Below are 55302 nucleotides of genomic sequence, written 5' to 3'. Positions count from 1 at the left end.
TGGCCGAAGTTCACCGCGGAGTACGCGGCGAGTCCGTCCAGGTAGCGCTTGCCGTCCACGTCGGTCACCCACGCGCCGTCGCCGGACGCGATGACGACCGGCAGCGGGCTGTAGTTGTGGGCGAGGGAGCGGTCCTCGACGGCCAGGGCCGCCGCGGTGGCGTCACCGAACGCGCCGGTACCCGTCTGGGTACCGGCTCCGGTCGCGGTGCTCACGGCTACCGCGCGACCGAGGTGCCGGTGCCGACGGGGTGCAGGTCGAGCGTGCAGCACTTCACGCCGCCGCCGCCGAGCAGCAGCTCGGACAGGTCGACGCCGATCGGGTTGTAGCCCTTCTCCTTGAGCTGCGAGGCGAACGTCGTCGCCCGCGAGGCGATCACGACGTTGTAGCCGTCGGAGTACGAGTTCAGGCCGAGGATCGCGGCGTCCTCCTCGGTCGCGATGATCGCGTCCGGGAAGCGCTCGCGCAGGATCGCCAGCGAGGGCTCGTCGAAGGCGCTCTCGAGGTACGCGATGTTGCTGGTCCCGTCCGCAGCGGGCTCCGGGTCGAGCACGGCGATGGCGGTGTCGAGGTGGTAGAAGCTCGGGTTGATGAGCTTGAGGGTGACGACCTCGCGCCCGTAGAGCTCGGCGAGCTCCTCGTGCGAGGTGCTGTCCGAACGGAAGCCCGTGCCCGCGAAGATCGTGTTGCCGACGAGCAGGAAGTCACCCTCGCCCTCGTTGGTCTCGCGCGGCTCCGCCACGGTCAGGCCGGCGCTGCGGAACCAGTCCATGTACGCGGGACCCTCGGGCTGGCGCTCGGGGTACTGGAACTTCGCGCCGTACGCGATGCCGTCGAGCACGAAGCCGCCGTTCGCCGCGTAGACCATGTCGGGCAGGCCCTCGATCGGCTCGATGTACGAGATGTCGAAGCCGAGCTGCTCGTAGACATCGACGAGGGACTGCCACTGCTCGACGGCCTTCGACGTGTCGGTCGGCTCCTCGGGGTGCATCCACGGGTTGATCCGGTAGCTGACCGTGTAGTGCGTCGGCTTGCACATCAGGATCGTGCGCTTCGTGGCGACACGGGCCGGTGCTGCCTGCGGTTCGGTTGCGGTGTTCGACATCAGTCCTCCTGGGACCGGGGCCCGAGCCTGCCAGGAACCACCACGGGTGAAGCACTCCGATGAGACGCAGGCTCACTCACCGCAGCGGACCAGGTCGACGCCAGCAGCAGTCTGACACGAACGGTCCGGTCGGTGCAGTACCCCGTTCGCGAGCGCGTGGCACCCGTTCGGGTGACGCACGATTCCTGCGTCGGACCCACCTCGCTCGCAAGAACCCCGCGTACCATGTTCGTCGATGGACACACTCGACCACCGCATCCTGGACCAGCTCCGGGAGAACGCCCGGGCCGGCTACGGCGACATCGGGTCGGTGGTCGGGCTCTCGGCGTCCGCCGTGAAGCGCCGCGTCGACCGACTCGTCGCCGACGGGGTCATCCAGGGCTTCACGATCAAGGTCGACCCCGCTGTGGAGGACCGCGGCACCGAGGCCTGGGTGGAGCTCTACTGCCGTGGCACGGTCTCCCCCGACGAGCTCCGGACGCTGCTCGACACCGTCCCCGAGGTCGTCGACGCCGGGACCGTGACCGGCAGCGCCGACGCCGTCGTGCACATGCGCTCGCGGGACCTGCCGGCGCTCGAGCTGGCGCTCGACCGCGTGCGCCTGGCCCCGCAGGTCGACCACACCCGCAGCGCGATCGTGCTCTCCAAGCTCGTCTCCCGCGAGTCCGCGTAGCCCGACCGCGTAGGGTCGCGTCCGTGGGACGTGAGACGACAGCCGGGAGGCACGGCGTGCCTCCCGTCCGACCGCTGGCGGCCCGCCGCCTGGTCACCGCGGCCTCCGTGGCTTACCTGGCCAACTGCCTCTGGGGCACCGCGGTCGCGGTGCGCCTCATCCGCACCAGGAAGCTCCGGATCGTCCACCACGGCCTCTTCGTCGTGACCGCGACCCTGACCGGTGCCGCCGCGACCACCCCCGTCTGGACGCGGGACCGCTCCGCGCTCTTCCTGCTGCCCGCACTCGTCCCGCTCGCACTCGCTCCACGCACGAACCCCCGCTCCGGAGCACACTGGAGAGTCGCGGTCGCCGCCGCACCGTCCTACCTGGGGGCGCTGCTCGCACGGCGCTGACCGCGACCACGAGACACGAGGGATGCAGTGGAGCTCTTCGAGGCCATCCGACGCCGGCGCACGACCAACGGGGCGTTCCTGCCCGACCCGGTGTCCGAGGAGCACCAGCGGCTGCTCATGGAGCTCGCCGGACGGGCGCCCTCGCAGCTGAACAGCCAGCCGTGGCGCTTCGTCATCGTCGAGGAGCGGGACACCATCGACCGCATCGCCGACATCAGCGGTCGCTCGATGACGCAGACGATGGCCGAGGGGTCCTTCTTCGAGCGCTACCGTCCGTACTTCCGGTTCTCGCAGGCCGAGATGGACGAGCGCCGCGACGGGATGCTGTTCGACAAGCTGCCCGGGCCGCTCAAGCCCTTCACGAAGCAGGTGTTCACGAAGCGCGGGCAGCTGCTCATGAACACGCTCCGGGTACCGCAGACCCTCGGCGAGGAGAACCGGAAGCTCGTCGCCGGGTCGCCGCTCCTGCTCGGGGTGATGCTCGACCGTGACGAGTACCGGAAGGAGGCGCGCAACGCCTTCTACTCCGTGTTCAGCATGGGCGCGGCGATGGAGAACGTCTGGCTCGCCACGACCGAGCTCGGCCTCGGGATCCAGTTCGTGTCCTTCCCGATGGAGATCGAGGAGGCCTGGGCCGAGGTCGAGCAGCTCCTCGCGGTGCCGCCGGAGCTCGAGCTGATGGCCGTGTACCGGATCGGGTACCTGCCGCCGGAGCGCCGACGTCCCGCCATCGACTGGGTGTCGAACGAGCGGAAGCGCCCGTCGCAGTACGTGTTCCGCGGGACCTGCGCGACGCCGCAGACCGGGTGGGACGACGTGCCGGCGGCTGCGCACGGCGACGACGCGAGCGGCTCGTGACCGCGAGCCGGCGCGACGGGGCAGAGCCGGGCCTCCCCGCCGTCGAGGCGGTGGCGCCGCCACTGCGGGGCCGCCCGTGGATCTCGCAGGACTGGCTCGACGTGGTCTTCGTGCACTGGCGTGTGGACGTCTCCGCCGTGGCGCCGCTGCTGCCCGCCGGGGCGTCCCCGGACACGATGGCACCCGACGGGACCGACGACGGGTCGACCACGTGGGTCGGCCTGATCGGCTTCCGCTTCACGGACACGCGGTTCCCACCGCTCGGACCGCTCGGCCGGGCCGGCAGCGTCGGCGACTTCGTCGAGGTGAACGTGCGGGTCTACACGCGTGACGACCAGGGCCGGCGGGGCGTGGCGTTCCTGTCGCTCGACGCGGGCAAGTTCCTCCCGACCGTCGGCGCACGGGTGGCGACCGGCCTGCCGTACTGGTGGGCGCACGCGGCGATCCGGAAGGCCGACGGCCGTGTGGGCTACGCGATGCGTCGGCACGGGACGCACCTGCGGTCGACCTTCGACGTCCGGGTGGGGCCGGTGGTGGACGAACCGACCGCGCTCGAGACCTTCCTGACGGCTCGGTGGGGCATGCACGTCCGGCGGGTGGGTGCGACCCGGTACTGGCCGAACGAGCACGAGTCGTGGCCGCTGCACCGGGCGACCCTCGTGTCGCTGCGGGACGACCTGGTCGCGGCGGCGGGACTGCCGTCCGGCCTGTCCGGGCTGGAGCCGGACTCGGTGCTCTACTCACCCGGGGTCACCACGCGGTTCGGTCGGGGGCGCTGAGGCAGGCGCGACGCGCTCGGCCGGCGCGGTCGGCCCGGGTCGGCTGCCCGGGTCCGGTCGTTCGGTCCGTCGGCTGCGCCGGCCGGGAGGCACGGTGTCGGCTCCTGGGACCGTGTCGGCGACCGGTGGGTAGCGTCCACCGCGTGACCGGTGGAGCGCAGCAGCAGGACGTCCGACGCCGCGCGGGATGGCTCCCGCAGGACCAGAGCGGGCTCGAGGCGTGGCTCCGCGGCCGCCGCGAGCGCCACCAGGAGCGCGACCCCGACCGGGCCCTGCACCCCGCGGTCTCCGCGTTCCGCGACCTCGTCGAGGGCGACCCCGTCCTGCGCATGCACGCGCACCAGATGATCGACCAGGTCCCCGTCGGTCGGCGCTACGAGGACCGGCACCTCGAGTCGTTCGCGGAACTGCTCGAACTCGTCGACGAGGTCATCACGACCGCGCCCGAGTACAGCGACGAGCAGATGGTGATGACCCCGCTCGACGGGGTGCTCGACTGGACCAAGGCCACACCCGCAGGCTTCGCCTTCTACCGCGACCCGCGGGTGAACGACGCACTCCGTTCGATCCTGCAGGGGTGGTGCGACTTCCTGTCGAGCGACAAGTCCCTCGAGGTCCTGGTCGATGCGCCCTCCGGCTGGCGGAGCGAGGCCGCGCGCCGGGCCGTCGGCATGGACCAGTTCGAGCACGACCCGGACGACGAGCACTGGGGCTTCGGGTCGTGGAACGACTTCTTCACCCGACGGTTCAAGGACGGCGAGCGCCCGGTCGCCTCGCCCGACGACGGCGCCGTCGTGGTGAGTCCCTGCGAGGCGACCCCGTACCGGATCGCCAGCCGGGCCCACCGCCTCGACGAGTTCTGGGCGAAGGCCGAGCCGTACTCGGTCGAGGAGCTGCTCGCCGGCGACGAGGCCGCAGACCTGTTCGTCGACGGCACCGTGTGGCAGGCGTTCCTCAGCGCCCTCGACTACCACCGCTGGCACAGCCCGGTGAGCGGGACCGTGCTGCGCGCCTGGGTCGAGCCGGGGACCTACTACTCCGAGGCCTCGTCACAGGGGTCCGAGGCCGCCGAGCCGACGCTGTCGCAGGGGTACCTGGCGCACGTCGCGACCCGGGCGATCGTGCTCATCGACGCCGACGACCCCACGATCGGCACGATCGCGGTGGTCTTCATCGGGATGTCGGACGTGTCGTCGTGCGTGATCGGCGACGGGATCGAGCCCGGTGCACGGATCGGCAAGGGCGACGAACTCGGGTACTTCCAGTTCGGCGGGTCCTCGGTGTGCGTGCTGTTCGGCCCGGACGTCGTCGAGTCGTTCGGGCTCGGGGCCCTCCCGCAGGCGCCGGACGAGGAGCCGGTGCTGCTGCACGTGCGCTCGCACCTGGCGACGGCGCGGCGGCGGCCGTCCGACTGACGGCGCTGGGAGCGTTCCCTCGGGCGGCGGCGCACAGCCGCCGTGTCAGTACCGCGGAGCCCGGGCCGCGCGTCGAACGTGCACCAGGGAGAGCACGGCCGCGAAGAGCGCACCGGCGGTCCCGCCAACGACCCAGACCGTGGCCCGCCAGCCCGGGAGGACGGGCCCCGTCGGCAGCACGAGTCCCAGCACGACGAGGACGGCACAGCTCGCAACCACGGCGAGGAACGCCCATGCGACGGCCGACAGGTCGAACCGTGGGATCGACCGGGCGTAACGGTTGATCTGCGAGAAGCCGGCGATGACGCCGATCGACGCTGCGAGCGGGAGCCCGACGACGATGCTCGCGACCATCACCGCTGCTCCGGCGGTGACCCCGACCGCCACGCGCACACGGTGCAGGTCCCAGGACGCGCCCCACGTCTGCTCCAGGTACGCCCGCCGCGCCGAGACGAAGTGCAGGACTGCGCTCGCGATCCCGAGCGCACCGGTGACCGCACCGGTCGCCGAGGCGAGTGCATCGCCGAACGCCGCCCCGACCGCGACTGCGACCGCAGCCAGGACCAGCGCGAGCGCCGGGAGGCCCCAGATCTCCCGGTACCGGGTCGGCGTGCTCAGCACCCAGCCGGGCGGTGCCTCCTCGGCCGTGTCGTCATCGTCCCACTCCACCGAGCCATCATGACCTGCTCCGTTGCGCGGTCGGGGGACAGCGACTGGACCGGCACGAACGCGCACCCGCGTACAACGGACAGCATGACGCGCGTGGCAGTGGTGACCGGTGGTTCGGCAGGGCTGGGGCGGGCGACCGTCCGCGAGCTCGCGGCACGGGGGTGGGACGTCGCCGTCCTCGCCCGGGGCCGGGACGGGGTCGACGCCGCGGTCGCCGAGGTCGAGGCCGCGGGTCGTCGCGGGCTCCCCCTGGTCGCCGACGTGGCCGACCGCCAGGCGGTGGAGTCCGCCGCCGACCGCGTCGAGCAGGAGCTCGGCCCGATCGACCTCTGGGTGAACTGCGTGATGGTCGGGGTCTTCGGCCGGTTCATGGACACCGAGCCGGAGGACTTCGAGCGAGGCCTCGACGTCAACTTCCTCGGCTTCGTGCACGGCACCCGCGCGGCGCTCGCACGCATGGTCCCCCGCGACCGCGGGCACGTGATCCAGGTCGGATCGGCCCTCGGTTTCCGGGGCATCCCGCTGCAGGCCGCCTACTGCAGCGCCAAGCACGCCATCGTCGGCTTCACCGAGTCGGTCGTCTCCGAGCTCACCGCGCAGGGGAGCAAGGTCGCCGTGAGCCGCGTGGACATGCCGGCGCTCAACACGATCCAGTTCAACTGGGTGAAGTCGCTCCTGCCGCACCACCCGCAGCCCGTCGCGCCGATCTACCAGCCCGAGGTCGGCGCCCGCGCGATCGCCGCCACCGCCGAACGGCCCCGCCGCCGCACGTGGGTCGGCGAGTCGACGGTGTACACGATCCTCGGCAACCGGATCAGCGGCCGGTTCGCCGACTGGTACGCGGCGAAGACGCTGGTGAGCGGCCAGCAGGCGGAGCAGAAGGACGGCGAGTCCCTGCCGACCAACCTCTACGAGCCGGTGCCCGGCGACCACGGGGCGCACGGCGTCTTCGACGACTCGGCGCACGCCTGGTCGCCCCAGACCTGGTGGGTCGAGCACCGACGACTGGGCAACGGCATCATCGGTGCAGCACTCGGCGCCGCCGGTGCGCTCGCCCTCGCAGCGGGGAAGCGCCGGTGAGCCGCCGCAGCCGGCAGGACCGCCGGCACCGCGCGCGGTGGGTCGAGGGGCTCCGGGCCGGTGTCGGGGTCGCGCACCTGCTCGCCTCGCGCGGGTCGACGGGGCGGGTGGCCGTGTTCGGCCGCGTGCTCGGGGTCCGACAGCTCCTGCAGGCCGGGGTGCTCACCCGTGCGGGTTCGCCGGAGGCACACGTCCTCGGCGCGGCCGTCGACGCCACGCACGGCATCTCGATGGTGCCGCTCATCGCCCTCGACCGTCGGACGCGCGGGTTCGCCGTGCGACAGCTCGTGGTCGCGGTGGTCCTGACGGCGCTCGAGGTCGGCCTCGTCGGCACGGGGCGGGGTCGCACCGGCCGACGATGACCGCGGCGGTCGGCTACTCGACCTGGTCGTTCGGCTGCTCCTCCTCGACACCCGTCTCGTCCATCCGGTCGCGCAGGTGGTCGGCCATCGCCCCGGCACCCTCGGCGCCGTGGTCGTGCTCGACCTGCTCGACCAGGCCGGACAGCTTCTCCTCGTTGGTCGCCTCGGTGGCACCGTCCATCACCGGGGCGGTCTGGACCTCGTCGTCGTTCGCTCGTGCGTTCATGACCGGGACGCTACGCCGCCGGGCACGTCGATCGCTCAGAGCCGCAGTCGGCTGAACGCGGCCGAGACGTCCCCGTGCCGGTGCGCGGTGACCGAGACGGTCTGCTCGCGGAGGAAGTGCAGCATCTCGACGATGCCGGACTCCACCACGGGGTCGTCGTGGATGGTCGTCTCGGTGCCGGCACCCAGGGCGGCCTCGAGCGCGCGCGGGTCGCCACCGAGCAGCCGGATCCGGGAACCCGGACCGCCGAAGTCCGTGTGCCGCCGTGGCTCCGCCCCCTGCGCGAGCACCAGGTCGATGGGGTCGAGCTCGCGCTCCACGCCGTCCGACCAGTCGTCCTGCAGCAGGGCGCCCGACGCCGCGCGCGCCAGGAAGGCCGCGTCGTCCTCGACCACCTGGTCCACCACGTCGAGCGGTGAGCGCGCCGAGGAGAACAGCGGCAGGAGCTCGGCGGGCAGCGGCCGCGCGGTGCTGAGGAGCACGTGCGCTCGGGCCGCGGTCGCCGCCACGAGCACGCGGACGAGCTCGCCGGCGCCGACCCCGGAGGACTGCCGGACGACCACCGACTGCGGTCGGAACCGGATGACGTTGCGCTCGACGACCAGGTCCGCGGTGTCCCGCGATCGTCCGTACAGCGACGCACGCGCGGCGGCGTCGCTCTCGGCACCGGCACGGACGTGGTCGAACTCCTCGAAGGACAGGCCCGCGCGCGCCGCTTCGATGACCGCGGTGACCCGGTTGCCGAGTCCCTGGAGCTGGACGCTGCGGTGCGGTCGGCGCTGCACGGGGTCCCAGCGGTCGGCACCGACGACGGTCAGCGGGCCGCCGCGGTGGACGGTGGGCCCCACGGCGGTCCCCCGCCACCCACCGACGGGCTGCCGTCCGGGGCGGGCACCGGTGGTCGGGCGGTTCACGACGAGCAGCCCTGCCCGGGTGCGGTCGGACCAGGTCGCGACCTCGTCGGGGTCGAGGGTGTGGAGGGCGGCGACCGACCCGCCGTCCGCTGCGTGCTGCAACGCGATCGCCTCGTCGAGGGTCTCGACGCGGACGACGTCCAGCACGGGGGCCGGCACGGCCGTCCGTGCGAGGTCGGCGGTGGGCCGGACCCCCTCGCGCACACCGGGCGACCAGAGTCGACCGCTGTCGTCGAGCGCGACGGGTTCGACGAGCCACGACTCCCCCGGCCGCAGCTCGGTCAGCGCGGTGCGCACGGCGTTGGTCGGTTCGGCGACGAGCGGCCCGACCTGTGCGGTGGGGTCGGTCGGCCACGCGGTGCGCAGCCCGCGGACGGCGTCGGTGAGCTGCTCGCGGAAGCGTGCGCTCTCGCCGACGGACCCGACGAGCACCAGGAGCGACACCGACGCCGCGGCCTGCCCGGCGCGGGCGAAGGCGGACGCGACGACGTCCTGCACGGCCTGGTCGAGGTCCGCCGCCGGGGTGACCACGGCGGTGACGACACCGGAGAGCTCCGCGACGAGCGGCAGGTCGGCCCGCCACCACCGGAACGAGCGGGCGGTCTCCGGCGCCCCGGTCAGCACGACCCGGTCGACCGCCGGGTGCGCCACCAGGTCACGCGCGAGGTCGCTGCCGTCGAGGTCGACGAGCTGCAGCAGCGAGTGCGGCACCCCGGCGTCCCACAGCACGTCGGCGAACACCGCGACCGTGCGGCGTGCTGCCGTGGCGGGGTGCAGCACGACGCCGCTGCCCGCGGCGAGCGCCGTGAGCACCCCGTCCGCGGCGTCGACGAGCGGTGCGCTCCACGACGGCACGACGACGGTGAGCCGTGGCGGGACCGGGACCGCACCGGCGATGTCCTCGAGGTGCCGTGCGCGGTCGGCGGCGTGCGCGGCGGTGTCGACCGCGCGGCTGACCTCGCCGTCGGCCTCGGTCAGGGTGGAACCGATCTCGGCGACCATGGTCTCGACGAGGGCACCGCGGTGGGTCTCGAGCGCGTGGGCGATGAGGTCGAAGAGCTCGGCGCGGTCGTCCGGGTCCTGCCGACCCCAGTTCACGCCGGCCTGCGCGGTCCGCGCGACCAGGCGCTCGAGGCGCCCCCGGTCGGTGATCCGCGCGCCGCGGATCGTCCGCACACCGCGTTGCGAGCCGGGGACGCGACCGAGCACCTCGGCGGCCCAGGCACGGTTGCCGGGGGTCGACGGGTCGGTGTCGGTCGTGTTCCCGGAGCGTCCGGGCAGCACCGGGTCGCCCGGTGGCCGCCGTCGGTCCTGCGTCCGCGTCGAGGTGGGTGCCGGTCGGACGAGGGCCGCGACGGCGTCGACGTGCGCGGCGGCCGCGCGCTCCGCGACCCCCGGGTCGTCGACGGCGGTGGTCGTCGCGACGGCGCTCTGCGGGTCGGCGATGTCGCGCAGACGACCGGCGAGGAACGGCACGGCGGCGTCGAACTCGTCCGGCCGGACGAGCGGCACGCCCACGACGACCCGACCGAACGCCCGGCGGAGGGCGTCCGCGTACCGCGTGGTGCCGAGCAGCAGCTCGGGCTCGACGGCGTCCGTCACCCCGCGCCGTTCGGCGAGGACGTGCGCGGTGGCGAGGGCGAAGACGTCGTGCGTGGCGACCCCGACGTGCACGGCGTCCGTCCGCTCCGGGTCGAGCGCCGTGTCGAGGAGCCGGAGGAAGGCGGTGTCGGTCGTCAGCCGGTCCGCGCTGACGGCGAGCGGTCGGCTGTGCAGCACGGCCTCGATCCGCTCGGTGGCGAGGAGCGTCCCCTTGGTGATGCGGACACGGACGGGTGCCCGGCCGGCCGCCCGGCGGTCCTGCGCCCAGGCGGTCAGATCGTCGAGGACGTCGAGCGACTCCGGCAGCTCCGCGGGCAGCGTGACCCCCGCCGTCAGCGCCGCGGTGCCGTCGTCGTCGAGCAGGGCACGGAGCACGGCGACCGTGCGCTCGAGGTCACCGGACCGGCCGGACTGCAGGGTGACCACGGGCGGGTTCGGGCGCCCGGCCGCGGTGCGGAAGAGCGGGGCGAGGTGCTCCACCGCGTCGGCCACGGCGGCGTCGAGGTCCCAGCGCGACGTCGGCGGCAGGACCGCGTCGAGGTCGACGGTGACGGCCGCCACGTCCTGGCGCAGCAGCTCGTCGATCGCGGCGAGGCGCCGGTCGCGGCCGGCCGGACCGAGCACGGCGGGACCGAGCAGGTGGACGTCGAGCCGGGTGTCCGGTCCGCCGACCTTCGCGAGTGCGGCCGGTGTCCGTGCCGGGGTGGCGTCCACGACGAGGTGCCCCGCAAGACGCCGGAGCACCTTCCGTGCCGACGGCACGACCGCCCACGGCGCCATGGTCGCGAAACCGCCGCCGACCGTGACCGCGCCACGGAGGTACCAGGCGAGGTCGTCCGGCACCGCACGGCTCGCCCGCTCGAGGTTCCTGGCGACGACCCGCGGGTCCTCGGGTCGGACGACGACGTCGACGAACTCCCGCGCGAAGTCGGCCCCGCGCCGGTCCGCGAGCAGTTGTGCCAGGCGTGCCGCCGCCGGCTCGACCTTCGCCCCGCGGGCGGCGTCGATCCACCCCTGCGCCAGTCCGACCGCGTCGTCGGTGCAGTCTCGGAGGTGCGGGGTCGGCATGGACTGATCGTATTCCGGCCCCCCGACGTGACCTCTGAGCGCGCCGTGTGCCGCCGTGGAGTCAGCCGAGCGGATGATCCCGGTGCTCCGGACACCACCTGCTGGTTACGCTGGCGGGCATGGCGGAGCAGGGCGGCGACGGGCACGACTGGGCGACGTGGGACGCGTTCCACGACGTCTGGCGTCGACTCGACCGGGCGCTCGACCACGCCGTGCAGGAGGGGGCGGGCATCTCGATCCCGGAGTTCGAGATCCTGATCGGCCTGCACCGCGACCCGGACCACCGGTTGCGCGTCCGTGACGTCGCAGCGGGCATCGGTTGGGAGAAGTCGCGTGTCAGCCACCAGGTCACCCGCATGGTCGCCCGCGGACTCGTCGCGCGGGCCGACTGCCCGACCGACGGCCGCGGCAGCTGGGTGACGATGACCGCCGACGGACGGCGCGCGGTGCTCGCCGGCATCCGCGCCCACACCGCGGCACTCGAGCAGCTGTTCTGGAGGCCCGTGGGGGCCGACGCCGACGCCCTGCGGTCCGTCTCGCACCGCGTCCTCGACGCGCTCGGCCCGGCCGTTCCCGAGGAGTGACCGACGGCCCCGGTCAGGTGACCGTGCGGGCGACCGGCTCGAGGTCGGCCAGCACCCGAGCGACCGCCGCCGCGGTCGCATCGGCACGCTCGTGGTCGTCGGCGGTGATCGTCACCACCGCGTCGGCGACGGGATCGAGGAGCACGAGCTGCCCGTACGCCCCGTGCAGGCGCCAGAGCCGCCCGGGTCCGCCCCACCCGGCCAGGGCGTAGCGGTCGTACGCGGGGGACGACCCCGCCACCACCGGGTCGCCGTGCATCGCGTCGACGAGCCCCGCGGGGACGAGCTGACGGCCGTCAACGTCCCCGCGGTCCCGCAGCAGGCGGCCGATCCGCGCGACCTCGGCGGTGCGGAGCCACAGACCGGCGCCGGCGACGACGTACCCGAGCGGACAGCGGTCCCAGACGACGTCCGTGATGCCGAGCGGCGTGAACAGGCGGTCCTGCACGTACGCGCCGACGTCACCGACCCGCGCGGCCAGGGCTCGTGCTGCGGTGTACGTGCTCGCGTTCGCGTACCGGAAGGACCTGCCGACGGTCGGGCGACCGAGGAACTCCCGTGCCAGGTCCGGCCAGTCCGTCGTCTCGGTCGGCGACCACGGCATGTCGATGCCACTCGTCATCGTGAGCAGGTGGCGGAGGGTCACGGCCGGCACGCCCGGTCCGAGCGTGACGTCGGGCAGCAGCGTGCCGACCGGCTCGTCGAGCGAGAGCACCCCGTCGTGCTCGGCGATCCCCACGGCCAGGACGACGACGCCCTTGGCGACCGAGTGCACGTCGCGCCGCACGTCCGGGGACCAGTGGTGCTCCGCCGTGTCGTCGCCGACCAGGACGTGGAGGCCGTGCGCACGGAACCCCGACCGCTCGACCTCGTGCACGACGGCGTCCCGGACCTGCCCAGCGGTGTTCACCCGTCCATCATCCCGGGCGTCCGGCACCATCGGGCCGTGTCGGCGGCCGGGCGTCAGAGGTCCGCACTGGCGAGGGAGCCCTGCTCGCCCCGCAGTCGGACCTGCACCGCGGCGATGTCGCCGCGGGGGATGTCCGTCGACGCCGACAGCCCGCGGGCCTCGGCCCCGGCGGCCGACCACGACGCGACGGTCTGCACGGTGCCGTCGGTCCGGACCACCACGAGGTCGTACATGACCGAGCCGTCCGCCGACCACTCCTTGCCGCCGTAGGAGCACCCCCAGTCGAAGCGCGTGCCCCACTGCTCGCCGCTCACGGCCAGGTCGACGTCGAGGCCCTGCGACCCGGTCATCGTGTAGCGGTCGCCTGCGTCGGAGGTCGTCGGTGCGGACGTCGTCGGCGCGCCACCGGCCTGCACGGTGCCAGCGCGGTCACCGGCCGTGCCGACGGCGAGCCCGCCGAGCACGGCGGCGACGACCGCCAGGCCCGCGGTCACGGCGACCCATGCACGACGCCGACGCCGACGGTGCCGGACGCGGTGCGCGACCGAGGCGAGCGAGCTCTCGGAACGCGTGTCGGGCCTCCCGTCCGGTTCCGCGATCTCGATCGCCTGGTCGGCGGGGAGCTTCGCGAGCAGGCCGGGCAGACCGACGAGCTCGGCCACCGCCGCCGTGCAGCGTGCGCACGTCTCGAGGTGCCGCTCGTACTCGAGCCGTTCGTCGGGCGGCAACGAGCCGAGGACGTACGCGGCGTCCCACTCGGCGTACCGGTCGTGCGCGGTCGGGTCCACGCTCATCGGGTCACTCCTCGTTCCTGCAGTGCGAGCCGGAGGGCCCGCAGTCCGTAGTGCAACCGCGACTTCGCGGTGCCCTCGGGGATGTCGTGTCGTCGTGCGATCTCCGGCACGGTGTGGCCGAGCCAGTAGGCGTCCACCACCACGCGGCGGTGCTCCGGACTGAGTGATGCGAGCGCGTCCGCGACGACGATCCGGTCGAGCACGGCGTCGGTGCGGTCGGCCTCGGCGCGGTCCACGGGGTGTTCGGACCCGTGCTCTCGGCGGTTGCGGGCGGACCGGGCGTCGTCGACGACCAGGTTGCGCGCGACCGTGAACAGCCACGCCCGTGCGCTGTCCGGAGCCCGTTCGAGCACCGCGGGACGCTGCCAGGCGCGGACCATGGTCTCCTGCACGACGTCCTCGACGGTCGAGCCGTCCCGCGTCAGGTGCCGGACGTACCGGGTGAGCGCGTCGCCGTGCTCGCGGTACAGCGTCGCCAGCAGCTCGTCGGCGGAACGGCTCGTCACGGTCACTTCGCCAGGTCGAGGGAGAACTCGACGGAGCCCTTCCCGTCCACGGTGACGAAGCCGAGCGAGGGAGCCTCGACCCCGTAGTCGGCGAAGGTGATCGGGACCGAGCCGACGACCTGGACGCCGCCGTCCTCGGTCACCGCGACCTGCGCGTCGGCCGTGACGGGCTTCTGGACGCCGTGCAGGTCCATGGTGCCCGTGAGCGTGACGTCCTGCGTGCTGCCGTCGAGGGCCGCGGAGACGTCGACGGGCTCGGTGAGCGCGAACGTCGCCGTCGGGTACCGGTCGGTCTGCAGGGCCTTCGTCCGGAAGTACTCGTCGCGCGCGGACTCGGGTGTGGTGATGGACGCGACCTGCACCGTGACGGTCGCCTTCGTGAGCGAACCGCCGTCGACGGTCGCCGTACCTTCCACGTCCTTCGTCCGACCGACCACGTTCACATCATTCCCCTGCAGGACCTCGTGCACGCGGTACCCGGCGTACGAACTGCTCGTGCTCGTCCAGGTGCCGTCGGCCTGCTGGGCGTCGAGCGTCCCACCGGAACCGGACGGGGCGGCGGCCAGCGAGGGGGCGGCGGCGGCCTGGCCGTTGACCGTGTTCGCGTAGATGACCGGGCCGGCGATGACGGCGGCGGCGCCGATGACGACGACACCGGTGGCGATGCCGATGATGACCTTCGTGCGTGTGCGGAGTCCCATGCCCTGACGACGAGACAGGGGGCCGGATCGTTCACCCGTGGACGCGCGGAAGGCGCCGTCCCCGTGGTGAGGGGGCGGCGCCTTCGCGTTGTGGGGGTGTTACTTGATCTGGGCGGTGATGGTGGCGGTGCCGACGAGCATGCCGCGCTTGACGGCGTCCGTGCTGAAGGTCTTGTTCAGCAGGTCGGCTGCGTCCTGGCTGATGTGGACGGTGGTGCCGGTCAGGACCGCGTTGTCACCCTCGAGCTGGAGCGGCTTGAGCGTGCCACCCCAGAGCTCGAACAGGTACGCGTTCGACGCGGCGACCTCACCGTTGACCAGGACGTCACCGTAGAGCTTGGACGAGCCCGGGTTCACGACGAAGTTCTCCAGCGTCACCGTGGTGTCACCGGCCTTCAGGGTCAGACCCGAGTCGTCGTGGTTCAGCAGGCCCTGCACGTAGGGGCGGTAGTCGCCGTCCGGGCTCCAGTACGTGACCGAGCCGGCGGTGATCGGGAACGACACCGAACCGTCCTCGAGCTTGGCGTTGCCGGACACACCCGGGGTCAGGCCCAGGGAGGTCAGGGCGTCGGTGAAGCCCTTGTCGAGCGCGACGGCGGTGTTGCCACCCTTGACCTCGGGGACCGAAGCGACCGGGGCGGGGATCTTCGACTCCGACGACGACGACACCGTCTGCACGTTCGGGGTCGCAGCGTTCGCGGAGCTGATGCCGAACGCGGCACCACCCAGGACGAGGGCGCCGGTGGTGGCGAGGGTGATCGAGGTCTTCATGGACTTGCGCATGATGGGTTCCTTCCGTTGTCGCGCTCGGCGCGATTCCCTGTGTGCGCGCCGAACACACCCCGTACAGGGGTGGAGAACCAGCTACCTGCGGCTGGTGAGCGCTCCGGGTGTTTCCCGGTTGATGCAAGGGATTCGACACCCTCCGCCGAAGGGTTTGGACGAGTTCGGTGTCGTTACCGTTCTGTGACAAACCCGGGGGACGAGGGGCTCCCGCATCGAGGTGTCCGTGGCCGCCAGAGCAGCGGGACCCCGGAACGGCGGGGGACGCGACCGGCCGGAACGTCACGGAGGCGGAACCGCGTAGCGTCCACACCATGAGTGACCAGCAGAACCAGAACAGCCCGACCGACGGCTCCACGGACGCCCCGGAGAGCGAGTTCCAGCGCACCGAGGACCTGCCCGACGGCTCGTCGACCGGCAACGCGACCGAGGACCCGCAGCAGGACAGCGACGTCGACTCCGGCGGCGAGCCCGAGTCGCCCGACAACGAGCAGGTCTGACCGCCGCGGCCCGGGCACCCGCTCGGGCCGCTCCGACCAGCACCTGACAAGCTCGGAGCATGCAGCACCACTCCCCCGTCGTCATCGCCGGATGCGGCGACCTCGGCACCGAGGCGGCCCTGCGCTTCGCGGCGCTCGGCCACCCGGTGACCGGACTCCGTCGTCGCGCCGAGCTGGTCCCGCCCCCGATCACCGGTCGGAGCATCGACCTCCGACGCGAGGTCCCCACCATCGACCCGGACACGGGCGTGGTCGTGGTGGCCTTCGCCGCCGGGTCCCGTGACGTCGACGAGTACCGCGCGACCTACGTCGACGGCCTGCGGAACGTCCTCGACGGCATCGACGCGTCCGGCGCCTCGCCGCGGGTCATCGTCGTGTCCTCGACCGCGGTGTACGACGTCGAGGACGGCAGCGAAGTGACGGAGGACACCCCGGCCCGGGCGAGCACCCCCACCGCCGGTGTCCTCATCGAGGCCGAGGCGCTGCTGCGCGAGCGGGCGCCCGAGGCCGTGCTCGTCCGGCTGTCGGGCATCTACGGACCCGGGCGCGAGCGACTGATCGACCAGGTCCGCTCCGGGCAGGCACGGCTGTCGTCCGGCACCTCGCCGCACACGAACCGCATCCACCGCGACGACGCTGCCGCCGCGCTCGTCCACCTGGCCGGCGTGGACGACCCCGCGCCGACGTACCTCGGCACCGACGACGAACCGGTCCGGCTCGACGACGTCCTGACGTTCCTGGCGGACGAACTCGGCGTCGAGCAGCCGCCGAGCGCCGAGCCGGAGGGGCGCCAGGCCGGCGGCGACAAGCGGCTCTCGAACGCTCTGCTCCGCTCGACCGGGTGGGAGCCGCGCTACCCGACGTTCCGCGAGGGCTACCGCGCCGTGCTGGCCGGCGAGGGCACCCGGCACCCGTAGGAACGTGCAGACCGAGACGGACGGGAGGCGCGTGGCGGGTCCGCCACGCGCCTCCCGTCCGTCAGCTCGTCACGCCCCGACGCGACCGGTGCGGCAGGAAGGTCTCGTCGCGCAGCGACTGCTCGATCTGCTCGAGCGACCGGCCCTTCGTCTCCGGCACGCGCAGGAACACCAGCACCCACCCGAGGACGTTGAGCGCCGCGTACACGAGCATCGTCCCGCCGAGGCCGATCCACCCGGTCAGGGTGAGCGCGGTGGAGGTGACGAGCAGGTTCGCACTCCAGAGCACCATGGCGTGCAGGCTCGTCGCGGCGGCTCGGATGCGCAGCGGGTACATCTCCGAGCCGACCAGCCACCCGACGACCTGGATGCCCCCGGCCTGGAAGAACATGAAGGCCAGGATGAGCGCGATCGTGAGCACCGGTGACGGCTTCCCACCGGTCAGGAAGAACGACACCCCGAACAGGCCGATGCTCACGGCCGCTCCGGGCAGCATCACGAGCGTGAGCCGACGGCGGCCGATGCGGTCGACCAGGCGCGAGCCGACGAACGTCATCACCAGGTACACGACGCCGACGCCGACGTTGGCCCAGAGCGAGTACTCGTGCGGGAAGCCGGCGTCGGTGAGGATCGTCGGCGTGTAGTAGATCATCATCTCGAGCCCGGTCAGCTGCGTGAACGCGGCGACGATCAATCCCGCGACCAAGGCCGGACGGACCCACGGCTTCCGGAGCTGCGTCCACTGGCCGGCGCCGGAGGACGGTTCGGCGTCGTCGAGCTCCCGGATCTCGTCGAGCTCGTCCTCCGCCGCACGCTGGTCGGGCCGCAACCACCGCAGGACCCGACGTGCGGGTCCGATGCGGTCCTGCGAGACGAACCAGCGGGGACTCTCCGGCAGCTTGAGCATGCCGAGCAGCAGGACGATCGCGGGCGCCGCGGCCACACCGATCATGAAGCGCCAGGACACCACGCCGTTCAGGGTGACCCCGACCACGGCGGCGGACAGGATGCCGACGCCGATCGCGCAGTTGAAGACCGTGACCAGGCTGCCGCGGCGGGGACCCGGCGCGATCTCCGCGATGTAGGTCGGGATGGTCTGCGTCGAACCACCGACGGCGAGCCCGAGGAAGAGCCGGCTGAGCACGAGGAACACCGGACTCGGGGACACCGCGGCGAACAGCACGCCGAGTCCGAACACGGCGGCGATGAGCAGGATCGTGCGACGCCGCCCGATGCGTGCCGACACGGGCCCCGTGAGGAAGGCGCCGAGGATCGCGCCGACCAGGATCGACGCGGTGATGAACTCCTTGACCGTCGCGTCGATCGAGAACTCCTTGCCGATCTCGATGAGCGTGCCGGAGATCACCCCGGTGTCGTAGCCGTACAGCAGGCCGCCGATCGCGGCCACGAACGCCACCCGGGTGACGTGCCGCTTCGTGCGGCGCTCGGTCTCGGTCCGCCCGGTGTCCTCCGGGATGGGCGCCGGGACGCCCGGTACGCGGTCGTCGTCGGTCGTGGTGCTCGTCATGCGGGTCCTCCCCCGGCCGGGTCGGTCCCGCGCCGCGCGTCACGGTAGGCGGGGGTCGACGAGCGACGACGGAGGATGTGCGGGTCGCGAGGCGTGCACGCGACGGACGGGAGGCACGTGGCGGCTCCGCCACGCGCCTCCCGTCCGCCAGGTGGCCGCCTCAGCGACGCTCAGTGCTCGTCGTAGTGGTCCTCGTGACGGGCGTGACGGTGGCCGTCGTGGACGAAGTCGACGTGGTCGCCGTGCTCGACGGTCTCGTGCTCGCCGCCGTCCTGCTCGTGGTCGTGGTCGGCGACGTCGTGCTCGGCGACGCGGTGCTCCTCGGCCTCGGCGGCGGGGGTGGTGTTCGGGTCCGACATGGTTCCTCCTTCGTGAGATCGGTTCTCACCTGGAGCCTACGTCGCCGACCTCGGCCTGTCCGGGGTCAGTGCCAGCGGTGGTCCTGGATCGTCATCCGCGGCCCGAACGCCGGCTTCCGGAAGCCCGAGCCCCCGATCAGTCGCACGACCCGTTCCCGGTGCCCGCGCCAGGGCTCGAGCAGCTCGAGCATCCCGTCGTCGTCCACCGGGCCACCCGTCAGCGCCCACCCGACGAGGGCCGGCACGTGGTAGTCCCCGACGCTCGGCGAGTCCGGGTCCCCGTGCGCACGCTGCGCCGTCTCCGCCGCGGTCCACTGCCCGATCCCCGGGACCGACCGGAGCCGCTGCGACACGACCTCGCCACCGCGACCGAGCGCCAGCGTCCGCTCGAGCGCGGGCGCGACCTTCACCGCCCGCATCACCGTCGCCGAGCGCCCGGGTTCGATGCCCGCCTTGTGCCACTCCCAGCTCGGGATCCGCGCCCACTGCTCCGGGGCCGGCGGGACGAACATCTCCACGGGCACCGGGCCGGGCGCCGGCTCACCGAAGCGTCGCAGCAGGTACCGCCACGCGCGCCACGCCTGCCGCGAGGTCACCTTCTGCTCCATGATCGCCGGCACGAGCATCGCCACGACGGTGTTCGTCCGGAGCAGCCGTAACCCCGGCTGGCGGTGTCGCGCCTCGGCCAGGAAGGCATGCGTGGTCACGTCGAGCTCGGACCAGTCGTCGCCGCGCCCGAGCAGGTCGGGAGCATGGGTCACCGCCCAGGCGGCGCCGGAACCCCACGCGGAGACCGCGATCGCGTCGCTGCCCGCCCGACGCACGAGCACCGAGGCGGCCCCGGCCGGCGTGCGCAGCGCGAGCCACGTGTCGGACCCGACCACCTGGAAGGCGGGGTCACCGGAGCCGCGCTGCAGGGGCCGCAGGGTCGCGCGGACGTCGACCGCGCCTCCCGGCCGGTACACGGTGTCCACCCGGGCGGCCGCAGCGGTCCCGCCGGACGCAGCAGCCGGTCGTCCGGTCGCGACGCCCCGGTGGCCGGTCGCGCCCCGTCGACGACCGGCCGGGCCGGGTGCGACGGAGGAGGGCAGGGACACACGGGGATGGTAATGCCACACCACCGTCAGACATGATGGGGAGGTCCCCGCAACCCGACGACGTTGGAGTCTCCGTGCGCATCGGCATCCTCACCTCCGGAGGCGACTGCCCCGGCCTCAACGCGGTCATCCGCGGCATCGTGCTCAAGGGCATCGCGATCCACGGCCACGAGTTCGTCGGGTTCCGCGACGGGTGGCGGGGGGTCGTCGACGGGGACATCGTGCCCCTCGGCCGCAAGGACATCCAGGGCATCGCGAAGCAGGGCGGCACGATCCTCGGCACGAGCCGCACGAACCCCTTCGAGGGGCCGAACGGCGGCGTCGAGAACATCACGAAGACCCTCGAACGGCACGGCATCGACGCCATCGTCGCGATCGGCGGCGAGGGCACCCTGGCCGCGGCGAAGCGCCTCACCGACGCCGGCCTGAAGATCGTCGGCGTCCCCAAGACCGTCGACAACGACCTCGGCGCCACCGACTACACGTTCGGCTTCGACACCGCCGTCGCGATCGCGACCGAGGCGATGGACCGCCTCCGCACCACCGGTGAGTCCCACTCGCGCTGCATGGTCGCCGAGGTCATGGGCCGGCACGTGGGCTGGATCGCCCTGCACTCCGGCATGGCCGCGGGTGCGCACGCGATCCTCATCCCCGAGCAGAAGACGAGCATGGAGCAGATCGCGGCCTGGGTGCGCGCCGCGTACGACCGGGGGCGGGCGCCGCTCGTCGTCGTGGCCGAGGGCTTCGTCCCCGACCACGAGGACAACGCGCACACCGAGCGGGGCCTCGACGCCTTCGGTCGGCCCCGTCTGGGCGGCATCGGCGAGCGCCTGGCGCCGCTCATCGAGGAGATGACGGGCATCGAGACCCGCGCCACCACGCTCGGTCACATCCAGCGCGGCGGCACCCCGACCGCGTACGACCGGGTGCTCTCGACGCGGCTCGGGCTGGCGGCGATCGACTCCGTGGTCGAGGGGCGCTGGGGCCGGATGGTGGCGCTCAAGGGCACGGAGATCGTGCACGTGTCGTTCGAGGACGCCCTCGGTGAGCTGAAGACGGTGCCGCAGGCGCGGTACGACGAAGCCGCCATCATGTTCGGCTGAGTGCCGCAGGCGCGGGCGCGACGCCGGGTGCGCCCGGTCGATCCGGGCGTGCCTGGTCGCAACGGGCGTACCTGGTCCTCCGGACGCATCAGGTACGCCCGGTTCCGCCGGGCATCGCACCCGTTCTGGGAACGAACGAGCGCCCGGCCGGGAGGCACGGGGTAGCGTCCGACGCATGACGCGCGCAGTCCTCGTCTCCCGTTCCACCCCGGCCGCGATCACGCAGGTCGACGTGCCCGACCCCGCCGAGGGCGAGGCCTGCGTCGACGTCACGTACTCCAGCGTGAACTACAAGGACGGCCTCGCCCTCGCCGGCAACCCGGGTGTCGCCCGGGTCGACCCCCTCGTCCCCGGCATCGACGTCGTGGGGACGGTCTCGGCGCTCGGCCCCGGCGTGCACGACGTCGCGATCGGTGACCGGGTGGTGTGCAACGGCGCCGGTCTCGGCGAGACGCGGCACGGCGGCTGGGCGCAGCGGGCGATCGTGCCGAGCGGCTCCCTCGTCGTGCTGCCGGACACGCTCGAGGACTCCTTCGCCGCGGCGATCGGCACCGCCGGGTTCACCGCGATGCTGTCCGTGCTCGCCCTCGAGCGGACGGTGACGCCCGACGACGGTCCCGTGCTGGTGACCGGCGCCTCGGGCGGGGTCGGCACGATCGCCATCGCCCTGCTCGCCGCGCGCGGGTACCGCGTCACGGCGTCGACCGGTCGCACCGCCAACGCCGCGTCGCTCCGGGCGCTCGGAGCGTCCGAGGTGGTCGACCGCTCGACCCTCGCCGAGCTCGGCAAGCCACTGCAGCGCGCGACCTGGGCGGGCGCGGTCGACAGCGTCGGCGGGGCCACGCTCGCGAACGTGCTCGCCGCGACGAAGTGGGGCGGGGCGGTCACCGCGTGCGGCCTGGCGCAGGACTCCTCCCTTCCGACGTCGGTCATGCCGTTCATCCTCCGCGCGGTCTCCCTGCTGGGCATCAACTCGGTCGAGGCACCCCTGCCGCTCCGTCAGCGGGCGTGGGACCGGCTCGCGACCGACCTCGACCCGGCCCTCGTCGCCGACGTGACGCGGACGGTCGACCTCGAGCACGCGATCGCGGTCGGTGCGGACGTGGTGGCCGGCCGGGTGCACGGGCGGACGGTGGTCGACGTCCGGCGCTGACGCCGATCCTCCTGTCGGGTGATTTCCCAAACGCTTGCGATCTGACACGCTAGGTTTGGCACACGGAACACCCGAACCTGTGAGGAGCAGCCATGCCGGTACCCAAGTCGTCGGTGGATTCGTCCCCCCGGAAGCTCCTGCGGGACGTCGTGCTCGAGAAGATGCTCGCCGCGATCCAGGACGGCACGCTGCAGGCCGGTGAACGCCTCAACGACGACGAGCTCGTCGCGTGGCTCGGCGTCAGTCGGACCCCGATCCGCGAGGCCATCGCGAAGCTCGTCGACTTCGGGCTCGTCGAGATGGAGGCGAACCGCTACACCCGCGTCGCGTCGCCCACGCGCGAGCAGTACGACGACGCGTTCCAGCTGCTCTTCGGCTTCGCCGAGCTCGCCGCCCGGTGGGCCGTGCCGAACCTCGACGACGCCGCCGTCAAGCAGCTCGGCAAGCTCCTCGACCAGGCCCGCAAGCACGCCGACGCCGAGGACCGCTCGCTGAACGACGACATCGACGCGCTCATCGCCTTCCTCGTCGCCCACTCCGGCAACGAGCTACTGGTGAAGACCTCCGAGGGCATCCTCAACCGCGCCAAGTTCGTGCGGATCGGCCAGCCGGAGTTCGTGTTCTGGGACGTCAAGCACGGCCTCGACTCCTTCCACGCCGCGGCGAAGGGCCGCGACGGCGAGGCTGCCGGCGCCGTGATCCGCAGCATGTCGCGCGCCATGGCCGAGCACCTGGCGGAGATGCGCACCGCGCACGCGGACGCCGACGCGACCGCGGACGCCTGACACCGACGGGGCGGGACACTCGCCCGGGCAGACTGGTCGGGTGACCGACGTCCTGCTCCGCGCCGAAGCCCTCCGTGTGACCCGCTCCGGGCGGGACCTGCTGCACGACGTGTCGCTGACCGTCCGCAGCGGCGAGCACTGGGCGCTGCTCGGGCCGAACGGCGCCGGCAAGTCGACGCTGCTCGCCGTCCTCGGCGCGAACGGGCACCCGACCGCGGGCACCGTCGAGCTGCTCGGTCGACGACTCGGGCGCGTGGACGTCCGCGAGCTCCGTCAGCACATCGGGCACGTCGACCCGCGGCACCGGATGCTCTCACCCTTGACGGTGCTCGAGACGGTGCTGACCGGGCTCACCGGCACCACGGACCTCATGCTGCGGTGGGAGCCGACACCCGAGCAGCTCGAGACCGCGCGCCGGCACGTCGCCGACGTCGGGCTCGCCGACCGTTCCGACGCCCGCTGGCCGGTGCTGTCCCAGGGCGAACGGGGACGGACGCTCATCGCCCGGGCGCTCATGAGCGAGCCGCGCCTGCTGCTCCTCGACGAACCCGCGACCGGGCTCGACGTCGCGGCTCGGGAACACCTGCTCGAGACCGTCGACGCCCTGCGCCAGCGCCACCCGGACCTCGGCAGCGTGATGGTGACGCACCACCTCGAGGACCTGCCCGCGTCGACCTCGCACGCGATGCTGCTGCGGGACGGCGCCGTGGTGGCGCAGGGCCCGGCGGACCGGGTGATCACGTCCGAGGCGGTGTCGCACGCCTTCGCCTTCCCGCTCGCCATCGAGCGGACCGGAGGGCGCTGGCACGCGCGCCGCGCGGCGTAGCTGCCACGAGCCTCCCGCCCGACGGAGGCCCGCGGAACGCAACGTCGGCGGTCCCTCGCAGCGATGTGCCGCTGCGAGGAACCGCCGACGTTGCGTCTTGCGGAGGCGCGGAGGCGCGGAGGCGGACCTACTCCGTCGCGGCAGCCGCCGCGCGAGCAGCCGCGGGCAGCGCCTCGAGCACGCGGCCGACGGCCTCGTCGTCGTGCGCCGCCGTGACGAACCACGCCTCGAACACGCTCGGCGGCAGGGTGACGCCCTGGTCGAGCATGCTGTGGAAGAACGGCGCGTACCGGAACACGTCCTGCGCTCGGACGTCGTCGTAGTTCCGCGGGGCGGACTCGGTGAAGGCGAACGAGAACAGGTTGCCGGCGTGCTGCACGGTGTGCGCGACGCCCTCGGCCGACAGCGCGGCACTCGTGGCGTCCGCGATCGTCGCCGCCGTACGGTCGAGGTGCGCGTACACGTCCGGCGTCGCCGCTCGGAGCGTCGCAGTGCCGGCGGCGACCGCGAGCGGGTTCCCGGACAGCGTGCCCGCCTGGTAGACCGGGCCGAGCGGGGCGAGGAAGTCCATGACCTCGCGCCGACCGCCGAGCGCGGCGAGGGGCATGCCTCCGCCGATGACCTTGCCGAACGTGATGATGTCGGGCTTCCAGCCGGTGCCCTCCGGCACGGCACCGGACGCCTCGAGCCCCCACCAACCGGCCGGGCCGACGCGGAAACCGGTCAGGACCTCGTCGACGATGAGCAGCGCGCCCTGCGCCCGCGTGATCTCCGCGAGCGCCCGGTTGAACCCGGGCTCCGGCGCGAGCACGCCCATGTTCGCGGCGGCGGACTCGACGATCACGGCGGCGATGCGCTCGGAGTGCTCGTCGAACGCGGCGCGGACGGCGTCGAGGTCGTTGTACGGCAGCACCAGGGTCTGCGCAGCGGTCTCGGCGGTGATGCCCGCGCTGCCCGGCAGTGCCAGGGTCGCGACGCCCGAGCCGGCCTCGGCCAGCAGCGAGTCGGAGTGACCGTGGTAGTGTCCGGCGAACTTCACGAGGAGGTCGCGCCCCGTGTAGCCGCGGGCCAGGCGGATGGCGGTCATCGTGGCCTCGGTGCCGGTGGACACCATGCGGAGCTTCTCGATCGGACCGTCGCCGTCGACCTGCACGCGCTGCTTCACGAGCTCGGCGAGCTCGGTCTCGCCCGGGGTGGACGCCCCGAACGACAGGCCACGGGCGGCTGCCTGCTGCACGGCCTCGACGGTGCCCGGGTGCGCGTGCCCGAGGATCGCGGGACCCCACGACGCGACGAGGTCGACGTACTGACGACCCTCGGCGTCGGTGACGTAGGGCCCGGAGGCGGACGTCAGGAAGCGCGGGGTGCCGCCGACCGACCCGTAGGCCCGCACGGGCGAGTTCACGCCGCCGGGGATGCTGTCCTTCGCGCGGCCGAAGAGCTCGTCGTTGGAGACCAGGGCGGTACCGGTGGTGTGTGCGGTGGTCATTCGGGGGCCTTCCCGGTCGAGGCGACGCCGGACACCGCCGCGGTGCTGCCGGACGTGCGCAGGCCGGCCTCCTGGTTGAGCTTGCGGGCGATGTCGACCGCGAAGTACGTCAGGATCGCGTCCGCACCGGCACGCTTGATGCCGACGAGGGCCTCCATCGCGGCGGCGTCACGGTCGATCCACCCGTTCTGCGCCGCTGCCGTGATCATCGCGTACTCGCCGGAGATCTGGTACGCCCACACGGGCACCTCGGAGACGTCGGCGGTGCGGGCGAGCACGTCGAGGTAGCTCATCGCGGGCTTCACCATGACGATGTCGGCGCCCTCCTCGATGTCGAGCAGGACCTCGCGCAGGCCCTGGCGGCCGTCGGCGGCGTCGATCTGGTACGTCCGGCGGTCGCCGACGAGCGTCGAGGCCACGGCCTCGCGGAAGGGCCCGTAGAACGCGGACGCGTACTTGGCCGAGTACGCGAGCAGTGCGGTACCGCTGTGCCCGGCGGTGTCGAGCGCTTCCCGGGCGGCGGCGATCTGGCCGTCCATCATGCCGCTCATGCAGACGAGCTCGGCGCCCGCCTCGGCCTGGGCCACCGCCATGTCGCGGTAGCGCAGGAGGGTGGCGTCGTTGTCGACCGACCCGTCCGCCGCCAGCACACCGCAGTGGCCGTGGTCGGTGAACTCGTCGAGGCACAGGTCGGACTGCACGACGAGCGCGTCACCGACCTCCTCCTTCGCGATGCGGATCGCGACGTTGAGGATGCCGTCCGGGTCGGTCGCACCGGAGCCCTCGGGGTCCTTCGACGTCGGGACGCCGAACAGGTTGACCCCGCCCACGCCCTGCGCCGCGGCCTCGTTCAGCGCCCGGCGGAACGAGTCGAGCGAGTGCTGCTGCACGCCCGGCATGCTCGAGATGTCGACGGCGTCGGTCGCACCCTCGCGGATGAACATCGGCAGCACGAGCTCGGCGGGGTGGAGCCGGGTCTCGGCGACGAGTCGTCGCATGGCGGGGGTGGCGCGCAGGCGCCGGGGGCGGACCTGGGGGAAGCGTCCGGTCACGATGACCTTCCTGTTCTGGGGTTCGGGTGGAGGGTCTCGACGACGGCGTCGAGGAGGGCTTCGGCGGACCGACCGCGGGCGACGACGTGCACGGGCAGGCCCGCAGCACGGGCGGCGTCGGCGGTGGCGGGTCCGATGCACGCGACGTGCGTGCGCGGATCGAGTGGGGTCATCCGTCGGACGACCTGCTGGGCGACGCTCCCGCTCGTCACGAGCACGGCGTCCGGTGGGGGGTCGAGGACGATCGGATCGTCCCCCGTCCCCACGGTACGGTACGCCACCACCTCCGACACGGCGATGCCGCGGGCGCGCAACCCGTCGACGAGCGTGGGGGCGGCGATCTCCGACCGCGGGAACAGGACGTGCCCGGCGTCCGACGGCAGGGCCGAGGCGAGCCCGGCGGCGGACTCGTGCTCGGGGACGAGGTCGACGGCCCAGCCCGCTTCGCGCGCCGCGCGCGCGGTCGGCTCGCCGACGCAGGCCACGCGGACACCGGCCGGGAGGCGCGACACGCGTCCCGCGACCACGCGCACCGCGGTCGCACTGGTCACCGCGAGCCAGGGGGCGCCGGGTCCGGCCCCGTCGGGACGGGTGCGACCCGGCGGTGGTGCGTCGGGCCTCCGGGCGGACGCGTCGGCGACGAGGCGGGCGAGCGCCGCATCGAGCGCCGCGGGGTCCTCCGGAGGTGCATCCGTGATGAGCGGGACCACGACGGGCACGAGCCCGCGCGCACGGGCGGCGTCCGCGACCGTGTCGCCCCACGCACCGCCGCGCGGGACGAGGACGACCGTGGGCCGTTCCTCGTCCCGTCCGCGAGCGGTGTCGTCCGTGGTGACCGCCTAGTCCTCGCTGCTCGACGGCACGGCCGCCGACTGCGGGGTGGTGGTCGAGCCGTCGTCCGCCGGTTGGGCGGCGGCGGGGGTGGCGAGACCGGGTCCGGCGGAGTGGTCGCCGTCGGCGGGAGCACCGGACACCGAGGACGCCAGGTCCGCGAGCTCGGCGGCACCGTTCTCGAGCAGTTCGGCGGCGACGCGTCCGGCGACCTCGAGTGCTTCGTCGAGGCGGTCCTGGGCGGAGCCGTCGAGGTGCGCCGCGTGCGAGGCCGTGCGGTACTCGGAGCCGTCCGGGCGGTAGACCGTCGCGGACACGAGCAGCAGCTCGGCGTCGACGACCGCGGTCGCACCGATCGGTGCGGAGCAGCCGGCCTCGAGCTTCGCGAGGACCTCGCGCTCGGCCGTCACCGTCAGGCGCGTCGGCGCGTGGTCGAGCTTGCGGAGCGCGGCGAGCAGGTTCTTGTCCGACTCATCGGCGCGGATCTCGACCGCGAGCGCTCCCTGGCCGGGGGCGCTCGGCCAGAAGCCGAGGTCGAGCAGCTCGGTCGCCGCGTCCAGCCGGTCGATGCGGCCGAGGCCGGCGGCGGCCAGCACCACGGCGTCGAGGTCGTCGTCCACGCGGCCGAGCCGGGTGTCGATGTTGCCGCGGATGTCGACGACGTCGAGGTCGGGACGCTTCGCCTTGAGCTGCGCGACGCGGCGCGGCGAGCCCGTGCCGACCTTCGCGCCCTCGGGCAGGGTGTCCACCGTCGCGCCGTTCCGCGCGACCAGGACGTCACGGGCGTCGGCGCGCTTCGGCACCGACGCGATCGTGAGCCCCTCGTACGGAGCCGTCGGCAGGTCCTTGAGCGAGTGCACGAGCACGTCGACCTCGCCCGCGACCAGGGCCTCACGCAGGGCACTCGCGAAGACGCCGGTGCCGCCGAGGCTCGCGAGCGACGCACGGTTCGTGTCGCCCTCGCTCGTCACCGTGACGAGCTCGACGGGGCGGCCCGCTGCCTTGGCCAGGCGGTCGGCGACGTCCTGCGACTGCGCGACCGCGAGCCGGCTGGCACGGGTGCCGAGCCGGATCGGGGCCGGGCCGTCGGACGGCGCGCCGTCGGCCGTGGCGCTGTGGTCGTCCGTCACGGAGCGACCCCCGCCGCGGCGGGCTTGAACCCGGCGCGCACGTTCTCGCAGCAGCCCGGGCGGCACACGTCGTACCAGGGGCCGATGTCGGTCAGGTGCGGACGCTCGGTCTTCGGGGTGCCGTTGACGCGCTCGAGCACCAGGTCGATCAACCCGGACACGTACGCCGGGTCGACGCCGGGCGTCTGCGTGCGGAGCGACCAGAAGCCGAGCTCACCCGCGGTCTCCGTGGCCTCTTCGTCGAGGTCCCACATGACCTCCATGTGGTCGCTCACGAAGCCGAGCGGGACGATGAGCACGGCGCGGGTCGGACCGCCCTCGAGCTCCTCGTTCATGTAGTCGTTGATGTCCGGCTCGAGCCACGGCTGCGACGGGGGGCCCGACCGCGACTGGTAGACGAGCTTCCACTCGGGCTTCGACGTGCCCTGCAGGTGCGCGAACTCCGGCTGCTCGAGCAACTCGTTCCAGGCCTGCTCGAGGACGACCTCGCCGACGGCCAGGTGCTGCGCCTCGTACGCGCCGTGCTCGTCGAACCCGCGGTAGTCCGGGCCGGACTTCGCCGCGTCGGTGGACGGGATCGAGTGCGTCGAGAACAGGATGCGCAGCTCGGTCGCCACGTCGAGGCCCTCGTTCTCACGGATCGCGCGGGCAATGCCGTCGCGGACGCCGTCGACGAACGGGCGCACGAAGCCCGGGTGGTCGAAGAACTGGCGGATCTTGTCGACCTGGATCGTGTCGATCAGGCCGGTCTCGGTGAGCACCCGCGCGTAGTCCTCGCGGTACTGCCGGCAGCTCGAGAAGGACGAGTACGCGCTCGTCGCGATGGCGATGAGCTTGGTGTAGCCCTTGTCGGCGGCCTCGGTGAAGGCTTCTTCGAGGTAGGGCGCCCAGTTGCGGTTGCCCCAGAGCACGGGCATGTCGATGCCGCGCTCCGCGAGCTCCGCCTCGAGCGCTGCCTTGAGCGCGCGGTTCTGCGCGTTGATCGGGCTCACGCCGCCGAAGTGGCGGTAGTGGTGGGCCACTTCTTCCAGGCGCTCGTCCGGGATCCCGCGCCCGCGGGTGACGTTGCGGAGGAAGGGGATGACGTCGTCCTGGCCCTCGGGGCCGCCGAAGCCGGCGAGCAGGATGGCGTCGTACGCGGTCGGGACCTCGACGTGCTCGGGACCGTCGGCCGCGGCAGCCGTCGCGGCGAGGACCTTCCCGTTGGTGATCTGGCTGGTGTCGGTCACGACAGCACCTCCGGCAGTTCGGCGGTCGTCACCCGACGACCGGTGAAGAAGGGGACCTCCTCGCGCACGTGCAGGCGCGCCTCGGTGTAGCGCAGGTCGCGCATGAGGTCGACGAGGTCGACGAGCTCGGGGCTCTCGAGCGGCAGGATCCACTCGTAGTCACTGAGGGCGAAGGTCGCGATCGTGTTCGTCAGCACGCGGCGGTACTTCGCGCCGGCGATGCCGTGGTCGCGGAGCATCTTCGAGCGCTCCTCCTCGGGCAGGAGGTACCACTCGAAGGACCGGACGAACGGGTACACCGTGATCCAGGCCTCCGGGTCCTTGCCGCGGAGGAACGCCGGGGTGTGCCGCTTGTTGAACTCTGCCTCGCGGTGCATGGCCATCGCGTGCCAGACCGGCTCGGCGTCCTGGAACAGCGCCGTGCGGCGGACGTCGCGGAGCACCGCCTGGATCGCCTGCGCGTCGTCGCCGTGCAGCCAGATCATGACGTCCGCATCGGCCCGGAAGCCGGAGACGTCGTAGAACCCGCGGATCGTCACGCCCTGCTCGGCGGCGCGGGCGACGGCCGCGTCGAGCTCGGCGACGGCGTCGTCACCGACGCGGTGGATCGGCCCGAGCGGCCGACGGAACACCGCCCACAGCGCGTACGCGGTGAGGAGGTTCGGGTCGATCCCGCTCGACGGGTCGGTCTCGTGCGCCGGGTTGCCGCTGTGCACGGCGGCGTTCTCGGGGACGTTCTCGTGCGTGGCTGCGTGCACGTCGGAGCTCATGGTTCCTCGTCTTGTCGGTTGCCTGGGTCGTGGCTGCGCGCCGCGGCCGGAGGACCACCGATCAGAGGCGGTCTACCGCCGTCGGAGCACCACCACGACGATACTCCCGACCACCGCCACGCCGGCTGCGAGGCCGGCCAGGTAGGGCACCGGCTTCTCGTCGATCCCCTGCTTGACCTTCGACGCCGCGATGCCGAGCTGCTTCGGCAGGTTGAGCTTGTCCTCGATCGCGTCGAGCGTCTCGAACAGCTGCGTGCGGGTCGCCGCGACGCGGTTCGCCAGGTCGTCGTGCTGGTCGGTCACAGGGGTCCTCCGGTCGGGGTGTCGGTCCCGCCGCTCAGGAGCGGGGGACCCGGTCGTGCTGGCCGGGCTTGTTGCCCAGGCCCTTCACGGCGTTGATGTCGTCCTTGACGCTGTCGATCGTGCGCTTCGGCGTCAGGGGCAGGCCCTTCTTGAAGCGCTTCCAGCCGACGAACCCGAGGATGCCGGCGACGATCAGCATGACGACGGCGAGCAGCAGCGCGGCGAGCCACGCCGGCATCACGGTCGCGAGGCCCATGACGGCCGCCGTGAGCAGCACGCCGATCGCGTACAGCACGATGACGAGGGCGCCGATGAGGAGCCCGGCGGCGAGGCCGAAGACCTTCGCCTTGGCGATCATCTCGGCCTTCAGCAGGTCGATCTCGCCCTTGACGAGGCTCTTGACCAGCTTCGGGATGTCCCCGACCAGACCGAACAGCGATCGCGACTTGCGGTCGCGGGTGTCGGTCATGAGGTGGTCGAGTCCTTCTTCTGGCTGACCTTGCGGACGACCTTCTTGGTCTGCTCACCGACGAACTCGGCGACGTCCGGGCCCTTGTCCTGGATGAACTCCTCGGCCTGGTGCACGCCCTTCTGCACGTTGCCGTTGTTCCAGATCTTGCCGCTGACGGTCTTGATCTGCTCGTACCGCGCCCGTCCGGCTCGCGATCCCAGGACGTACCCGAGAGCGGCGCCGGCGACGAACAGGAGCTTGCCTCGCATGTGCGATCCTCCGTTGTTGAGGGTGTGCGGTGGTCATGCGCCGAACGGAATACGTCCGGCGTTCGTCCACAGTAGCCCTCGGGCGCTCCCGGGTCCGCTCAGGAATCCAGAACGCGTCCAGCGGACGCCCGGGCGGCGGCGACGATGCCCGCCAGCCCGCGCCCCGTCGAGGCCTCGCCGATGCCCACGACGCCCTCCGCCAGGCCGGCGGCCGTCAGGTCCGGGCCGTACCAGCGCACGCGCGCCGCGCCCCGCACGCGGTCGGCGGTGACCGGGACGCCGAGCAGTGCGGTGGCATCGGCGGTCGCGCGGGTCCCGATGGCGTCGTCCGGCTCGACCGGGAGGCTCGTCCCCGTCTCCGCGACGCCGCTGCCGTCGACCTCGGGTCGCGTCGCGTAGCTGAGCCGCAGGACGTGCCGCCCCGCTGCCGCCTCGGCGAGCCACGGCCACTTCACGGTCGCGTGCGTGAGCGCCTTCGCCCGGACGCCGTCGGCCTCCGGGTGCACGAGCATCCCGGTGCCGCGCGGCCCGGTGTCGAGCTCCGGCTGGTCGACGACGAGCGTCACGAGCTCGATCCCGGTGCGGTCCGGCGCCGCGGTGCGTGCTGGGTCGGCCGTGGAGGCGAGCACGTGCTGCGCGGACAGGCGCTCCCGCGTGCCGTCGGCGGTGACGGTCTCGACGGCGAAGCGCTCGACCGCCGTGGCGCGGGTGCCCAGCCGCACGTCGACGCGGTAGGTCTCGAGGTCGGCCACGAGCTCGTCGACGAGCCGGACGATCCCACCCCGGATCCCCTGCACCGCCGAACCCGCGGCGGAACGGGCACGCAGGGCGAGCACGGCGCGGGCGAGGGACCCCTCGCGCTGCAGGGCCGCGCGGAGACCCGGGGCCACGCGGTCCGGATCGAGCTGGTCCGGGTGCGTGGAGTACACCCCGCCCGCGACCGGCACGACCAGGTCGTCGAGCACGCGCTCCCCCATGCGCTTCCGCACGAGCGCACCGAGCGACTGCGCACGGGCACCGACGGGCGACGGCAGCAGCGAGTCCATCTGCGCACGGAGTCCGCCGCCCTGGCCGATCACGGCGAGGACGTCCGCCGCCATCGGGCTGCCGGGGATCCCGAGGAAGCCGGTCTGCGGGATCGGGGCCGTCCTGCCGTCGCGGGTCATCAGCCACGCCCCACGGGGATCCGGCGACACGATGTCGTTCCCGAGGCCGAGTTCGATCGCGAGCCGCTCGACGGCGTCGTTCCGGGTCGCGAAGGACTCGGCCCCCATGTCGAGGTCGAGCCCGTCGACGGTGTGGCGGCGGAGCATGCCACCCAGGCGGTCCCCCGCTTCGACGAGCACGACGTGCGCACCGGCCTTCGCCAGGTCACGCGCGGCGACCAGGCCGGCGACCCCGCCGCCGACCACGACGACGTCGGTCACGCCGCGACTCCCGTCCCGTCGCCCCGGCCGTCGCCCAGCCCGTGGATCAGCTCGACCACACGGGTGAGCACGGTCGGGTCGGTCTCCGGCGGGACACCGTGCCCGAGGTTGACCACGTGCGCCCGGGCCGCGCCGCCCCGGCGGACGACGTCGCGCACGTGGGCCTCGAGCACCTCCCACGGGGCGGCCAGCATCGCCGGGTCGATGTTGCCCTGCACGGTCACGCCGGTGCCGACGCGGCGCACGGCCTCGTCGAGCGGGACGCGCCAGTCGACGCCGACGGCGTCGACCGCGACGGTGTCCGTCGGGTCGCCGAGCGTCGTCATCTCGTGCAGGACCTCGCCGCTGCCGACGCCGAAGTGGGTGCGCGGGACCCCGAGGTCGGCCACGTGCGACAGCGCCGTCGCGGAGTGCGGCGCGACCGAGGCGACGTAGTCCGCGCGGGACAGCGAGCCGACCCACGAGTCGAAGAGCTGCGCGGCCGAGGCGCCGGCCGTCACCTGCGCACGGAGGAACGCGCCGGAGACGCCGGCCGCCCAGTCGAGCAGGCGCGCCCAGGTCTCCGGGTCGCTGTGCATCAGCGTACGGGCACGGATGTGGTCCTTGGAGGGCCCGCCCTCGACCAGGTAGGCGGCGAGCGTGAACGGCGCCCCCGCGAAGCCGATGAGCGGGGTGTCGCCGAGCTCGGCGACGGTGCGCTGCACGGCCTCGGTGATCGGCGCGAGGGCGTCCGGGTCGAGCGGAGCGAGCGCGTCGACGTCGGCCGCCGTGCGGATGGGCGACCCGAGCACCGGACCGCGGCCGGGGACGATCTCGACGTCCACGCCCGCGAGCTTGATCGGGACGACGATGTCGCTGAAGAAGATGCCCGCGTCGACCCCGTGCCGACGGACCGGCTGCAGCGTGATCTCGGACGCCATCGCCGGGTCGAGGCACGCGTCGAGCATCGCGGTGCCGACCCGCAGCTCGCGGTACTCCGGCAGCGACCGGCCGGCCTGGCGCATGAACCACACCGGGAGCGTCTCCGGTCGGTCCCCGCGGAGCGCCCGGACCAGCGGTGACCCCGCGGTCCTGCCGGTCACGAGCGGGTGGCTGTCGGGCAGGGCGGAGGGCACGGCGGTGGTCACCCCCCGATCATCCCATCCGCGACCGGAGAGACCGGTCTGCGCGGTGTGGACCCCACAGTGTGCTGTGCACGCGGAGGGCGAACGGTCGGTGAACCGATGGCGAGTTACCATGGAACACGTGCTCATCTGTCTCACGGCGTCGCACCGCAACGCCAGCTTCGACCTCCTGGAGCGACTGAGCATCGGCGCACCGACCGCCGCGAGCCGTCTGGTGACGGACTCCGACGTGCTCGACGGAGCCGTCGTCCTCGCCACCTGCAACCGCTTCGAGGCCTACCTCGACATCGCGGGCGACGACCGCGACTCCGCCGTGTCGGCCACCGTCGACGCCGTCGCCACCGCCAGTGACCTCGTGCCCGCCGAGGTCGCCGAGTCCGTCAGCGTGCTCGGCGGCGGGGACGTCGTGCAGCACCTGTTCGCCGTGTCGAGCGGGCTCGAGTCCGTCGTCGTCGGCGAGACCGAGATCTCCGGCCAGGTCCGCCGCGCCCTCGAGGACGCCCGCGCCAACGGCACCACCACCTCGGACCTCGAGCGCCTGTTCCAGGAGGCCGCCCACACCTCCCGCGGCGTCAAGACCCGCACCCGCATCGGTGCCGCCGGTCGCTCGCTCGTCCGCCTCGGCCTCGAACTCGCGTCCTCCCGCATCACCGACTGGGCCCGGACCCGTGTCCTGCTCGTCGGCACCGGCAGCTACGCCGCGACCACCATCGCGGCCCTGCGCGACCGCGGTGCCGCGAACATCCAGGTCTTCTCGCCGTCGGGCCGCGCACCGTGGTTCGCCGCCAAGCACGACCTCGTCGCCGCGACCGACCTGCGCCAGGCGATCGGCACGAGCGACGTCGTCATCACCTGCACCTCGAGCGAGGTCCCGGTCGTCGAACCGGCGGACCTCGACGACGGGCAGCGCCGCATCGTGATCGACCTCGGGCTCCCCCGCAACGTCGACCCGGACGCGGCCGACGTCGACGGCGTCGAGCTGCTCGACCTCGAGACCATCAGCATCCACGCGCCGATCGCCGAGCTGAACGCCGAGTCCGAGGCCCGTCAGATGGTCGACGACGCCGTGTCCCGGTTCCGGGCGCAGGCGCTCGAGCAGTCGACCACGCCGGCGCTCGTGGCGTTCCGGAAGCACGTCTTCGACATCCTCGACGACGAGATCGACCGCGCGAAGCGTCGCGACGGTGACCCGGCGTCCGTCGAGCAGACCGAGCGGGCGCTCCGGCACCTGGTCGGGGTCCTGCTGCACCGCCCCTCGGTGCGCGCCCGTGAGCTCGGTCGCGCCGGTCGCGGCGAGGAGTTCGTCGGGGCGCTCGACGCCCTCTTCGGGGTCCGTCCCGAGCCCGAGGCGGAGCTGCCGTCACCGGTCGTGCCGCTCGCGGAGCGCACCGCGCCCGAGCGGGCCGCGGCGGAGCGCGCCGACGAGGCGGACGCGAGCTGAGCCGCCCCACGCCCTCGGCCGGCCCGCCGTTCCGCAGGCTCCACGGCGCCCCGGAACCGGGGCGCGTGGGCCCTCCGACCGACGCCCGGACCCTGCGCGTCAGCGCGCTGCTGCTGGTGCGTGACCGACGGGTCCTGATGGTGCGTGCCCGCGGACGTGACGTGCTCTACCTGCCCGGCGGCAAGGCCGAGCCGCACGAGACCGACGTGCAGGCGGCGATCCGCGAGGCACGCGAGGAGACCGGCCTGCACCTGACCGAGGCTGACCTCGAGCCGTTCGGCACGGTGCTCGAGGCCGCACACGGCCAGGGTGCGGGCACCATGGTCGCGATGACCCTGTTCACGGTCCGGCCGGGAGGCACGGCGGACTCCGCCTCACCCGTCGCCTCCGCAGAGGTGGACGAGGTCGAGTGGGTCACCTCGGCCGACGCCGACCGGTGCCCGCCGGCGGGCGTCGAGACGCTCCGCCGGCTGGTCGCCGCCGGTCTCGTCGACTAGCGCCCGGCGGGCATGAGGACCTGGTCAGCCACCGGAGCCCCGCTCACTCGTCCTTGTCGACGTAGTGCCCGGTCTCGCCGTCCGACGAGGGCTCGACCTCGCCCGGGATGTCCGACTCGACGTACTCACCGGGATCGGCTGCGGGAGCCCCCTCGGGCCGCGTCTCACCGGGGATCTCGCTCGAGACGAACTCACCCGCGGGCTCGTTCGAGTCGACGTGGTGCTCGCCCGGGATCTCGCTGTCGGTGAAGGCTCCGGCGCGGGGCTCGACGCCGTCCGCGCGGCCCTCGTCGCCGCGTGCCTGTTCGTGCTTGCCTGCCATCTTCCGACCTCCGTCGCTCGTGTTCCTGGCTGTGACGCGAGTGTGCCCGTGACGACTGGACGCTCCCCGAGTCCCGTGGCGCCGGCCGGGTGTTGCGTCGAGGCATGCACCGCAGCTCTCGCGCACCCATCGTCCTCGCGAGCACCGGGGTCGTGCTCGCGCTCGCGCTCTCCGGCTGCTCGTCGGGCGGGCCGGACACGGCGCCGACCGCGACCGAGACCGTGACGGCTCCCGCCGGCGGCTCGTCGTCGTCCGTAGCGTCGTCGGCGCCGGCTCCGTCGTCCTCGTCACCCTCCGGGGCGGGTGAGTCGGCGAGCGGCGGCGATGGCGGTCGTTGTGGGACCGGATCCCTCGCGGGCAGCGTCGAGTCCGGCAGCGGTGGAGCCGCCGGGAGCACGGTCGTGCACCTGGCGCTCCGCAACACCGGCTCGACGACCTGCACGCTGCAGGGCTGGCCCGGGGTCTCCTTCGTCGGCGGCGGCTCCGGCGAGCAGATCGGCGCAGCGGCCAGGCGTGACGAGGCGTCGGCGCACCCGACGGTGACGCTCGCGCCGGGTGCCGTGGCCGTCGCACCGCTGCAGATCACCCAGGCGGAGGACTACCCGGCCGCGAAGTGCGAACCCGTGGCAGCGGACGGGTTCCGCGTCTACCCGCCCGGATCGACCGAGTCACTGTTCGTGCGCGATCCGGGTGTCACCGCCTGCCGGTCGACCGATGCGGGGTTGTTGAGCGTGCAGGGGCTCGTGCCCGAGGGGCAGGCCGCGGACTGAGCCGGCCCCGGGCACGTCGGCACCCGACGTCGCGACGGGCGGTCACCCCGCAGGGTGACCGCCCGTCGCCGGTGCTCGCGCGGGCGTCCGGTCAGACGACGCGGCGGTCGTCGTCACGGTCGTCCGACTTGTGGACGCCGGCCTTCGCGATGCCGCGGCTGAGGATGTACGCCACCGTCACGAGTGCGACGTAGGACCACGCCTTGTCCGCGCCGAATCCCTGGCCGTCATCGCCGTTGTCGACGACGGCCGACGCGATCAGGATCGCGATCGACACCACGAGCCAGGCGTAGAACTCCGTGGTCTTCACGGCGGCCTTGGTCTCGGTCCAGGTGCGGCGGACGGCGGAGTCGTGCCGGGCGGGGCTTGCTGCTGTGTTCGTCATGCTGATCCTCTTCATCGTGCCCACCGACTGGTTCCGGCAGGTGCGCACCACACGGTCGTCTCACCTGGTTGACTACTTCCACGGTTAGGACGATGTACGCGGTCACGCGTGCTGCGGACCGCGTCCGACGGACATCGAAGGGAGCCCACGGTGCAGGAGAACGAAGGACGAGCTGCCCGACCGCACCTCCCGGCACGGGCCAGGACGGCTGCGGGGGCCGAGGCGATCGCGGGGCTCGAGGCGCTCGGCGAGAGCGTGCACGAGGCCGACGATGCCGCGCTCCGGAAGCTCGACCTCCGCTCGACCGACGCGCTCGCCCTGCTGCACGTGGTGCAGGCGGCCGCGGCGGACCGTCCCCTCAGCCCGACGGCACTCGCGTCGCGCCTCGGCATCACGACCGCCGCGGTGACGAAGCTCGTCGACCGCCTGAGTCGTGCCGGACGTGCCGAGCGGCGTCCGAACCCGCGCGACCGCCGGGGCATCGTCGTCATCCCCTCGGCGGACGCCGCCGCGGACCTCGAGCAGGCCTACGGGCACATCACGTCACCCCTGGTGCAGGTCGTCGACGAGCTGTCCGACGCCGAGGCGGAGGTCATCGCACGGTTCGCCAACCGGCTCGGGCTGGCGATCCGGCTCGGCCTCTGACCGTCGTCCTCGGTCAGCGGTACGACGCTGCGTGCACGGCCTCGAGCACCTCGGTGCCCATCGTGCGCAGGGCCTCGACGACCGCGAGCCGCCGCTGGAGCGTCGCGTCGTCGAAGGTCACGGTGACGGCGTAGCTCACCGACGACCCCGGGCCGCGCAGGATCCCCGCCTCGGCACGGACCCCGGTCGACGAGCCGGTGACCACGACGGCCTGCAGTCCGTGGTCGAGCGCCCGGTGCGCGAGCGGATCGAGCCCGAACGCACCGGCCACCAGCGTGGTGTCGCTGGCGAGGGACAGCCAGCCGAGCACCCGGTTCGACACCGCCTCGTCGACGACCTCACCGAGCGCGAGGCCGCGCATGAGCCACGCGAGTTCCCCCGTCGGCGCGACCGAGGCATCCGGGGCGTCGTCCGGTCCGCGACGGTCGCGGATGCGGTCGATGAGGGCCGTCCGGTCGATGCCGAGCGCCTCGGCACGTTCCCGGACGGCGTCGATGCCGACGGAGGACAGCAGGGCGTTCATCGCCCAGGCGTCCGCAGTCGCACCGACGAGGGTGGCCAGGTCCGGCACCTGCATCGTCGGCTCCTGCAGGAACTGCCAGAGGCCGGCACCGGTCGCGGTGTCACGCGCCATCCGCTGGAGCCGGTCACCGTGCAGGCGTCCGTCCTCGAGCTGCGCCGCGACCTCGATGAGCAGCAGGATCCGGCCGAGGCTCGCGACCGGCTGCACGAGGGTGTCGTCGACGGCCAGCAGGGCCTTGCCGGTCGACGTGTCGATGATCGACGCGCTGACGCCGGCACCCTCGCGAGCGACCGCACCGAGCGCCTCCACCGTGGCGCCGAACCGTTCGTCCGCACCGCCGCGGTGCCGTCCGCGCGCGCGGGTGCCCTCCCCGCCACCGACGTGCTGTCGGCGACGGGAACGGCGAGCGGCGCCCGTGTCGGCGCCCGACTCCGCGCTCGGCTCGGACGACGGAGCCGCGTCCGGCTCGGTCATCACCAGATCGAGACGCGCTCGGCCGGGTCGAGGTACATCGCGTCCGACTCGGTCACGCCGAAGGTGTCGTAGAACACGTCGATGTTGCGCACGATCTGGTTGCAGCGGAACTCGTTCGGCGAGTGCGGGTCGATGCTCAGCAGCCGAGCGGCCTCCTCGGGCCGGATCGCCATCCGCCAGGCCTGCGCCCAGCTGAGGAAGAACCGCTCGGCACCGGTCAGGCCGTCGACGACCGGCGGCTCCTGGCCGTCGAGGGACAACAGGTACGCCTTCCACGCGATCGACAGGCCGCCGAGGTCGCCGATGTTCTCGCCGATGGTCAGTGCGCCGTTGACGTGTCCGTCCGGCACCTCCGTCGGCACGAGTGCGTCGTACTGCGCGATGAGGGCCTTCGTGCGCTCCTCGAACGCCGTGCGGTCGGCCTCGGTCCACCAGTTCTCGAGCCGGCCGTCGCCGTCGTACTGCGAGCCCTGGTCGTCGAAACCGTGGCCGATCTCGTGCCCGATGACCGCGCCGATCGCGCCGTAGTTCGAGGCCGCGTCGCGCGAGGCCTCGAAGAACGGGAACTGCAGGATCGCCGCGGGGAACACGATCTCGTTGAAGCCCGGGTTGTAGTAGGCGTTGATCGTCTGCGGGGTCATGAACCACTCGTCGCGGTCGATCGGCCCGCCGATCTTGCCGAGCTCGCGGTCGACCTGGAAGCTCGCGACGGCCCGCACGTTGCCGATCAGGTCGTCGGGGTTGACCGCCAGGGCCGAGTAGTCGCGCCACTTGACCGGGTAACCGATCTTCGGCGTGAACTTGTCGAGCTTGTCGAGGGCACGCGCGCGGGTCTCGTCGGTCATCCAGTCGAGCCCGGTGATGCTCTGCCGGTACGCCTCGACCAGGTTGGCGACGAGGTCGTCCATCTCGGCCTTGGACGTCTCGTCGAAGTGCTCCTGCACGTAGATGCGACCGACGGCCTCGCCCATCGCGCCCTCGACCAGCGAGACGCCGCGCTTCCAGCGCTCGCGCTGCTTCGGGGCACCGGTGAGGGCCGTGCCGTAGAACGAGAAGTTCGTCGCGGACATCGCGCTCGTCAGGTACGCGGCTGAACCACGGATGACCTGCCAGCGCAGCCAGTCCTTCCAGGCGTCGAGCGGCTGCGAGTGCAGGAGGTCGGCCAGGCCCGTGATGAAGGACGGCTCGCGGACCACGACGGTCTCGAAGGCGCCGGCCGGAGCACCGATCGCCTGCCACCACAGGTGCAGGTCCGTGCCCTTCGCGAGCGCGGCGACATCGTCCCACGACATCTTGTTGTAGGTCTTCTGGCTGTCGCGGGTGGTGACGTTGTCCCAGTGCACCGCGGCGAGCGCCGTCTCCAGCGCGATGACGGCCTCGGTGCTCTGCCCGGCGTCGGCGAAGCCCGCGAGCGGGAACATCGACGCGACGAACTCGCGGTACTTCGCCCGGATGTCGGCGAAGCGTTCCTCGCGGTAGTACGACTCGTCGGGCAGCCCCAGGCCCGACTGCTCGAGGAACACGACGTACGACTCCGGGTCACCCGGGTCGTTGTCGACGAAGAGCTGCACGAAGCCCGGCAGGCCCAGGCGCTCGAAGCGTCCGACCATCGCGATGACGTCGTCGACGGTCTCGACGGCGTCGATCTCGCCGAGCAGCGGGTCGATCGGGCCGGTGCCCAGGGCCTCCAGGCGCTCCTCGTCCGTGAAGGACGTGTAGAGGTCGCCGACCTTGCGCGCCTCGGTGCCGGGCGCGGCCTTCTGCGAACGCTCGATGATGTCGCGCACGGCGACCTCGGCGTCCTCGGCGAGCACGGTGAACGAGCCGTAGCGCGCCTTGTCGTCGGGGATCGGCGTCTCGGCGATCCACGTCCCGTTCACGTGCCGGTAGAGGTCGTCCTGCGGGCGGACGTCCGGGTCGAGCTCGTCGGTGTGGATCCCTGAGGTGCGTGCGACGTCGGTCATGCGCTCCACGATAGCCACCGGTGCCCGGTCGGCACGGAGTCAGTCACGCCCGGTCCCCCGAGCGTGCCGTCCCTGCGCGGCGGCGTGCCCGCCGAGGCGTGCATCCGGCCCGATCCCTGCACGGCACGGCCCGGCACAGCACAGCACAGCACAGCACAGCACAGCACAGCACAGCACAGCACAGCACAGCACAGGGACCATCTGGTCCACGTGGCGGCCGGCGTCGTGCAGGTCCTCGCTCCTCGCCCGTCTCCTCAACCCCGCGTGACTGCAGCCGGCCAGCCGCGCCGACGAGCCCCGAAGGCGCCGACGACGATCACCACGGCGGCGACCGCCGACGCTCCGACGGACACCTGGACGACCCCCGCCGCGTCCGGCACGATCGTCGACACCTGCAGGTCGACGAGGGACAGGTAGGGCACCCAGGCCAGCAGGACCCACGCGGTGAGCAGCACCGGGAACAGTCGTGGCAGGGCGGTGAGTCCGGCGCCGATCACGATGGTGATGATCGGCAGGATCGTCAGCGAGTAGCGGGTGTTGGGCGCACCACCGCCGTGGACGTAGTCGATCTCGACGACCGTCAGGATCGCGGCGACCGCGAGGAACATCAGCACGATCAGCGTCGTCGACGTCCGGTCACGTCGCCGTCCGGTGGTCGCAGGCACGGTGCGGAACCGTCCGATCTCCCAGAGCCCGACGACGCCCGCGAGGACCATCGGGAGGATCATGAGCACCCACTGCACGAGCTGGATCGGCTCGGCCGGGTCCAGGACGCCCCGGTAGATCCCGAACAGTCCGGTCCAGAAGTCCGGGTCCGTCGCGACCTCCGTCCTCGGGCGCACGACGCGCCCCATGTTCTCGATCCCCCAGTCCGCCTGCCGACCGCTGAAGGACCCGGTCAGCTGCTGGTTGCGGAACCAGAACCACCCCGACGCGAGCGCGGCGGTGACGACGGGGACGGCGGCCGCGAGCAGACGCGCCGGCACGCCGGTGAGCCTGCCGAACCGCACGGTGCGGGCGACCGCCAGTGCGACGACCAGGGCGACGAGCCAGAGTGCGAAGGACAGGCGGGTCGCCATGCCCCCGGCGCCGACGATCGCGGCGCCGACCAGGAGCCTGCTCGTGACACCGGTCCGCAGCGCTGCGCCGGCGATCCCGCAGGCGAGCACCGAGAACAGCACGAAGAGGACGTCGTTGTAGATCGAACCACCCTGTTGGACGAGCATGCCGGCGAAGGCCGTGACGACGGCGACCGCGCCCGGGAGCAGGCGCGCGGTGGGGAAGCACCGCCATGCGGCCCAGGCCGAGGCGAGGACCACACCGCCGGCCATCACGGCACTCATGAGACGTCCGGCCAGTACCGCGAGCAGGGCATCGCCGCTGTCGAAGAGCGGCCCCACGACCGGGGCGAGGACGAGGTAGTACAGCGGCGGGTGCTGCGCGACCCACTGCACCGGCGTCGTGCTGCCGAACGGGGCGTGGTGGGTGATGCCGTCCTCGAAGACGGGCAGGTGTGCGTGCCACACCGACAGGACGTAGTCGAAGTGCGCGGGCTCGTCGCCACCCTCCAACGGTGGGTAGGTGAAGGCCCGTGCGACGGACGCAGCCACCACGAAGACGACGGCGGCGACGACCACCAGGTCGGTCCAGGGTCGAGCGTCCTGCCGAGCCGCGAGCCGGGTGCTGGTACGTCGGAACCATGTCATGTGCAGCTGTGCGTCCCTCTCCGGAGTTGCGTGTTCGCGGGTGCTCGGTCTGGACGGAGGCGCTCCCTCGGCTCAGGGTGCAGCAGCGCGGACGCAAGGACCGCCGCAGCACACGAGCAGGGCTGACCAGCCGATGTCACCACCGGGGACAGGATCCCACGGTCGGTCGGGCTGCACGGCAGCCTCGGGCGGCGAGCGTTGCCGATCGGGTGACGACGGCCGGGGACACGCCGGTGCGGAAGCACCGAGGGCTCGATGCGTAGGTTCGACGACGTGGGAGACCGACCAGGCCCGGACGCGCCGTCGCAGGACAGCCAGCACGAGCCGCACGACCCGTACTCACGGCGCCCCGGGTACGTCACCGGGGTCGACGGCCGCACCGACACCTGGACGACCGCGTCGGTCGCTGGCATCGTCACGGGCGGCGCGGTGCTGTTCGTGTCGGGGTTGCTCCGGACCCCGACACCGCTCGCGTACGCTGCGGCGGTCGTGATCGGTGCCGTCGTGTGGTTCGGCGTGCGTGCACGCCGCCGAGCCGCGGATCGCCGCGAAGGCCGATCCCCCGACGCGGTGGCGCGGGCCCGCTCCCAGGCGATCGCCGACGCCAACGGGGGGCGGCGCTTCTTCGTCGCGCAGAACCCCGTCGTCGTCATCGTGATGGGCGGCGTCTTCCTCGCGGTCGCGGTCGTGCAGCTCGTCGCGAGGGGCCTGTCCGCCGGCTCGGTCGTCGTGGCGGTCCTCCTCGCCGCCTCCGCCGTGTACTTCGTGGCGCAGGGCACCGGCACGCTCGTCGTCCGTCGTCGCGAGCGCTCCCGAGGTACGGACGCCGGACGGCACTAGGACCCGCAGCAGGACCAGAGCACCCACAGCAGGACCGGAGCACCCGCACCAGGAGCCCCGCAGCCGCTACGGTGCTGCCATGGGACTCGGCTGGAAGCTGCACGGTGACGGCGCGACCGTCTCCTCCTCGACCATCGTGGCGCCGGACGAGCGCCTCTCCTGGGGTCGCACGATCGGGCTCGGCGTCCAGCACGTCGTCGCGATGTTCGGCGCCACCTTCCTGGTGCCGCTCATCACGGGCTTCCCGCCCTCGACGACCCTGCTCTTCAGCGGCATCGGCACGATCCTGTTCCTGCTCATCACCGGCAACCGGCTGCCGAGCTACCTCGGCTCGTCGTTCGCGTTCCTCGCCCCGATCGGTGCCGCGACGAAGATCGGCGGCATCCCGCTGGCGCTGTCCGGGATCATCGTGGTCGGCGTCCTGCTGGCGCTCGTCGGTGCGATCGTGCACCTCGCCGGGGCCGGGTGGATCGACCGTCTGATGCCCCCGGTCGTCTCGGGAGCGATCGTCGCACTCATCGGCTTCAACCTCGCGCCGGCTGCCCGCGACAACTTCACGAAGGCGCCGGTCGTCGCGCTGGTCACCCTGGCGGCGATCATCCTCGTCACGGTCCTGTTCAAGGGGCTGCTCGGTCGCCTGTCGATCGTCATCGGCGTCGCGGTCGGCTACGTGGCCGCCCTGCTCGCCGGCGAGGTCGACCTCTCGAAGGTCGCGTCCGCCCCCTGGATCGGCCTGCCGACGTTCACCGCCCCGGCCTTCGACCCGGGTCAGCTCGCGATCTACCTCGGTTTCGTGCCGGTCGTGCTCGCCCTGGTCGCCGAGAACGTCGGGCACGTCAAGGGCGTCGGCCAGCTGACCGGCCGGGACCTCACGCCGCTCACGGGTCGCGCGCTCCTCGCCGACGGCGTCTCGACCGTGCTCGCCGGCGCCGGCGGTGGTTCCGCGACGACCACCTACGGCGAGAACATCGGCGTGATGGCCGCCACCCGCGTCTTCTCGACGGCCGCGTACTGGGTCGCGGCGATCGTCGCGATCCTGCTCGGTCTGTCGCCGAAGGTCGGCATGGTCATCTCGTCGGTGCCCGCCGGCGTGCTCGGCGGTGCGACCACCGCCCTGTACGGCCTGATCGGCGTCATCGGCATCCGCATCTGGGTCGAGAACCGCGTCGACTTCGCGAAGCCGAAGAACCAGCTCACCGCCGGCATCGCGCTCATCATGGGCATCGCCGACTTCACGTTCTCGTTCGGTGGCGCGACCTTCGGCGGCATCATCGTCGGCACGATCGCCGCGATCGTCGTGTACCACCTGATGGACCTGGTCGGCCGTGCCCGCGGGACCGACCCGGCGACGCCGCAGGCGTCGGACGAGGCACGCGCCGCCACCGGGGCGATCCCGGCAGAGCCGCGCGCGGACTGAGCCGCGGGACCACCGGACGGGAGGCCCGTGGCGACCCCGCCACGGGCCTCCCGTCCGTCGCTTGGTCCAGCCGCCCGCTCCGTGGAGCAGCGATCGTCGGGTGGACGTGCTCGACTCGACGCTTCCTGCTCCACCGATGCACCGGACGAGCGGCGTCCGGTCAGGACAGGCCGATCACGCCGACCGTGAGCTGGACCAGCGCCAGGACGGCGGGCACCGCGACGGCGCCGGGCACGAGCGCGAGGAGGTCCACGGGCGCAGCGTACCGACGGCGGCACGAGCCGGTCCTGCTCCGACTCCGGCAGGATGGGCCGGTGCCCCGACCGTCCTCGCCCGCCGCGACGTCCGAACGGCGCTCCGTCGACCGGGACATCGTCCGCCTCGCGCTGCCGGCCCTCGGTGCGCTCGTCGTCGAGCCGCTGTTCCTGCTCACCGACACCGCGCTCGTCGGACACCTCGGGGCGACGGCGCTGGCGGCCGTGGGCCTGGCGAGCGTCGTCCTGCAGACGGTCACGGGCTTGCTCGTCTTCCTGGCGTACTCGACGACCCCCGCGGTGGCGCGTGCCCTGGGCGGCGGTGACCGTCGAGGAGCGGTGCACGCCGGCATCGACGGCATGTGGCTCGCGCTCGGCCTCGGGATCGTGCTCGCGCTCGTCGGCTGGCCGCTCGCCGGGCCGCTCGTCGACCTGTTCGGTGCCTCGGCCGAGGTCTCGGCCGCTGCGACCGCCTACCTGACGGTGTCCCTGATCGGGCTGCCGGGCATCCTCGTCGTGACCGCCTCGACCGGTCTGCTGCGCGGGCTGCAGGACACGCGGACGCCGCTCGTCGTGGCGACGATCGGGTTCGTGGCGAACGGGCTGCTCAACGCCGTGCTCATCTACGGCGCGGGCTGGGGCGTCGAGGGCTCCGCGGCCGGCACCGTCATCGTGCAGTGGGCCATGGCCGCCGTGTACGTCGTGATCGCCGTGCGTGCCGCGCGGGCGTCGGGCGCTCCGCTGCGCCCGGGAGCCTCCGGCGTGGTGCGGGCGCTCCGGTCCGGGGCGTGGCTGTTCCTCCGAACGACGTCGCTGCGCGTGGCGATGCTCGCGACCGTCGCGACCGCCTCGGGCCTCGGCACCACCGGTCTCGCGACGACGCAGGTCGGGCTCACGGTCTTCTCGACGCTCGCCTTCGCGCTCGACGCCCTGGCCATCGCCGGCCAGGCCCTCGTCGGCCACGGACTGGGCGCACGTGACCCCGATCGGGTCCGGCTGGTCACGCGCCGGCTCGTGCTGCTCGGCATCGTGGGCGGTGCGCTGCTCGGCGTGCTGACCTCGGCCGTCAGCGGTCTGCTCGGTCCGGTGTTCTCGGACTCGGCGGCGGTGCGCTCGGCCCTGCCGCTCGTACTCGTGCTCATCGCCGTGGGGATGCCCGTCGCCGGCTACGTGTTCGTGCTCGACGGCGTGCTCATCGGCGCCGGGGACGCGCGCTACCTGGCCGTCGCGGGGCTCGTGAACCTGGTCGTGTACCTGCCGCTGCTGTGGTGGGTCGGCGGCACACTCGCGGGACTGTGGGCGGCCTTCGCGCTCGGCTACATCGGCGTCCGGGCGGTGACCCTCGGGGTGCGGGCGCACCGCCGGGGCTGGGTCGAACAGGCGCTGGCGCGGTGACCGGTCGATCGCGCGTCGCGTCCTCGGCGCTGCTCGCCACCGTCGGCATCGGCGTGCAGGGCCTGGCGAAGCTCATCGTCACCGTCGTCGTCGGCCGGGTCTTCGGCACCGAGACCCTCGGGCAGACGACCGCGCTGTTGTCGCTGTCCGTCTTCACCGCGCTGCTCTGGCCGAACGCCGCGGGCAACACCGCGTCGCGGGTCCTGGCGATCGCGCTGCGCGGGCGACGGTCGGACACCGCGGTGAACCGGCTGCTCGGGGTGTCGATGGCGGTGTCGAGCGTCGTGCTCGCCGCCGTCACCGTGCCGGTCGCACTGACCTGGGGAGCCAGCCCGGGCATGGTCGTCGGCGGTGTCGGGGTCGTCGTCGGGTACGGCCTGTACTGCTACGCCCGCGGTGCGCAGCTCGGGTACGACCGGGCACCCAGGGTCGCGCTGTGGGACACGGTCACGAGCCTGCTCGCCCTCGGGTTGCTCGTCGCGGCGTGCGTCGCCCGGCTCGAGCCGCTCGTGCTGCTGCCCCTGGCGATCGGGTACACCGTGTTCGCGATCGCCTGCTGGCCGCGGGGGAACCGCGCCGCGGATGCCGGCGCACCGGTCGAGCCCACGACCGGCCTGCTCGCGTTCGCGGCGTGGAACGTGCTCGCGGTCACCACCTCGAACGGGCTGCTGCAGCTGGCGATGATCTCGGCGCAGGTCACCGCCTCGGCACACGACGCCGGGGTGTACGCCGCGGCGTTCACCCTGGCGACGCCGGCGTCGATGGTCGGGCAGGCGCTCGGGCAGGTGCTCGTGCCGGCGTTCGCGCACCGGTCGGACGGCGGGTCGCTGCGGTCCCGCGGCGCGCTGCTGCTCGTCGGGGGCTTCGCCGTGGGGACCGCCGTGGTGTTCGGGCTCGTGGCGTGGCTCGCCGGGTGGTTCCTGCCGATCGTCTACCCCGCCGAGGGGGCTGCGGCCGTGGCAGACCTGCGGTACCTGATGGTCGGGGTGTGGGTGTTCACCGTCGGGCTCGTGCCGGCGGCACTCCTGCTGGCGTCCGGACGGTCGCGGCAGGTGGCGCTGGCGTCGGTCGCGGGGTTCGCGGTCGGGGTGGTGCTCATGGCGGTGCTCGCGCCGACGACCGGGGTCGCCGGGGGCAGCACGGGGTTCCTGGTGGGGAGTGCGGTGAACCTCGTCGCGGTGGTGGCGCTCGGGCTGCGCCGACCGCGGCCAGCGCGGTAGTCCGTCGTGGATCAGGTCGTTCGTGACAGCCCGAGCTCGGTCAGCCGAGGACCGCGGAGCGGACCGGTCCCGTCGTGTCCCCGATCCGGAGCTCCGACCGGAACGCCGCGGGCTCCGGCTGTCCGCCCTCGAGCATGGCCAGCGCGGCACGTGCGGCGGCCCGACCCTTCTGCTCGAACGGCTGCGCCAGGGTCGTGAGCTGCCGGATCGGCGAGCGGTGCAGCAGGCTGTCGTCGACCGTGATGCCGTCGAAGCCGACCACGCTGACGTCCTCGGGCACCCGGAGCCCGGCGTCGAGCGCAGCCGAGATCACTCCGACCGCGAGCAGGTCGCTCTGCGCCACCACGGCCGTCGGCACCGCTCCGTCGCCCGCGAACAGGGTCTGACCGGCGGTCCGACCCTCCTCCACCGAGCTGCCGGCGGCCTCGATCGCGACGGCGTCCGGGTACTCCTCGCGCACACCGCGGAGCCGCTGGAGCGTGGTGTGCGCGACGCCCTCGGCCGCACGGGACGCGTCGATCCACCCGCGCCGGCGCTCGGCGTCGAGCGGGAGCGTCACGACCGTCACCGCGGTGTGCCCGAGCTCCCGCAGGTACGCAGCAGCACGGCGCGATGCCTCGCGGTTGTCGAGCTGCACGGGGACGGCGCCCTCGATGTCGTCCGCCTCGATCGCCACGACGGGGATCTGCCGGCGGCGGAGCACGGCGACCGCCGGGTCGATCCGCACGTTGCAGCCGACCAGGACGACGGCGTCCATCGGGGCGTCGACGATCGGCCCGGCGCCCTGCTCGTCGTCGAGGGGGCTGCGCACGAGCAGCAGGGAGGCGCTCGCCTCGCCCGCGACCTCGGCGATGCCGTCGAGCGTCAGGACGTTCGCCGGATCACGGAACGCGTCGCTCAGGCGCTCGTCCATGACCACACCGATCACGCCCGAGCGACCGCGGCGCAGGGAACGGGCGCGAGGGTCGGGTCCGCCGTACCCGAGCTCCGCGGCTGCGGCGAGCACCCGGGCCTTGGCGTCCTCGGACACCGGGCCGGCACCGCTGAACGCGAGCGAGGCGGTGGACGGGGCGACCCCGGCGGCGCGGGCGACGGCGGCCAGGGTCGGACGGGGGCCGCGGCGCGCGGGACCGTCGGCGCGGTCGCGGGAACCGTCGGTCCCGGACGCGCCGGGTCCTGTTGCCGGTTGGTCCATCGCCCGTTAGCGTAGTCACACGAGCCGGTCGAATCGATTCGACCGCACCCGCGACACGCACTTCGACGGCCACCATCAGCACGAGACCGGAAGCTCCATGACGACGACGTCCACCCGTACGACACCGACGACCCGCACCTGGATCATCGCGGTCTTCGTGGCCTTCACCCTGTCCGGCCTGGCCATCGCCACCTGGCTCGGGCGGATCCCGAGCGTGCGCGACTCGCTCGGCGCCACGACGTTCGAGATGGGGCTGCTCGTGCTCGGCATGGCGGTCGGCTCGATCGGCGGCCTGACGTTCGCCGGGCACATCGTCGCGAAGGTCGGCGCGCGCCGTGGCGTGCAGGTCGCCTCGGTCTGCCTGGCCGTCGGGCTCGTGTTCGCCGGTCTCGCCGTCACGTACGGGTGGGGCTTCGCGGCGATCTGGGTCGGCCTCATCGCGTTCGGGTTCGGCAACGGCCTGGTCGACGTGTCGATGAACGTGTCCGGCGCCGCTGCCGAGAAGGCCGGCGGCCGCACGATCATGCCGCTCTTCCACGCGGCGTTCAGCGTCGGCACGCTCGCCGGGGCCGGCCTCGGCGCGCTCACCGAGAAGCTCGAGGTGCCGGTCGTCCTGCACTTCGCCGTGCTCGGCGTCGTGGTCTGCCTGGTCATGCTCGCCGCGGCCTCGCGCTTCGGCGACGAGCACCGGTACGAGGAGCACGAGTCCACCGCGACCAGCCCGACCCCGGTGCAGCTCACCCGCTGGCAGGTCTGGGCGCAGCCGTCGACGCTCCTCATCGGCGTCATCGTGCTCGGCATGGCCCTGGCCGAGGGGTCCGCGAACGACTGGCTGCCGCTGGCCATGATCGACGGGCACGGGCTCGACAACGCCGCCGGGTCCGCGGTGCTCACGGTGTTCCTCGCGGCGATGACCGCGGGTCGGATCGCCGGCAGCCCGCTCATCGACCGGTTCGGCCGCGTGCCCGTCCTCCGGGTGAGCGCCGCCGTCGCCGTGGTCGGCCTCGGCCTGCTCATCTTCGTCGACGTGATCCCGATCGCCATCGTGGGCGTCGTCCTCTGGGGTCTCGGCGCGAGCCTCGGGTTCCCGATGGGCATGTCCGCCGCCGCCGACGACCCCCGCTCCGCCGCGCTCAAGGTCAGCGCCGTCGCGACGATCGGGTACGTGGCGTTCCTGGCCGGTCCGCCGCTCATCGGCTTCCTCGGCGAGCACATCGGCCTGCTCGGCGCCCTGCTCGTGGTCTTCGTCTTCATCATCGCCGCCGGCCTGGCATCCGGCGCGGCCCGCGAGACCGGTGCAGCGGCCGAGACGCTGCGGGAGCGGCGCGCGGGGAAGACCGGCCACGCGCCGGACCGCAGCGCGGCCGGCGGGGGCGAGCCGCGCCTCCAGGCCGAGCCGACGGAACAGGCGGACGCCGGGGCGCGCACCGACCGTTAGGATCGCCGGGTGCGTCTCGTCATCGCCCGCTGCTCCGTCGACTACGCCGGACGCCTGTCGGCCCACCTGCCGCTCGCGACCCGCCTGCTCATGCTCAAGGCGGACGGCTCGCTGCTCGTCCACTCCGACGGCGGCAGCTACAAGCCGCTGAACTGGATGAGCCCGCCGTGCTCGATCGAGATGACCGACCCCGACGAGGAGCAGGCGAGCGCCGGCATCACGCAGGTCTGGACCGTCACGCAGAAGAAGACGCAGGACAAGCTCATCGTCAGCCTGTACGAGGTGATCGCTGACGAGAGCCACGACCTCGGCGTCGACCCGGGCCTGGTGAAGGACGGCGTCGAGGCGCACCTGCAGCAGCTCCTGGCCGAGCAGATCGAGCTCCTCGGCGACGGCCACACGCTGGTCCGACGCGAGTACATGACGGCCATCGGGCCGGTCGACATCCTGGCGCGCGACGGGGCCGGGGCGAGCGTGGCGGTGGAGATGAAGCGCAACGCGAACATCGACGCGGTCGAGCAGCTCACCCGGTACCTCGAGCTCATGAACCGCGACCCGCTGCTCCGCCCCGTGCAGGGGGTGCTGGCCGCGCAGACGGTGGCCCCGCAGGCGCGGACCCTCGCCGAGGACCGCGGCATCCGCGTCCTCGTGCTCGACTACGACGCGATGCGTGGCATCGAGGGCGGGCACACCCGCCTGTTCTGACGGTCGGCCGGGAGGCACTGCGAACCTCCACCCCGCGTCCTCCGGCCCGCCCCGTGGTCGCGGCCACCGCCCCGACTAGGCTGGTCAGGACATGACGCGCCCGTACACCGCCATCCTGTTCGACCTCGACGGGACCATCAGCGACTCCGCTCCGGGGATCCTCGAGAGCATGACGCACACCTTCCGCACGGTCGGCGTGCCCGTGCCGGACCACGCGACGCTGATGTCGTTCGTGGGCCCGCCGATCATGGACACCTTCCGCACCGCGATGGGGATGGACGACGCGCAGGCGGACCACACGCTCGCCGTCTACCGCGAGCACTACCTGTCGCACGGGGCGCTCGACTCGGCGATGTTCCCGGGGATCGACGTCGTCCTCCGCACGCTGCACGAGGCCGGGCTGCCGATCTCGACCGCGACGAGCAAGCCCGAGACCCCGGCGACGGTGATCCTGGACCACTACGGCCTGACCGGGTACATCGACTTCGTCACCGGTGCCAGTGACGACGAGGTCCGGAGCGCCAAGGCCGACGTCGTCGCCGAGGCCCTGCGTCGCCTCGAGGCCGCCGGGCACGACGTCAGCCGCCCGGTGCTCGTCGGTGACCGGCTGCACGACGTCCAGGGTGCCCGCGTGCACGGCGTGCCGGTCGTGTTCGCCGAGTGGGGCTACGGCACCCCGGCCGAGGCAGAGGGCACCGTCGCGCAGGCTGCCACACCGCTCGACCTGCTGCCGATCCTGCTGCCGGCCGCGTGACGGGCGGGGCGGGCGGGACAGGCGTGACCGGCCTCGTGACCGGCAGCGCGTCGTGAGCGGGAGCACCACCGCCCGTCGCGGGCTCCGCGGCGCCGCCTGGCTGCTGCCGGCCGCGATCGTCCTCATCGCCCTGAACTTCCGCGGGCCGATCGTCGCACCCGCGCCGGTGATCGGCGAGGTCCGGCTCGACCTCGGCCTGACCGCCGCGATCGCCGGACTCCTGACGACCATCCCGGTCCTCTGCTTCTCGCTCGCGACGCCCTTCGCCAGCTGGGTGATCGCGAAGGCCGACCCCGAGCGCGCGGTGTCCCTGTCGCTCGTCATCGTGCTCGCGGGCACGGTGCTGCGGTCGATGCCCTCGGCGGCGGCGCTGCTGATCGGCACGGCGGTGATCGGCATCGGCATCACGATCGGCAACGTGGTGATCCCGGTCGTGATCCGGCGGGACACCTCCCCGGAGCGCGTCGGCCTGGTCACCGGGGTCTACACGTCGGCCCTCAACGTCGGTTCGATGATCACGTCGCTGGGCACCGCGCCGATCGCCGCCGCGTGGGGCTGGCCGGTCGCCATCGCGGTGTGGGCCGGCTTCGCCGTCGTCGCGGGGCTCGCGTGGACGTACGCGGTGGGTACCCGGGCTGCCTGGCTCCGCCCGGCGCGCACGGCGCCCGTCGTCGCGACCGGCCCCGTCGAGCTGCTCACCGAGACCGGCTCGATCCGCACCGTGACGGCAGCGTCCGACCAGGCCGAGGTCCCGGTGCGTCCGGCGCGTCGGCTCATCACCTGGGGTCTGACACTGGCGTTCGGTGGGCAGGCGTTCTCGTACTACGCGCTCACGGCGTGGATCCCGACACTGCTGCACGACGAGATCGGCTTCTCCGCGGAGTCGTCGGGCGCGAGCTCGTCGGTGTTCCAGATCCTGGCGGTCGTCGGGGCGCTCGGCGTGCCGGTGCTCGCGACCCGCTGGCGACCGCGGGCGATCATCGCCCTCGTGGCGTTCCTGTGGCTCGCGATGCCGCTCGGGCTGCTGGCCGCCCCGCAGCTGTGGCTCCTCTGGTCGGTGCTCGGCGGGGCGGCGCAGGGTGGTGGGATCACGGTCATCTTCATCGTGATCGTGCGGATCGTGACGAGCGACGACGACGCCAGGCGGATGTCCGCGTTCGTGCAGGGCGGCGGGTACCTCATCGGGTCGGCCGGACCGCTGGTCGCCGGGTCGCTGCACGGCGCGACCGGTGACTGGACGGCACCGCTGCTCGTCGTGCTCGTCGCGGTGCTGACGCTCGGGGTCGTGGGCACGATCGCGGCGCGACGCGTTGACTGAGGTGCGAACCCGTCGAGCGTGACCGGCGTGGCGGGGGCACCACGAGCATCCGGTCCGGCACCGCGGCACGCCGCACCCCGTCCCCCGCGCGCGAGGGACCGCCTGGATCAGGAACTGACGTTTTCCGGACACCGGCACGGCCCGGTGCGCTCCCCTCCTGCACACTGCTGTCGATCCCCATGACCGACGAACGACCCGACGTGGCCGACCACGACACCGCCGCCGACGTGCCGCTGACGCTGACCCGCACTCGGCTCGTCACCCGCACCCGGGACACCGCGACCGCGAAGAACGCGATCCTGCACACCTTCCTGGTCCGCGGACTCGAGGTCACGGGCAGCAACGACTTCTCGTTCGAGGAGACACTGACCGGCACCTCGCTGCTCACCCTCGAGTCGACCAGCTGCACCGGCACCGTCCGGGGCGAGGTGGACGCCTCCGCCGCGATCGTCATCGCCTGGTTGAAGTCCGGTCACGCGGTCGTCGGCGGTCAGCAGCTGCCCGTCGGCCGACCGGTCCTCTACGCACCCGGCAGGCAGCAGGTGCAGTGGGACCGGTTCCAGAAGGACGTCATGCGCATCGACCGCGAGATCGTCGAGCAGATCGCAGCCGCCCGTGGCGGATGGGAGCCCGGCCCGCTCGGGTTCCAGCCGAACCACATCCCCGAGGGGGCACCCCTGGCCGCCTGGTGGCTGATGGTGCGCACCGTCGCCGCCGAGATCCTGGGCGCCACCGGCGAGGTCTCGCGCGAGCGGGAACAGGAGCTCGCCGCGATCGCCGCCGCCGGCCTGCTGACCGCGATCCCGCACTGGCCACTCGAGCAACCCGCCGAGCGGACGCAGCACGCCGGGCTCGCCGACGCCGAGACGTTCATCCTCGACCACGTCGCCGACCGGATCACGGTCGACGACGTCGCCACGGCCGCCCGCATGAGCGTCCGTGGGCTGCAGAGCGCGTTCCAGCGCATCCACGGCACCACCCCCATGAGCTACCTGCGGAGCATCCGGCTCCTCATGGCACGGCAGCAGCTCGAGTCCGGCGGACCGGCACAGGTGGCCGAGGTCGCACGGTCGGTGGGGATCACCCACCTCGGCCGCTTCTCCGGGGCCTACCGCGAGGAGTTCGGCGAGCTGCCGGGCGAGACGCTCCGGGCGGCCCGGCAGCACGCCGGCTGACGTCGTCCCCCGAGGGTTGCGAGGGCGGCCGCCGTCGGTTCGGGTCCGGGACGGGCGCCCTCGCGCTACGGCGCCGTCGGGTTCGACGCTGCGTTTCAGACGAGACCAGCCCGGGAACAGGGATCCGGGCTCCCGCGGTCAGGGTCCCGCGGGGTAGCCCGACCGAATCTACGCGGTGATCCGAGGGCTCACTCAGGATGAGCGCCGATCGGATCGTCACGGGTGTCGCTCGGAGGAGCACCGGTGTGCGGTGCCTGGCTGTGACCCGAACACAGCCAGACACGTCGACCACCGCCTCCGGACGGAGGCTGCGGCGGCCCCGGCACGAGCGCCGGACACCACTCCAGTGGACCAGGCGCGGAGTCCTGGCACGAGTCCCACAACGCGGGGGGAACGGACGTTCTCCCCGCGTTCGCGCCGAGCTGGGCGTCAGCCCGCCTGGAGTACCTCGCGGAGGGACAGCGGTCGCCTGCCCGTGACCCGCTCGACGTCGGTCGAGACGTGGGACAGCGCTCCCTCCGCGATCGCCGTGTACGTGCTCACCCACGCGTCCGCCTGCCACGGCTCGGGGTTCCACCGTGCTCGCGAGGCGTACGCCTCCTCGACCGTCTCGGGCTGGTAGGTCACGGCGCGGCCGCGGACCTCCGACACGGTGGCCGCCGCCTGGGCGAGGCTGATCGCCTCCGGCCCGGTCAGCTCGTACGTGCGGTCCCGGTGCTCGGACGGGTGCAGCAGCACCTCGGTCGCGACCCGCGCCACGTCCGCCCGGGCCACCGCCGCCATCGTGCCGTTGCCCGCCGGTCCGCGGATCACGCCGTCCTCGCCGACCAGGTCCTCGACGAAGTCCAGGTAGAACGAGTCCCGCAGGAAGGTGTGCGCCATCGGGGTCTCCTCGATCGCCCGCTCGGTGGCCCAGTGGTCGCGCCCGAGCGTGAACGTCGCGTCCGGTGCTGCACCGACGAAGGACGTGTAGACGACGTGCCCGACCCCCGCGGCGGCAGCGGCCGCGACGAAGGCCCGGTGCTGGTCGAGACGGTCCTGCGCCTCGGCGCCCGAGACCATGAGCAGCAGGTCGACGCCCTCGAGCGCGGCACGGG

Annotated in this window: 58 protein-coding genes (2 of these 58 cut by a window edge); 27 read left to right on the top strand and 31 right to left on the bottom strand. The window is 73.0% G+C overall.

Annotated elements, in window-relative coordinates; translation table 11 throughout:
- Nucleotides 1-215: the start of an ornithine--oxo-acid transaminase gene (gene rocD / locus DEJ22_RS00570; RefSeq protein ID WP_111227933.1), read on the bottom strand. It extends 1039 nt beyond the left edge of the window; 215 of the gene's 1254 nt are visible here — the first part of the coding sequence; its start codon is at nt 213-215; the stop codon falls past the left edge of the window.
- Between the two features lie 2 nt (nt 216-217).
- Nucleotides 218-1105: a dimethylargininase gene (gene ddaH / locus DEJ22_RS00565; protein WP_111227932.1), complete on the bottom strand. Its 888-nt coding sequence runs from the start codon at nt 1103-1105 to the stop codon at nt 218-220.
- 235 nt (nt 1106-1340) lie between these two features.
- On the opposite strand from ddaH, the gene DEJ22_RS00560 reads away from it, so the two are divergent.
- The 5 genes from DEJ22_RS00560 to DEJ22_RS00540 all read left to right on the top strand — a co-directional run bounded on the left by DEJ22_RS00560 (nt 1341) and on the right by DEJ22_RS00540 (nt 5225).
- On the top strand, nt 1341-1778 hold the full coding sequence (locus DEJ22_RS00560; protein ID WP_058729711.1) for an Lrp/AsnC family transcriptional regulator: 438 nt from the start codon (nt 1341-1343) through the stop codon (nt 1776-1778).
- 107 nt (nt 1779-1885) lie between these two features.
- Nucleotides 1886-2173 (top strand): hypothetical protein, encoded by a 288-nt coding sequence (locus tag DEJ22_RS00555; protein ID WP_146241789.1) that lies wholly within the window; start codon nt 1886-1888, stop codon nt 2171-2173.
- A gap of 27 nt (nt 2174-2200) precedes the next feature.
- Nucleotides 2201-3031 (top strand): nitroreductase family protein, encoded by an 831-nt coding sequence (locus tag DEJ22_RS00550; RefSeq protein WP_111227930.1) that lies wholly within the window; start codon nt 2201-2203, stop codon nt 3029-3031.
- Nucleotides 3028-3810, top strand: a complete 783-nt coding sequence (locus DEJ22_RS00545; protein ID WP_111228035.1) for a YqjF family protein — start codon at nt 3028-3030, stop codon at nt 3808-3810. The genes DEJ22_RS00550 and DEJ22_RS00545 overlap by 4 nt, the downstream gene beginning before the upstream one ends.
- A 143-nt stretch (nt 3811-3953) precedes the next feature.
- The gene (locus DEJ22_RS00540; protein WP_181430950.1) at nt 3954-5225 is read left to right on the top strand and encodes a phosphatidylserine decarboxylase family protein; all 1272 of its coding nucleotides are present in this window, start codon (nt 3954-3956) and stop codon (nt 5223-5225) included.
- Nucleotides 5226-5270: 45 nt separating this feature from the next.
- Here the strand turns inward: DEJ22_RS00540 and DEJ22_RS00535 are convergent, their stop codons facing one another.
- Nucleotides 5271-5894: a hypothetical protein gene (locus DEJ22_RS00535; RefSeq protein ID WP_111227928.1), complete on the bottom strand. Its 624-nt coding sequence runs from the start codon at nt 5892-5894 to the stop codon at nt 5271-5273.
- Between the two features lie 84 nt (nt 5895-5978).
- On the opposite strand from DEJ22_RS00535, the gene DEJ22_RS00530 reads away from it, so the two are divergent.
- Nucleotides 5979-6974: an SDR family oxidoreductase gene (locus DEJ22_RS00530; protein ID WP_111227927.1), complete on the top strand. Its 996-nt coding sequence runs from the start codon at nt 5979-5981 to the stop codon at nt 6972-6974.
- A complete protein-coding gene (locus DEJ22_RS00525; RefSeq protein WP_111227926.1) occupies nt 6971-7336 on the top strand; it encodes a hypothetical protein in 366 nt (121 codons plus the stop codon). Before DEJ22_RS00530 ends, DEJ22_RS00525 begins: the two co-directional genes overlap by 4 nt.
- 13 nt (nt 7337-7349) lie before the next feature.
- Here the strand turns inward: DEJ22_RS00525 and DEJ22_RS00520 are convergent, their stop codons facing one another.
- On the bottom strand, nt 7350-7562 hold the full coding sequence (locus DEJ22_RS00520) for a hypothetical protein (protein WP_111227925.1): 213 nt from the start codon (nt 7560-7562) through the stop codon (nt 7350-7352).
- 35 nt (nt 7563-7597) lie between these two features.
- On the bottom strand, nt 7598-11146 hold the full coding sequence (locus DEJ22_RS00515) for a proline dehydrogenase family protein (RefSeq protein WP_111227924.1): 3549 nt from the start codon (nt 11144-11146) through the stop codon (nt 7598-7600).
- Nucleotides 11147-11265: 119 nt separating this feature from the next.
- On the opposite strand from DEJ22_RS00515, the gene DEJ22_RS00510 reads away from it, so the two are divergent.
- Complete coding sequence (locus DEJ22_RS00510) at nt 11266-11730, top strand: MarR family winged helix-turn-helix transcriptional regulator (protein WP_111227923.1); 465 nt, start codon at nt 11266-11268, stop codon at nt 11728-11730.
- Nucleotides 11731-11743: 13 nt separating this feature from the next.
- On the opposite strand, the gene DEJ22_RS00505 is transcribed toward DEJ22_RS00510, so the two are convergent.
- From DEJ22_RS00505 to DEJ22_RS00485, 5 genes are all read right to left on the bottom strand, one after another.
- A complete protein-coding gene (locus DEJ22_RS00505; protein WP_258379691.1) occupies nt 11744-12640 on the bottom strand; it encodes a serine hydrolase domain-containing protein in 897 nt (298 codons plus the stop codon).
- Nucleotides 12641-12693: 53 nt separating this feature from the next.
- Entirely contained in the window at nt 12694-13434 is a 741-nt protein-coding gene (locus DEJ22_RS00500) for an anti-sigma factor (RefSeq protein WP_111227921.1), read from the bottom strand.
- Entirely contained in the window at nt 13431-13946 is a 516-nt protein-coding gene (locus DEJ22_RS00495; RefSeq protein ID WP_111227920.1) for a sigma-70 family RNA polymerase sigma factor, read from the bottom strand. The genes DEJ22_RS00500 and DEJ22_RS00495 overlap by 4 nt, the downstream gene beginning before the upstream one ends.
- On the bottom strand, nt 13943-14641 hold the full coding sequence (locus tag DEJ22_RS00490; RefSeq protein WP_111227919.1) for a YceI family protein: 699 nt from the start codon (nt 14639-14641) through the stop codon (nt 13943-13945). Before DEJ22_RS00490 ends, DEJ22_RS00495 begins: the two co-directional genes overlap by 4 nt.
- A gap of 99 nt (nt 14642-14740) precedes the next feature.
- Nucleotides 14741-15424 carry an ABC transporter substrate-binding protein gene (locus DEJ22_RS00485; protein WP_111228560.1) on the bottom strand — a complete coding sequence of 228 codons (684 nt, stop codon included), beginning with the start codon at nt 15422-15424 and terminating at the stop codon, nt 14741-14743.
- A gap of 314 nt (nt 15425-15738) precedes the next feature.
- Here DEJ22_RS00485 and DEJ22_RS00480 point away from each other — a divergent pair, with 314 nt between their 5' ends.
- Together DEJ22_RS00480 and DEJ22_RS00475 are read left to right on the top strand one after the other, a co-directional pair.
- Nucleotides 15739-15924 carry a hypothetical protein gene (locus DEJ22_RS00480; protein WP_111228060.1) on the top strand — a complete coding sequence of 62 codons (186 nt, stop codon included), beginning with the start codon at nt 15739-15741 and terminating at the stop codon, nt 15922-15924.
- Between the two features lie 59 nt (nt 15925-15983).
- Nucleotides 15984-16841 (top strand): NAD-dependent epimerase/dehydratase family protein, encoded by an 858-nt coding sequence (locus DEJ22_RS00475; RefSeq protein ID WP_111228061.1) that lies wholly within the window; start codon nt 15984-15986, stop codon nt 16839-16841.
- A 61-nt stretch (nt 16842-16902) separates the two neighbouring features.
- Here DEJ22_RS00475 and DEJ22_RS00470 read toward each other — a convergent pair whose 3' ends face one another.
- From DEJ22_RS00470 to DEJ22_RS00460, 3 genes are all read right to left on the bottom strand, one after another.
- Nucleotides 16903-18369: a sugar porter family MFS transporter gene (locus DEJ22_RS00470; RefSeq protein ID WP_111228062.1), complete on the bottom strand. Its 1467-nt coding sequence runs from the start codon at nt 18367-18369 to the stop codon at nt 16903-16905.
- Between the two features lie 170 nt (nt 18370-18539).
- Entirely contained in the window at nt 18540-18728 is a 189-nt protein-coding gene (locus DEJ22_RS00465; RefSeq protein ID WP_058750533.1) for a hypothetical protein, read from the bottom strand.
- Between the two features lie 65 nt (nt 18729-18793).
- A complete protein-coding gene (locus DEJ22_RS00460; RefSeq protein WP_111228177.1) occupies nt 18794-19702 on the bottom strand; it encodes a DNA-3-methyladenine glycosylase family protein in 909 nt (302 codons plus the stop codon).
- Nucleotides 19703-19899: 197 nt separating this feature from the next.
- On the opposite strand from DEJ22_RS00460, the gene DEJ22_RS00455 reads away from it, so the two are divergent.
- The 4 genes from DEJ22_RS00455 to DEJ22_RS00440 all read left to right on the top strand — a co-directional run bounded on the left by DEJ22_RS00455 (nt 19900) and on the right by DEJ22_RS00440 (nt 23692).
- Nucleotides 19900-20928 carry a 6-phosphofructokinase gene (locus tag DEJ22_RS00455; protein ID WP_111228063.1) on the top strand — a complete coding sequence of 343 codons (1029 nt, stop codon included), beginning with the start codon at nt 19900-19902 and terminating at the stop codon, nt 20926-20928.
- A gap of 175 nt (nt 20929-21103) precedes the next feature.
- Nucleotides 21104-22081, top strand: coding sequence for an MDR family oxidoreductase (locus DEJ22_RS00450; RefSeq protein ID WP_111228064.1), 978 nt, complete (start codon nt 21104-21106; stop codon nt 22079-22081).
- A 92-nt stretch (nt 22082-22173) separates the two neighbouring features.
- Nucleotides 22174-22866 (top strand): GntR family transcriptional regulator, encoded by a 693-nt coding sequence (locus tag DEJ22_RS00445; RefSeq protein WP_111228065.1) that lies wholly within the window; start codon nt 22174-22176, stop codon nt 22864-22866.
- A 40-nt stretch (nt 22867-22906) separates the two neighbouring features.
- Complete coding sequence (locus tag DEJ22_RS00440) at nt 22907-23692, top strand: ABC transporter ATP-binding protein (RefSeq protein ID WP_111228066.1); 786 nt, start codon at nt 22907-22909, stop codon at nt 23690-23692.
- 127 nt (nt 23693-23819) lie between these two features.
- Here DEJ22_RS00440 and hemL read toward each other — a convergent pair whose 3' ends face one another.
- The 11 genes from hemL to hemE all read right to left on the bottom strand — a co-directional run bounded on the left by hemL (nt 23820) and on the right by hemE (nt 33770).
- Nucleotides 23820-25181: a glutamate-1-semialdehyde 2,1-aminomutase gene (gene hemL / locus DEJ22_RS00435; protein ID WP_111228067.1), complete on the bottom strand. Its 1362-nt coding sequence runs from the start codon at nt 25179-25181 to the stop codon at nt 23820-23822.
- Entirely contained in the window at nt 25178-26233 is a 1056-nt protein-coding gene (hemB, locus tag DEJ22_RS00430) for a porphobilinogen synthase (protein WP_258379710.1), read from the bottom strand. The genes hemL and hemB overlap by 4 nt, the downstream gene beginning before the upstream one ends.
- The gene (locus tag DEJ22_RS00425; RefSeq protein WP_111228068.1) at nt 26230-26952 is read right to left on the bottom strand and encodes a uroporphyrinogen-III synthase; all 723 of its coding nucleotides are present in this window, start codon (nt 26950-26952) and stop codon (nt 26230-26232) included. The genes hemB and DEJ22_RS00425 overlap by 4 nt, the downstream gene beginning before the upstream one ends.
- Nucleotides 26953-27072: 120 nt before the next feature.
- Nucleotides 27073-28194 (bottom strand): hydroxymethylbilane synthase, encoded by a 1122-nt coding sequence (hemC, locus tag DEJ22_RS00420; RefSeq protein WP_258379711.1) that lies wholly within the window; start codon nt 28192-28194, stop codon nt 27073-27075.
- Nucleotides 28191-29423, bottom strand: coding sequence for a ferrochelatase (locus DEJ22_RS00415; protein ID WP_111228069.1), 1233 nt, complete (start codon nt 29421-29423; stop codon nt 28191-28193). Before DEJ22_RS00415 ends, hemC begins: the two co-directional genes overlap by 4 nt.
- Nucleotides 29420-30193: a hydrogen peroxide-dependent heme synthase gene (gene hemQ, locus DEJ22_RS00410; RefSeq protein ID WP_258379712.1), complete on the bottom strand. Its 774-nt coding sequence runs from the start codon at nt 30191-30193 to the stop codon at nt 29420-29422. Before hemQ ends, DEJ22_RS00415 begins: the two co-directional genes overlap by 4 nt.
- Before the next feature lie 72 nt (nt 30194-30265).
- Nucleotides 30266-30496, bottom strand: a complete 231-nt coding sequence (locus tag DEJ22_RS00405) for a hypothetical protein (RefSeq protein WP_111228070.1) — start codon at nt 30494-30496, stop codon at nt 30266-30268.
- Between the two features lie 34 nt (nt 30497-30530).
- Nucleotides 30531-30965 carry a phage holin family protein gene (locus tag DEJ22_RS00400; protein ID WP_111228071.1) on the bottom strand — a complete coding sequence of 145 codons (435 nt, stop codon included), beginning with the start codon at nt 30963-30965 and terminating at the stop codon, nt 30531-30533.
- A complete protein-coding gene (locus tag DEJ22_RS00395; protein WP_066651317.1) occupies nt 30962-31216 on the bottom strand; it encodes a hypothetical protein in 255 nt (84 codons plus the stop codon). The genes DEJ22_RS00400 and DEJ22_RS00395 overlap by 4 nt, the downstream gene beginning before the upstream one ends.
- Before the next feature lie 98 nt (nt 31217-31314).
- On the bottom strand, nt 31315-32643 hold the full coding sequence (locus DEJ22_RS00390) for a protoporphyrinogen/coproporphyrinogen oxidase (protein ID WP_111228072.1): 1329 nt from the start codon (nt 32641-32643) through the stop codon (nt 31315-31317).
- On the bottom strand, nt 32640-33770 hold the full coding sequence (gene hemE, locus DEJ22_RS00385; RefSeq protein WP_258379713.1) for a uroporphyrinogen decarboxylase: 1131 nt from the start codon (nt 33768-33770) through the stop codon (nt 32640-32642). Before hemE ends, DEJ22_RS00390 begins: the two co-directional genes overlap by 4 nt.
- Before the next feature lie 118 nt (nt 33771-33888).
- Here hemE and DEJ22_RS00380 point away from each other — a divergent pair, with 118 nt between their 5' ends.
- Both DEJ22_RS00380 and DEJ22_RS00375 read left to right on the top strand, forming a co-directional pair.
- Nucleotides 33889-35208 carry a glutamyl-tRNA reductase gene (locus DEJ22_RS00380; protein WP_111228180.1) on the top strand — a complete coding sequence of 440 codons (1320 nt, stop codon included), beginning with the start codon at nt 33889-33891 and terminating at the stop codon, nt 35206-35208.
- Nucleotides 35209-35273: 65 nt separating this feature from the next.
- Entirely contained in the window at nt 35274-35705 is a 432-nt protein-coding gene (locus DEJ22_RS00375) for an NUDIX hydrolase (protein WP_258379714.1), read from the top strand.
- Between the two features lie 43 nt (nt 35706-35748).
- Here the strand turns inward: DEJ22_RS00375 and DEJ22_RS00370 are convergent, their stop codons facing one another.
- Nucleotides 35749-36027 carry a hypothetical protein gene (locus DEJ22_RS00370; RefSeq protein WP_111228074.1) on the bottom strand — a complete coding sequence of 93 codons (279 nt, stop codon included), beginning with the start codon at nt 36025-36027 and terminating at the stop codon, nt 35749-35751.
- A gap of 104 nt (nt 36028-36131) precedes the next feature.
- On the opposite strand from DEJ22_RS00370, the gene DEJ22_RS00365 reads away from it, so the two are divergent.
- On the top strand, nt 36132-36797 hold the full coding sequence (locus DEJ22_RS00365; protein WP_111228075.1) for a DUF4232 domain-containing protein: 666 nt from the start codon (nt 36132-36134) through the stop codon (nt 36795-36797).
- A gap of 91 nt (nt 36798-36888) precedes the next feature.
- Here DEJ22_RS00365 and DEJ22_RS00360 read toward each other — a convergent pair whose 3' ends face one another.
- Nucleotides 36889-37182: a hypothetical protein gene (locus DEJ22_RS00360; protein ID WP_146241799.1), complete on the bottom strand. Its 294-nt coding sequence runs from the start codon at nt 37180-37182 to the stop codon at nt 36889-36891.
- 150 nt (nt 37183-37332) lie between these two features.
- On the opposite strand from DEJ22_RS00360, the gene DEJ22_RS00355 reads away from it, so the two are divergent.
- Nucleotides 37333-37827, top strand: a complete 495-nt coding sequence (locus DEJ22_RS00355; protein ID WP_181430962.1) for a MarR family winged helix-turn-helix transcriptional regulator — start codon at nt 37333-37335, stop codon at nt 37825-37827.
- A gap of 13 nt (nt 37828-37840) precedes the next feature.
- Here the strand turns inward: DEJ22_RS00355 and DEJ22_RS00350 are convergent, their stop codons facing one another.
- The 3 genes from DEJ22_RS00350 to DEJ22_RS00340 form a co-directional block, all read right to left on the bottom strand.
- Nucleotides 37841-38824 carry a serine hydrolase gene (locus tag DEJ22_RS00350; RefSeq protein ID WP_111228078.1) on the bottom strand — a complete coding sequence of 328 codons (984 nt, stop codon included), beginning with the start codon at nt 38822-38824 and terminating at the stop codon, nt 37841-37843.
- Nucleotides 38824-40788, bottom strand: a complete 1965-nt coding sequence (locus tag DEJ22_RS00345) for a M13 family metallopeptidase (protein ID WP_111228182.1) — start codon at nt 40786-40788, stop codon at nt 38824-38826. Before DEJ22_RS00345 ends, DEJ22_RS00350 begins: the two co-directional genes overlap by 1 nt.
- Before the next feature lie 254 nt (nt 40789-41042).
- Nucleotides 41043-42494: a glycosyltransferase family protein gene (locus tag DEJ22_RS00340; protein WP_146241800.1), complete on the bottom strand. Its 1452-nt coding sequence runs from the start codon at nt 42492-42494 to the stop codon at nt 41043-41045.
- A 273-nt stretch (nt 42495-42767) separates the two neighbouring features.
- Between DEJ22_RS00340 and DEJ22_RS00335 the strand changes: the two genes are divergently transcribed.
- From DEJ22_RS00335 to DEJ22_RS00320, 4 genes are all read left to right on the top strand, one after another.
- Complete coding sequence (locus tag DEJ22_RS00335) at nt 42768-43334, top strand: hypothetical protein (RefSeq protein WP_146241801.1); 567 nt, start codon at nt 42768-42770, stop codon at nt 43332-43334.
- Between the two features lie 79 nt (nt 43335-43413).
- Nucleotides 43414-44751, top strand: coding sequence for a uracil-xanthine permease family protein (locus DEJ22_RS00330; RefSeq protein ID WP_111228081.1), 1338 nt, complete (start codon nt 43414-43416; stop codon nt 44749-44751).
- A 314-nt stretch (nt 44752-45065) separates the two neighbouring features.
- A complete protein-coding gene (locus DEJ22_RS00325; RefSeq protein WP_111228082.1) occupies nt 45066-46400 on the top strand; it encodes an MATE family efflux transporter in 1335 nt (444 codons plus the stop codon).
- A complete protein-coding gene (locus DEJ22_RS00320) occupies nt 46397-47620 on the top strand; it encodes a lipopolysaccharide biosynthesis protein (protein ID WP_111228083.1) in 1224 nt (407 codons plus the stop codon). Before DEJ22_RS00325 ends, DEJ22_RS00320 begins: the two co-directional genes overlap by 4 nt.
- Nucleotides 47621-47660: 40 nt before the next feature.
- Here DEJ22_RS00320 and DEJ22_RS00315 read toward each other — a convergent pair whose 3' ends face one another.
- The gene (locus DEJ22_RS00315; protein WP_111228084.1) at nt 47661-48815 is read right to left on the bottom strand and encodes a LacI family DNA-binding transcriptional regulator; all 1155 of its coding nucleotides are present in this window, start codon (nt 48813-48815) and stop codon (nt 47661-47663) included.
- A 97-nt stretch (nt 48816-48912) separates the two neighbouring features.
- Between DEJ22_RS00315 and DEJ22_RS00310 the strand changes: the two genes are divergently transcribed.
- The 5 genes from DEJ22_RS00310 to DEJ22_RS00290 all read left to right on the top strand — a co-directional run bounded on the left by DEJ22_RS00310 (nt 48913) and on the right by DEJ22_RS00290 (nt 54205).
- The gene (locus DEJ22_RS00310; RefSeq protein WP_146241802.1) at nt 48913-50253 is read left to right on the top strand and encodes an MFS transporter; all 1341 of its coding nucleotides are present in this window, start codon (nt 48913-48915) and stop codon (nt 50251-50253) included.
- Nucleotides 50254-50262: 9 nt separating this feature from the next.
- A complete protein-coding gene (nucS, locus tag DEJ22_RS00305) occupies nt 50263-50958 on the top strand; it encodes an endonuclease NucS (protein WP_111228085.1) in 696 nt (231 codons plus the stop codon).
- A 91-nt stretch (nt 50959-51049) separates the two neighbouring features.
- A complete protein-coding gene (locus tag DEJ22_RS00300) occupies nt 51050-51712 on the top strand; it encodes an HAD hydrolase-like protein (RefSeq protein WP_111228086.1) in 663 nt (220 codons plus the stop codon).
- Nucleotides 51713-51764: 52 nt separating this feature from the next.
- The gene (locus tag DEJ22_RS00295) at nt 51765-53030 is read left to right on the top strand and encodes an MFS transporter (protein WP_111228087.1); all 1266 of its coding nucleotides are present in this window, start codon (nt 51765-51767) and stop codon (nt 53028-53030) included.
- A 179-nt stretch (nt 53031-53209) separates the two neighbouring features.
- Nucleotides 53210-54205 (top strand): helix-turn-helix transcriptional regulator, encoded by a 996-nt coding sequence (locus DEJ22_RS00290; protein ID WP_111228088.1) that lies wholly within the window; start codon nt 53210-53212, stop codon nt 54203-54205.
- A gap of 429 nt (nt 54206-54634) precedes the next feature.
- Here the strand turns inward: DEJ22_RS00290 and DEJ22_RS00285 are convergent, their stop codons facing one another.
- Nucleotides 54635-55302, bottom strand: partial view of an NmrA family NAD(P)-binding protein gene (locus DEJ22_RS00285; RefSeq protein WP_111228089.1) — the 3' portion only. Its footprint extends 166 nt past the window's final position; 668 of the gene's 834 nt are visible here — the last part of the coding sequence; the start codon falls outside the window, past its right edge; it ends in the stop codon at nt 54635-54637.

The sequence above is a fragment of the Curtobacterium sp. MCSS17_007 genome, assembly GCF_003234175.2.
GTDB lineage: Bacteria > Actinomycetota > Actinomycetes > Actinomycetales > Microbacteriaceae > Curtobacterium.
The sequence above is the reverse complement of the archived record's forward strand: the minus strand, read 5'-3'. Positions and strand labels throughout refer to the sequence as shown.

Excerpts from the sequence above, each read along its gene's own strand:
- ddaH (WP_111227932.1), bottom strand. The coding sequence starts at position 1,105 with ATGTCGAACACCGCAACCGAACCGCAGGCAGCACCGGCCCGTGTCGCC.
- DEJ22_RS00560 (WP_058729711.1), top strand. The coding sequence starts at position 1,341 with ATGGACACACTCGACCACCGCATCCTGGACCAGCTCCGGGAGAACGCC.
- DEJ22_RS00530 (WP_111227927.1), top strand. The coding sequence starts at position 5,979 with ATGACGCGCGTGGCAGTGGTGACCGGTGGTTCGGCAGGGCTGGGGCGG.
- DEJ22_RS00520 (WP_111227925.1), bottom strand. The coding sequence starts at position 7,562 with ATGAACGCACGAGCGAACGACGACGAGGTCCAGACCGCCCCGGTGATG.
- DEJ22_RS00515 (WP_111227924.1), bottom strand. The coding sequence starts at position 11,146 with ATGCCGACCCCGCACCTCCGAGACTGCACCGACGACGCGGTCGGACTG.
- DEJ22_RS00510 (WP_111227923.1), top strand. The coding sequence starts at position 11,266 with ATGGCGGAGCAGGGCGGCGACGGGCACGACTGGGCGACGTGGGACGCG.
- DEJ22_RS00500 (WP_111227921.1), bottom strand. The coding sequence starts at position 13,434 with ATGAGCGTGGACCCGACCGCGCACGACCGGTACGCCGAGTGGGACGCC.
- DEJ22_RS00490 (WP_111227919.1), bottom strand. The coding sequence starts at position 14,641 with ATGGGACTCCGCACACGCACGAAGGTCATCATCGGCATCGCCACCGGT.
- DEJ22_RS00485 (WP_111228560.1), bottom strand. The coding sequence starts at position 15,424 with ATGCGCAAGTCCATGAAGACCTCGATCACCCTCGCCACCACCGGCGCC.
- DEJ22_RS00480 (WP_111228060.1), top strand. The coding sequence starts at position 15,739 with ATGAGTGACCAGCAGAACCAGAACAGCCCGACCGACGGCTCCACGGAC.
- DEJ22_RS00475 (WP_111228061.1), top strand. The coding sequence starts at position 15,984 with ATGCAGCACCACTCCCCCGTCGTCATCGCCGGATGCGGCGACCTCGGC.
- DEJ22_RS00470 (WP_111228062.1), bottom strand. The coding sequence starts at position 18,369 with ATGACGAGCACCACGACCGACGACGACCGCGTACCGGGCGTCCCGGCG.
- DEJ22_RS00465 (WP_058750533.1), bottom strand. The coding sequence starts at position 18,728 with ATGTCGGACCCGAACACCACCCCCGCCGCCGAGGCCGAGGAGCACCGC.
- DEJ22_RS00450 (WP_111228064.1), top strand. The coding sequence starts at position 21,104 with ATGACGCGCGCAGTCCTCGTCTCCCGTTCCACCCCGGCCGCGATCACG.
- DEJ22_RS00445 (WP_111228065.1), top strand. The coding sequence starts at position 22,174 with ATGCCGGTACCCAAGTCGTCGGTGGATTCGTCCCCCCGGAAGCTCCTG.
- hemL (WP_111228067.1), bottom strand. The coding sequence starts at position 25,181 with ATGACCACCGCACACACCACCGGTACCGCCCTGGTCTCCAACGACGAG.
- hemQ (WP_258379712.1), bottom strand. The coding sequence starts at position 30,193 with ATGAGCTCCGACGTGCACGCAGCCACGCACGAGAACGTCCCCGAGAAC.
- DEJ22_RS00400 (WP_111228071.1), bottom strand. The coding sequence starts at position 30,965 with ATGACCGACACCCGCGACCGCAAGTCGCGATCGCTGTTCGGTCTGGTC.
- DEJ22_RS00395 (WP_066651317.1), bottom strand. The coding sequence starts at position 31,216 with ATGCGAGGCAAGCTCCTGTTCGTCGCCGGCGCCGCTCTCGGGTACGTC.
- DEJ22_RS00370 (WP_111228074.1), bottom strand. The coding sequence starts at position 36,027 with ATGGCAGGCAAGCACGAACAGGCACGCGGCGACGAGGGCCGCGCGGAC.
- DEJ22_RS00365 (WP_111228075.1), top strand. The coding sequence starts at position 36,132 with ATGCACCGCAGCTCTCGCGCACCCATCGTCCTCGCGAGCACCGGGGTC.
- DEJ22_RS00360 (WP_146241799.1), bottom strand. The coding sequence starts at position 37,182 with ATGACGAACACAGCAGCAAGCCCCGCCCGGCACGACTCCGCCGTCCGC.
- DEJ22_RS00350 (WP_111228078.1), bottom strand. The coding sequence starts at position 38,824 with ATGACCGAGCCGGACGCGGCTCCGTCGTCCGAGCCGAGCGCGGAGTCG.
- DEJ22_RS00345 (WP_111228182.1), bottom strand. The coding sequence starts at position 40,788 with ATGACCGACGTCGCACGCACCTCAGGGATCCACACCGACGAGCTCGAC.
- DEJ22_RS00340 (WP_146241800.1), bottom strand. The coding sequence starts at position 42,494 with ATGACATGGTTCCGACGTACCAGCACCCGGCTCGCGGCTCGGCAGGAC.
- DEJ22_RS00330 (WP_111228081.1), top strand. The coding sequence starts at position 43,414 with ATGGGACTCGGCTGGAAGCTGCACGGTGACGGCGCGACCGTCTCCTCC.
- DEJ22_RS00315 (WP_111228084.1), bottom strand. The coding sequence starts at position 48,815 with ATGGACCAACCGGCAACAGGACCCGGCGCGTCCGGGACCGACGGTTCC.
- DEJ22_RS00310 (WP_146241802.1), top strand. The coding sequence starts at position 48,913 with ATGACGACGACGTCCACCCGTACGACACCGACGACCCGCACCTGGATC.
- DEJ22_RS00300 (WP_111228086.1), top strand. The coding sequence starts at position 51,050 with ATGACGCGCCCGTACACCGCCATCCTGTTCGACCTCGACGGGACCATC.
- DEJ22_RS00290 (WP_111228088.1), top strand. The coding sequence starts at position 53,210 with ATGACCGACGAACGACCCGACGTGGCCGACCACGACACCGCCGCCGAC.